53 protein-coding genes and 1 tRNA gene (1 of these 54 running past the window's edge) are annotated in these 57,671 nt (G+C 47.2%); 46 read left to right on the top strand and 8 right to left on the bottom strand.

Annotation, left to right across the window (positions count from 1 at the left end; genetic code table 11):
- The 10 genes from DW183_RS00385 to DW183_RS00340 form a co-directional block, all read left to right on the top strand.
- Window positions 1-17, top strand: partial view of an HAD-IIB family hydrolase gene (locus DW183_RS00385; protein ID WP_118280127.1) — the end only. Its footprint begins 778 nt before the window's first position; the window shows 17 of its 795 coding nt (coding positions 779-795); its start codon lies off the left edge, out of view; its stop codon occupies window positions 15-17.
- A gap of 70 nt (window positions 18-87) precedes the next feature.
- Complete coding sequence (locus DW183_RS00380; RefSeq protein ID WP_118280124.1) at window positions 88-792, top strand: 4Fe-4S binding protein; 705 nt, start codon at window positions 88-90, stop codon at window positions 790-792.
- Window positions 793-797: 5 nt separating this feature from the next.
- Window positions 798-1,379 (top strand): M48 family metallopeptidase, encoded by a 582-nt coding sequence (locus DW183_RS00375; RefSeq protein ID WP_118280122.1) that lies wholly within the window; start codon window positions 798-800, stop codon window positions 1,377-1,379.
- Between the two features lie 10 nt (window positions 1,380-1,389).
- Complete coding sequence (locus tag DW183_RS00370; RefSeq protein ID WP_118280120.1) at window positions 1,390-2,031, top strand: metallophosphoesterase; 642 nt, start codon at window positions 1,390-1,392, stop codon at window positions 2,029-2,031.
- A 36-nt stretch (window positions 2,032-2,067) separates the two neighbouring features.
- Window positions 2,068-2,643 (top strand): FKBP-type peptidyl-prolyl cis-trans isomerase, encoded by a 576-nt coding sequence (locus tag DW183_RS12725; RefSeq protein ID WP_118280118.1) that lies wholly within the window; start codon window positions 2,068-2,070, stop codon window positions 2,641-2,643.
- 14 nt (window positions 2,644-2,657) lie between these two features.
- Window positions 2,658-3,683 carry an aldo/keto reductase gene (locus tag DW183_RS00360; RefSeq protein WP_118280116.1) on the top strand — a complete coding sequence of 342 codons (1,026 nt, stop codon included), beginning with the start codon at window positions 2,658-2,660 and terminating at the stop codon, window positions 3,681-3,683.
- Between the two features lie 3 nt (window positions 3,684-3,686).
- On the top strand, window positions 3,687-3,914 hold the full coding sequence (locus tag DW183_RS00355) for a hypothetical protein (RefSeq protein WP_178010674.1): 228 nt from the start codon (window positions 3,687-3,689) through the stop codon (window positions 3,912-3,914).
- 19 nt (window positions 3,915-3,933) lie between these two features.
- Entirely contained in the window at window positions 3,934-4,872 is a 939-nt protein-coding gene (locus tag DW183_RS00350; protein ID WP_118280113.1) for an NYN domain-containing protein, read from the top strand.
- Window positions 4,873-4,923: 51 nt separating this feature from the next.
- The gene (locus DW183_RS00345; protein WP_243069477.1) at window positions 4,924-5,652 is read left to right on the top strand and encodes an alpha/beta hydrolase; all 729 of its coding nucleotides are present in this window, start codon (window positions 4,924-4,926) and stop codon (window positions 5,650-5,652) included.
- A 42-nt stretch (window positions 5,653-5,694) separates the two neighbouring features.
- Window positions 5,695-6,681, top strand: a complete 987-nt coding sequence (locus DW183_RS00340) for a 2-hydroxyacid dehydrogenase (RefSeq protein WP_118280111.1) — start codon at window positions 5,695-5,697, stop codon at window positions 6,679-6,681.
- Here the strand turns inward: DW183_RS00340 and DW183_RS00335 are convergent.
- Complete coding sequence (locus DW183_RS00335) at window positions 6,662-7,327, bottom strand: Crp/Fnr family transcriptional regulator (RefSeq protein ID WP_118280109.1); 666 nt, start codon at window positions 7,325-7,327, stop codon at window positions 6,662-6,664. The two genes, DW183_RS00340 and DW183_RS00335, sit on opposite strands and share 20 nt — an antisense overlap.
- A 106-nt stretch (window positions 7,328-7,433) precedes the next feature.
- Here DW183_RS00335 and hcp point away from each other — a divergent pair, with 106 nt between their 5' ends.
- Both hcp and DW183_RS00325 read left to right on the top strand, forming a co-directional pair.
- Window positions 7,434-9,071, top strand: a complete 1,638-nt coding sequence (hcp, locus tag DW183_RS00330; RefSeq protein WP_118280107.1) for a hydroxylamine reductase — start codon at window positions 7,434-7,436, stop codon at window positions 9,069-9,071.
- A gap of 27 nt (window positions 9,072-9,098) precedes the next feature.
- Window positions 9,099-9,854 carry a TraX family protein gene (locus DW183_RS00325; RefSeq protein WP_243069476.1) on the top strand — a complete coding sequence of 252 codons (756 nt, stop codon included), beginning with the start codon at window positions 9,099-9,101 and terminating at the stop codon, window positions 9,852-9,854.
- A gap of 80 nt (window positions 9,855-9,934) precedes the next feature.
- Here DW183_RS00325 and DW183_RS00320 read toward each other — a convergent pair whose 3' ends face one another.
- A complete protein-coding gene (locus tag DW183_RS00320) occupies window positions 9,935-10,789 on the bottom strand; it encodes a hypothetical protein (protein WP_118280105.1) in 855 nt (284 codons plus the stop codon).
- Window positions 10,790-10,979: 190 nt separating this feature from the next.
- Here DW183_RS00320 and DW183_RS00315 point away from each other — a divergent pair, with 190 nt between their 5' ends.
- The 7 genes from DW183_RS00315 (at window position 10,980) to DW183_RS00285 (ending at window position 19,613) form a co-directional block, all read left to right on the top strand.
- Window positions 10,980-11,306, top strand: a complete 327-nt coding sequence (locus tag DW183_RS00315; protein WP_207722462.1) for an ArsR/SmtB family transcription factor — start codon at window positions 10,980-10,982, stop codon at window positions 11,304-11,306.
- A 60-nt stretch (window positions 11,307-11,366) separates the two neighbouring features.
- Window positions 11,367-11,585 carry a cation transporter gene (locus DW183_RS00310; protein WP_118280100.1) on the top strand — a complete coding sequence of 73 codons (219 nt, stop codon included), beginning with the start codon at window positions 11,367-11,369 and terminating at the stop codon, window positions 11,583-11,585.
- A 60-nt stretch (window positions 11,586-11,645) separates the two neighbouring features.
- Entirely contained in the window at window positions 11,646-13,523 is a 1,878-nt protein-coding gene (locus DW183_RS00305) for a heavy metal translocating P-type ATPase (protein WP_118280097.1), read from the top strand.
- Between the two features lie 121 nt (window positions 13,524-13,644).
- Window positions 13,645-15,570 carry a glycoside hydrolase family 2 protein gene (locus DW183_RS00300; protein WP_118280094.1) on the top strand — a complete coding sequence of 642 codons (1,926 nt, stop codon included), beginning with the start codon at window positions 13,645-13,647 and terminating at the stop codon, window positions 15,568-15,570.
- A 243-nt stretch (window positions 15,571-15,813) separates the two neighbouring features.
- Window positions 15,814-17,580 (top strand): ABC transporter ATP-binding protein/permease, encoded by a 1,767-nt coding sequence (locus DW183_RS00295; protein ID WP_199649387.1) that lies wholly within the window; start codon window positions 15,814-15,816, stop codon window positions 17,578-17,580.
- A complete protein-coding gene (gene cydC / locus DW183_RS00290) occupies window positions 17,577-19,235 on the top strand; it encodes a thiol reductant ABC exporter subunit CydC (RefSeq protein WP_118280092.1) in 1,659 nt (552 codons plus the stop codon). Before DW183_RS00295 ends, cydC begins: the two co-directional genes overlap by 4 nt.
- A 9-nt stretch (window positions 19,236-19,244) precedes the next feature.
- Window positions 19,245-19,613, top strand: coding sequence for a nitrous oxide-stimulated promoter family protein (locus DW183_RS00285; RefSeq protein WP_118280089.1), 369 nt, complete (start codon window positions 19,245-19,247; stop codon window positions 19,611-19,613).
- Here the strand turns inward: DW183_RS00285 and DW183_RS00280 are convergent.
- Window positions 19,606-20,979: a sodium-dependent transporter gene (locus DW183_RS00280; RefSeq protein ID WP_118280086.1), complete on the bottom strand. Its 1,374-nt coding sequence runs from the start codon at window positions 20,977-20,979 to the stop codon at window positions 19,606-19,608. The genes DW183_RS00285 and DW183_RS00280 overlap by 8 nt on opposite strands.
- 237 nt (window positions 20,980-21,216) lie before the next feature.
- Here DW183_RS00280 and DW183_RS00275 point away from each other — a divergent pair, with 237 nt between their 5' ends.
- On the top strand, window positions 21,217-22,923 hold the full coding sequence (locus DW183_RS00275; protein ID WP_158572984.1) for an EAL domain-containing protein: 1,707 nt from the start codon (window positions 21,217-21,219) through the stop codon (window positions 22,921-22,923).
- Here DW183_RS00275 and DW183_RS00270 read toward each other — a convergent pair.
- Entirely contained in the window at window positions 22,920-24,221 is a 1,302-nt protein-coding gene (locus DW183_RS00270; protein ID WP_118280080.1) for a helix-turn-helix transcriptional regulator, read from the bottom strand. The genes DW183_RS00275 and DW183_RS00270 overlap by 4 nt on opposite strands.
- Before the next feature lie 186 nt (window positions 24,222-24,407).
- Between DW183_RS00270 and DW183_RS00265 the strand changes: the two genes are divergently transcribed.
- The 4 genes from DW183_RS00265 to DW183_RS00250 all read left to right on the top strand — a co-directional run bounded on the left by DW183_RS00265 (window position 24,408) and on the right by DW183_RS00250 (window position 28,927).
- Entirely contained in the window at window positions 24,408-25,913 is a 1,506-nt protein-coding gene (locus DW183_RS00265) for an MFS transporter (RefSeq protein ID WP_118280078.1), read from the top strand.
- Between the two features lie 154 nt (window positions 25,914-26,067).
- Window positions 26,068-26,769 (top strand): tRNA (N6-threonylcarbamoyladenosine(37)-N6)-methyltransferase TrmO, encoded by a 702-nt coding sequence (tsaA, locus tag DW183_RS00260; RefSeq protein WP_243069475.1) that lies wholly within the window; start codon window positions 26,068-26,070, stop codon window positions 26,767-26,769.
- A gap of 20 nt (window positions 26,770-26,789) precedes the next feature.
- Window positions 26,790-28,205 carry an MATE family efflux transporter gene (locus DW183_RS00255; RefSeq protein ID WP_147403355.1) on the top strand — a complete coding sequence of 472 codons (1,416 nt, stop codon included), beginning with the start codon at window positions 26,790-26,792 and terminating at the stop codon, window positions 28,203-28,205.
- A gap of 98 nt (window positions 28,206-28,303) precedes the next feature.
- Entirely contained in the window at window positions 28,304-28,927 is a 624-nt protein-coding gene (locus DW183_RS00250; protein ID WP_118280072.1) for a hypothetical protein, read from the top strand.
- Window positions 28,928-28,981: 54 nt separating this feature from the next.
- On the opposite strand, the gene DW183_RS00245 is transcribed toward DW183_RS00250, so the two are convergent.
- Window positions 28,982-30,346, bottom strand: coding sequence for an MATE family efflux transporter (locus DW183_RS00245; RefSeq protein ID WP_118280070.1), 1,365 nt, complete (start codon window positions 30,344-30,346; stop codon window positions 28,982-28,984).
- Between the two features lie 174 nt (window positions 30,347-30,520).
- Here DW183_RS00245 and DW183_RS00240 point away from each other — a divergent pair, with 174 nt between their 5' ends.
- The 16 genes from DW183_RS00240 to DW183_RS00165 all read left to right on the top strand — a co-directional run bounded on the left by DW183_RS00240 (window position 30,521) and on the right by DW183_RS00165 (window position 48,986).
- Window positions 30,521-32,053 (top strand): methyl-accepting chemotaxis protein, encoded by a 1,533-nt coding sequence (locus DW183_RS00240; RefSeq protein WP_158572983.1) that lies wholly within the window; start codon window positions 30,521-30,523, stop codon window positions 32,051-32,053.
- 69 nt (window positions 32,054-32,122) lie between these two features.
- Window positions 32,123-33,013 (top strand): magnesium transporter CorA family protein, encoded by an 891-nt coding sequence (locus DW183_RS00235; RefSeq protein WP_118280064.1) that lies wholly within the window; start codon window positions 32,123-32,125, stop codon window positions 33,011-33,013.
- Window positions 33,014-33,109: 96 nt separating this feature from the next.
- Window positions 33,110-33,883 (top strand): transporter substrate-binding domain-containing protein, encoded by a 774-nt coding sequence (locus DW183_RS00230; protein WP_118280061.1) that lies wholly within the window; start codon window positions 33,110-33,112, stop codon window positions 33,881-33,883.
- Between the two features lie 78 nt (window positions 33,884-33,961).
- Window positions 33,962-34,696 (top strand): amino acid ABC transporter permease, encoded by a 735-nt coding sequence (locus tag DW183_RS00225; protein ID WP_118280058.1) that lies wholly within the window; start codon window positions 33,962-33,964, stop codon window positions 34,694-34,696.
- On the top strand, window positions 34,686-35,432 hold the full coding sequence (locus DW183_RS00220) for an amino acid ABC transporter ATP-binding protein (protein ID WP_118280055.1): 747 nt from the start codon (window positions 34,686-34,688) through the stop codon (window positions 35,430-35,432). Before DW183_RS00225 ends, DW183_RS00220 begins: the two co-directional genes overlap by 11 nt.
- A 119-nt stretch (window positions 35,433-35,551) precedes the next feature.
- The gene (ftsH, locus tag DW183_RS00215; RefSeq protein WP_118280052.1) at window positions 35,552-37,555 is read left to right on the top strand and encodes an ATP-dependent zinc metalloprotease FtsH; all 2,004 of its coding nucleotides are present in this window, start codon (window positions 35,552-35,554) and stop codon (window positions 37,553-37,555) included.
- 5 nt (window positions 37,556-37,560) lie between these two features.
- Complete coding sequence (uvrC, locus tag DW183_RS00210) at window positions 37,561-39,453, top strand: excinuclease ABC subunit UvrC (protein ID WP_118280049.1); 1,893 nt, start codon at window positions 37,561-37,563, stop codon at window positions 39,451-39,453.
- 61 nt (window positions 39,454-39,514) lie between these two features.
- On the top strand, window positions 39,515-40,450 hold the full coding sequence (hprK, locus tag DW183_RS00205; RefSeq protein ID WP_118280047.1) for an HPr(Ser) kinase/phosphatase: 936 nt from the start codon (window positions 39,515-39,517) through the stop codon (window positions 40,448-40,450).
- Window positions 40,451-40,512: 62 nt separating this feature from the next.
- Window positions 40,513-41,895 carry an aminopeptidase gene (locus DW183_RS00200; RefSeq protein WP_118280044.1) on the top strand — a complete coding sequence of 461 codons (1,383 nt, stop codon included), beginning with the start codon at window positions 40,513-40,515 and terminating at the stop codon, window positions 41,893-41,895.
- A 41-nt stretch (window positions 41,896-41,936) separates the two neighbouring features.
- Entirely contained in the window at window positions 41,937-42,827 is an 891-nt protein-coding gene (murB, locus tag DW183_RS00195; RefSeq protein ID WP_118280041.1) for a UDP-N-acetylmuramate dehydrogenase, read from the top strand.
- 26 nt (window positions 42,828-42,853) lie between these two features.
- Entirely contained in the window at window positions 42,854-43,729 is an 876-nt protein-coding gene (gene rapZ / locus DW183_RS00190; RefSeq protein WP_118280039.1) for an RNase adapter RapZ, read from the top strand.
- A gap of 9 nt (window positions 43,730-43,738) precedes the next feature.
- On the top strand, window positions 43,739-44,635 hold the full coding sequence (whiA, locus tag DW183_RS00185) for a DNA-binding protein WhiA (protein ID WP_118280037.1): 897 nt from the start codon (window positions 43,739-43,741) through the stop codon (window positions 44,633-44,635).
- An 11-nt stretch (window positions 44,636-44,646) separates the two neighbouring features.
- Complete coding sequence (locus tag DW183_RS00180; protein ID WP_186853969.1) at window positions 44,647-44,895, top strand: HPr family phosphocarrier protein; 249 nt, start codon at window positions 44,647-44,649, stop codon at window positions 44,893-44,895.
- Window positions 44,896-44,905: 10 nt separating this feature from the next.
- Window positions 44,906-45,793: a diacylglycerol/lipid kinase family protein gene (locus tag DW183_RS00175; protein WP_118280032.1), complete on the top strand. Its 888-nt coding sequence runs from the start codon at window positions 44,906-44,908 to the stop codon at window positions 45,791-45,793.
- Between the two features lie 63 nt (window positions 45,794-45,856).
- A complete protein-coding gene (fba, locus tag DW183_RS00170) occupies window positions 45,857-46,720 on the top strand; it encodes a class II fructose-1,6-bisphosphate aldolase (RefSeq protein ID WP_118280029.1) in 864 nt (287 codons plus the stop codon).
- A 145-nt stretch (window positions 46,721-46,865) separates the two neighbouring features.
- Window positions 46,866-48,986 carry a glutamine synthetase III family protein gene (locus tag DW183_RS00165; RefSeq protein ID WP_118280027.1) on the top strand — a complete coding sequence of 707 codons (2,121 nt, stop codon included), beginning with the start codon at window positions 46,866-46,868 and terminating at the stop codon, window positions 48,984-48,986.
- Between the two features lie 125 nt (window positions 48,987-49,111).
- Here the strand turns inward: DW183_RS00165 and DW183_RS00160 are convergent.
- Window positions 49,112-49,183, bottom strand: a tRNA-Gln gene (locus DW183_RS00160).
- Between the two features lie 72 nt (window positions 49,184-49,255).
- Window positions 49,256-49,918, bottom strand: coding sequence for a YigZ family protein (locus DW183_RS00155; protein WP_118280024.1), 663 nt, complete (start codon window positions 49,916-49,918; stop codon window positions 49,256-49,258).
- Between the two features lie 133 nt (window positions 49,919-50,051).
- On the opposite strand from DW183_RS00155, the gene DW183_RS00150 reads away from it, so the two are divergent.
- The 4 genes from DW183_RS00150 to DW183_RS00135 all read left to right on the top strand — a co-directional run bounded on the left by DW183_RS00150 (window position 50,052) and on the right by DW183_RS00135 (window position 54,948).
- Window positions 50,052-52,739: a transglycosylase domain-containing protein gene (locus tag DW183_RS00150; RefSeq protein ID WP_118280022.1), complete on the top strand. Its 2,688-nt coding sequence runs from the start codon at window positions 50,052-50,054 to the stop codon at window positions 52,737-52,739.
- Between the two features lie 152 nt (window positions 52,740-52,891).
- On the top strand, window positions 52,892-53,608 hold the full coding sequence (locus DW183_RS00145) for an acyl-[acyl-carrier-protein] thioesterase (protein ID WP_118280019.1): 717 nt from the start codon (window positions 52,892-52,894) through the stop codon (window positions 53,606-53,608).
- 13 nt (window positions 53,609-53,621) lie between these two features.
- Entirely contained in the window at window positions 53,622-54,464 is an 843-nt protein-coding gene (locus DW183_RS00140) for a CvfB family protein (protein ID WP_118280017.1), read from the top strand.
- Window positions 54,465-54,573: 109 nt separating this feature from the next.
- Window positions 54,574-54,948, top strand: a complete 375-nt coding sequence (locus tag DW183_RS00135; RefSeq protein WP_118280015.1) for a RidA family protein — start codon at window positions 54,574-54,576, stop codon at window positions 54,946-54,948.
- A gap of 86 nt (window positions 54,949-55,034) precedes the next feature.
- On the opposite strand, the gene DW183_RS00130 is transcribed toward DW183_RS00135, so the two are convergent.
- Window positions 55,035-55,235 carry a putative motility protein gene (locus DW183_RS00130; RefSeq protein ID WP_118280013.1) on the bottom strand — a complete coding sequence of 67 codons (201 nt, stop codon included), beginning with the start codon at window positions 55,233-55,235 and terminating at the stop codon, window positions 55,035-55,037.
- Between the two features lie 118 nt (window positions 55,236-55,353).
- On the opposite strand from DW183_RS00130, the gene trxB reads away from it, so the two are divergent.
- Together trxB and DW183_RS00120 are read left to right on the top strand one after the other, a co-directional pair.
- Complete coding sequence (trxB, locus tag DW183_RS00125) at window positions 55,354-56,268, top strand: thioredoxin-disulfide reductase (RefSeq protein WP_243069474.1); 915 nt, start codon at window positions 55,354-55,356, stop codon at window positions 56,266-56,268.
- Window positions 56,269-56,380: 112 nt separating this feature from the next.
- Window positions 56,381-57,577, top strand: a complete 1,197-nt coding sequence (locus tag DW183_RS00120) for a C40 family peptidase (RefSeq protein WP_178011024.1) — start codon at window positions 56,381-56,383, stop codon at window positions 57,575-57,577.
- Window positions 57,578-57,671: the final 94 nt, after the last annotated feature.

Below are 57,671 nucleotides of genomic sequence, written 5' to 3'. Positions count from 1 at the left end.
TAAATGAAATGTTGTAGATACAACATATTTTTTAGACAAAATGTCTTATGATCTAGTCATCTTAGGAAAAGTAAAGGAGCATAGATCATGAGAAGAAAGATTGTTCATATTGAAGAAGAAAAATGTAATGGATGTGGCGCATGTGCGACAGCCTGCCACGAGGGAGCCATTGAGATCGTAAACGGCAAGGCAAAACTCATCAAAGACGACTATTGCGACGGACTTGGCGACTGTCTGCCGCATTGTCCGATGGATGCCATCCATATCATTGAAAGAGAAGCGGCAGATTACGACGAAGTCGCTGTCAAGGCACGCATGGAAGCAGCCCAAGAACAACCAAAGCCATTTGTATGCCCGGGCAGCATGGCAAAAGCCATTGCACATGAGGATGCGCCGGAAGTGGCGGCAGCGACAAAGGCTGCGAGTGTCAGCCGTCTTGCTAACTGGCCGGTACAGATCAAACTGGCGCCGCCACAGGCACCATATTTTGACGGTGCCCGTCTTTTGATCGCGGCAGACTGTACGGCATATGCTTATGCATCCTTCCATGAAGAATTTATCAAGGGGCATGTGACCCTGATCGGCTGTCCAAAGTTGGATGCGATCGATTACAGTGAAAAATTAACGGAGATCATCAAGGCAAATGACATTAAGAGCGTGACGATCGTGCGCATGGAAGTACCGTGTTGCGGCGGGCTGGAGTATGCAGCCAAGACCGCCTTACAAAACAGCGGCAAGTTCCTTCCATGGCAGGTTGTGACCATCTCCATTGATGGCAGGATCCTTGATTAAGGAAAATGTTGACAGAATTGATTATTGCCTTAGAAAATGAAGAAATCGAGGTCGAGATCGTAAGATCCAAGCGGCGAAGCATGGCACTCCAGATCCGGACGGATGGATCCGTCTTAGCGCGGGTACCTATGCGTGTTTCAGACAGGACCATCCGCCGCTTTGTGACCTCGCATGCCAGGTGGATCGAGGAAAACCGCAGCCAGATGTTTGCAAGAAGACAGTATCTGGCAGAAAATCCTTACGACATCCCGGAATGGGAGAGCCTGACGGCATCCGACAAAAAAATAGCCAAGCAAAAGATAATAGAGCGCGTAGACTACTATGCAGATTGCATGGGGATAGACTACGGCTCTATTTCTATGCGTAATCAAAAGAGCAGGTGGGGAAGCTGCAGCAGTAAGGGAAATCTCAACTTTAACTACCGGCTGGCTTATCTGCCGCAGGAACTTTTGGACTATGTCGTGGTGCATGAACTGGCGCACCGCCGTCATATGGATCACTCCAAGACTTTCTGGCAGGAGGTCGAGACCTATTATCCAAATTATAAGGAATGTCGGCGGACATTAAATGATATCATGTTAGCATAAGGAGAGACAGATGCGGTATTACATTGCAGATTGCCATTTTTTCCATGAAGCACTCAACCGGGAAATGGATCACCGGGGCTTTGCCTCCGTGGAGGAAATGAATGAATATATGATAAAAAGATGGAATGAAAAGGTCAGAAACCGCGACGAGGTCGTGATCTTAGGAGATCTTTCCATGGGAAATGCCGAGCAGACCAATGCCCTTTTAGACCGTTTGCAGGGCAAACTGTTCCTGATCGTCGGCAATCATGACAACCGCTATCTGCGGAGCAAAACCTTCCACAAGGAACGTTTTGGCTGGATCTATCCCTATGCGGAACTCCATGATGACGGGCGCAAGGTCGTCCTTTCCCATTATCCCATCGCCTGTTATAACGGGCAGTATTTAAAAAATAAAAAGGGAGAGCCGCGGACCTATATGCTCTATGGGCATGTGCATGACAGTCATGACGAGCGCCTGATCGAGCAGTATCAGCAGATGGTGGAAAAGACCCGGATCCCGGATCGTGATGGTGGAACGCAGTCCCTTTCTTCCCACATGATAAATTGTTTTTGCATGTATTCGGACTACCAGCCCCTCAGTCTGGACGAGTGGATCGCGCTGACAAAGCAGCGACTTATCCGTTGCCAGAATGTGGAAGATTCATTATAATATAAGAGTTATCATCTAAGGAGGTAATCATACGAAATGAAGAAAGAAAATAAGAAAATGGCGCAGGAGAGAAGAGCCGCAGAACGTAAAAAACAGGCAACCATGCGTCTGGTGAGAAATACCCTCATCATTGCGCTTATCGTTGCATTTTTTGTCGGCATGATCGTCTATGGCGTGATCGATAGCCGTAAGCAAAAGGCTGCCGAGGCAGAGGATGCCCAGCAGCAGGCGACAGATACGTCCAGCCAGGAGTCCACCACACAGGATTCTTCAGATACGACGAAAGAGACATTGCTGACAGATACCAGTCTGGAAGTAAAGGAAGGCGATACGGTCAATATCGATTATTCCGGCAGTATTGACGGTTATGTTTTCCAGGGAGGAACCGCAGAGGGACAGGATCTGACGATCGGATCTAATACTTTTATCGATGACTTTGAGGAGCAGTTGGAAGGTCATAAGGTAGGAGAGACCGTTGAGGTCAATGTCACATTCCCGGAAAATTATGGTCGTTCTTATACAGACGATAATGGCGAGACCAAGAGTTTCAATGGGGCTGAGGCAGTCTTTACCGTCAAGATCAACGGCATTTACGGACAAGCAGAAGAATAAGGGAGGAAAAGCCAATGAGAAACATTACATTAGGAAGTACAGGGATCACAGTGCCGCAGAACGCTTTTGGGGCACTGCCGATCCAGCGTATCAGTGCTGAGGATGCAGCGGGACTTTTGAAAAAGGCATACGAAGGCGGCATGCGCTTTTTTGACACGGCAAGAGCCTACAGCGACAGCGAGGAAAAAATGGGCTTAGGTCTTTCAGATGTCAGAGAAAATATTTACATTGCCTCAAAGACGGCAGCCAAGACACCGGAAGGATTCTGGAAAGACCTTGAGACCACACTTCATAATTTAAAGACCGATTATCTGGATATCTATCAGTTCCATTGTGCAGACCGGGTTTTTGCACCGGGGGATGGCACAGGCATGTACGAAGCCATGCTTGAGGCAAAAGCCCAGGGTAAGATCCGTCATATTGGTATCACAGCGCACAAGATCGGCATTGCCGAGGACATCATCGAATCCGGTCTTTATGAGACCTTGCAGTTCCCATTTTCCTATCTGTCTGCGGACAGGGAACTGGCATTGGTGGAGAACTGCCGCAAGCACAACATGGGCTTTATTGCCATGAAGGGACTGGCTGGCGGACTTATCAACAATTCCACCGCAGCCATGGCATATATGACACAGTTTGACAATGTCCTTCCGATCTGGGGAATCCAAAAAGAGAGCGAGTTGGACGAATGGCTTGCCTTTATGGATCAGACACCGGAAATGACCGATGAGATCCGTGCCTTTATTGCCAAGGAATGTCAGGAACTGACCGGCGATTTCTGTCGTGGCTGTGGCTACTGTATGCCGTGCCCGGCAGGTATCATGATCAACCAGTGTGCACGTATGTCTCTCATGCTCCGCCGTGCGCCGTCAGCCAACTGGCTGACCGAGGAAATGCAGGCAGAAATGAAGAAGATCGAGGGCTGCTTAGAGTGTGGCGCCTGCAAAAAGAAGTGTCCGTATGAACTGGATACACCGACATTACTAAAGAAAAATTACGAGGACTACAAGCGTGTGCTTGCAGGGGAAGTAGAGGTATAAGAGATGATCAATCCGGGAACTATGATGAAACTCATGAATGCAAAGAACACATTTACAAACAATCATCCAAAGTTTGTAAAGTTCTTGCAGGTGGTATTTTCTTCCCGCGTGGAGGAAGGAACTGTTTTTGAGATTACCGTGACTAAGCCGGGAGAGGAACCGATCACGACAAATTTTAAGGTATTGCAGTCGGATCTGGAATTGATGGAGAGCCTGAAAGATTTACAGTAACAGGCAGGTGGAGTATAAAATGGAAGAAAAACGTCTGGCACTTTTGATCGATGCGGAGAACGCGAGTTCCAAGTATATTGATGCCATTATCAGTGAATTAAAAAAATATGGTGTGATCACCTATCAGAGAATGTATGGAGATTTTACCAGTCCAAATCTTGCAGACTGGCACAAAAAGGCATTGAAGCATGCCATTGTGCCAATCCAGCAGCCGCGCTATTCGTCCGGCAAAAATGCATCGGATATCATGCTGGTGATCGATGCCATGGATATCTTGTATCAGGACAAGACGGATGGATTTTGTATCGTGACTTCGGACAGTGATTTTACAAGACTGGTCAACCGCCTGCGTGAAGAGGGCATGTTTGTGATCGGCATGGGCAAATCCGACGCGTCAAAGACCTTTATTGCAGCCTGCAATGAATACAAGTTCTTGGATAAGATCGTGGATGAGGAGGTCAAGGAGACTTCCAAGGCAAAGAGCCACAAAGAAAGTAATCACGACAGCAAGGGCGATTCTATCACACCGATCGGAGAAATTAAATCAGCAATTAACGAATTGATCCAGCAGAGCGAGAACAATGGCGAGCATGCCAATCTGGGATCCACCAAGAGCAATCTGCAAAGACTCTTCCCGGATTTTGATGAGCGAAATTACGGCTACAGTTCCATGCGTACCTTTATTGAGGAAGCGACCAAGTTCGAGACCATGCAAAAAGGTACTGCCATCTGCATCCTGCGCAGCAGTGACCATGGCAAGGATATCGAAAAAGAAGTAGAGAAATTTGTACAGAAGGCAGCAGCCAGCACGGTGGAACTGGGAACACTTGGCAGGATGATCGCGACTGAATACCCGGATTTCAAATACAAGGATTACGGTTATGCCAGACTTTCCAAGTATGTCAGCAGTGTTCCGGGCGTGCAGATCGAGAACAATCTCGTGACCGCCATCCTGTAAAGACAGGTATAGATTTTTCTGGTTTTCAAAAAATAAAGATAGGATAGCAATATGAAAAACACAAGTCAGCGTAAAAAATTAAAAATAGAGATCACCATTGTCATCATTATTTCCCTGATCACGGGGATCATGGCTTATCTCAACCAGTATTATCACGCCGAGGGCGTAGAGGACGCACTGGAATCGGACGTGGAAGTTACCGTGACCAAGACGGAGGACGGCTATTTTTTTGATGGCAAGGGTACGGAGAGTGCCATGGTCTTTTATCCGGGAGCCAAGGTGGAGGAAATCTCCTACGCACCGCTCATGAAGCAGTTGGCGGCAAATGGCTTGGATTGCTATCTGGTCACTATGCCTGGTAATCTGGCGATTTTTGGCATGAATAAGGCAACGGATGTCATGACAGCCTATAAGTATAAGCATTGGTATATCGGCGGTCATTCGCTGGGCGGAGCCATGGCGGCATCCTATGCAGCAGATCACGCGGACGAACTGGACGGTCTCCTTCTTCTGGCGGCCTATTCGACCAAGGATCTTTCCGACAGCGATCTTGCGGTCGTGTCTTTGGTCGGCAGCGAAGATGGTGTCATCAACCGGGATAAACTGGCAAAGTATGCGGACAATCTGCCAAAGGATACGACGGTTGATATTCAGTTTGCCGGTGGCAATCACGCCTACTATGGCAATTACGGAGAGCAGGACGGCGATGGCAAAGCCGGTATCTCACGCGAGGAAGAGCAGGCGACGGTAGTGGATGCCGTGGTAGAAGCCTGGCTGTAAGAGTTACATAGACCGGATCTATGAAGGAAAGGATAAAATTAAATGAAGATATTATTTTATGATGCAAAGAAATATGATATCGATTCTTTTGATAAGGAACTGGCAGATTATGCATCCATAGAGATCGATTATCTGGATGCCGATATCAATGTGAGAACAGCGGCTTTAGCAAAGGGCTATGATGCCGTCTGTGCTTTTGTCAGTTCCGATTTATCCGCACCGGTTCTGGAAGTTTTGCACGAGGAAGGCGTAGGTCTGATCCTATTACGCTGTGCCGGTTTCAACAATGTGAATCTGGAAAAGGCAAAGGAACTGGGACTCACCGTCCTTCGCGTACCGGGCTATTCCCCGGAAGCCGTGGCAGAGCATGCAATGACACTGGCTATGAGTGTCAACCGACGTATTCATAAAGAATATATCAAGGTGCGGGAGAACAATTTCAGTCTGGAAGGACTCATGGGGATCAACTTTTACGGCAAGACCGCAGGTATTATCGGTACGGGAAAGATTGGTGCCGCTATGGCGCGCATTTGCCGGGGATTTGGTATGCGGGTGATCGCCTATGACAAATACCCGAATCCATCTTTGGATTTTATCGAGTATAAAGAATTAGAAGAAGTTTTCCGGGAGGGTGACCTGATCTCTTTGCATTGTCCGCTCACGATCGACAACTATCATATGATCAATGCCAAGACCATTTCTCTGATGAAGGATCAGGTGGTACTGGTCAATACTTCCCGCGGGGAACTGGTCGATACGGATGATCTGATTGCCGGGATTCGTGCCCACAAGTTTCATGGCGTGGGACTGGATGTTTACGAGGAGGAGTCCGGCAATGTCTTTGAAAACCGTGAGGCAGACATCATGGAACATTCCGTTACGGCAAGGCTTTTGTCTTTCCCGAATGTGATCGTCACCTCACATCAGGCATTCTTTACCGAGGAGGCAATGGAAGCCATCAGCCACACTACCTTAGAGAATGCGCTGGGCTACGAAAAGGGAGAGATCCCTACAGGCAATCAGGTGTAAGTTTAAAATGATTTTTTTTGGAACTCAGGATGCCCTCGCGCTGCATCTTGCTGAGTTCGTTGGAGAGGGCGCTGCGGTCGACCCCCAGATAATCTGCCAGTTGTTGGCGGTCAAAGGGGATGTCGAACTCGTAGTTGCCCTCTTTTTGTGCAAAAAAAGACAGATAGGACAAGAGCCTGCCGCGGATGGTCTTGGGAGAGGTGTGGAGGATGTGGCGGGACATATGCAGGTTCTTTTGTGAGGAAATGGCAAGCAGATTGCCTAAGAGGGCGCGGTGGCTGTAGCAGGACTTCTGACAGGGATTTAGGATAGCCCGGGTCTGTAAGAAAAGGACTTCTGTCGGTTCATTTGCAACGATATCGACCATGAGGATCTCCTCCGGTGTCAGGGCATAGGACTCGGCAAAGATCGCGCCTGCCCCCAGGCGGTCCATTACGGTGCGATTGCCCCAGAGGTCATTGTTTTCGATGGTGATATTGCCGGAGAGGACCAGACCGATGGCAGAGACCGTCTGTCCGGCACGCAGGATCAGACTGCCTTTTTCATATTGTCTGGTCTGTACGGAAAAACAGGTCAGCATCTTTTCCAGTTCATCCACGGATATGCCGCGGAATAATCTTGTATTTGCTAAAAATTGGTAATTCATTTTATCTCCTTTTGTTGTTATGACAACATAATTGTTTCGATAACCATATTATAATGAGCCTGTCAGTGAAAAACAAGACAAATAAGCAAGATAAAGGAGAAGAAAAATGGAAAATAAGATGTTTTGCTATCAATGTCAGGAAACAGCAGGATGCAAGGGATGCAGTGTGCGCGGTGTCTGCGGTAAGACACCGGAAGTGGCTGCATTGCAGGATCTTTTGATATATGTGACCAAGGGATGTGCTGCCCTTACAACAGCGCTGCGCAGTGAGGGCAAAGAGGTTTCTTATGAGGTCAACCATCGTATTACCTTAAATCTTTTTACAACCATCACCAATGCCAATTTTGATGGGGCACAGATAAAAAAGCGGATCGCAGATACCTTGGTCTGCAAGGAAGAACTTTTACAGCAGTTAGAGGACAAAAGGGAATTGCCGGAGGCAGCCCTTTGGACGGCGGAGCCGTCGGCTTATATGGAAAAGGCAAAAAGTGTCGGCGTTTTGGCAACGCAGGATGAGGATATCCGGTCTCTGCGCGAGTTGATCACCTATGGGCTCAAGGGTCTGTCCGCCTATTCCAAGCATGCCAATGTACTGCTGGCAGATGACGCAGAACTGGATGCCTTTTTACAGCGGGCACTGGCAGCAACCTTAGATGACACCTTATCCGTGAATGATCTGGTGGCGCTGGCATTGGAGACAGGCAAGTATGGCGTGAAGGGTATGGCACTTTTGGATGGAGCCAACACGCAAGCCTATGGCAATCCGGAGATCACAAAGGTCAACATCGGCGTGGGTAAGCGCCCGGGCATCCTGGTATCCGGACACGATCTGCGGGACCTGGAAATGCTTCTGGAGCAGACCAAGGACAGCGGCGTAGATGTATATACCCATTCAGAAATGTTACCGGCACATTATTATCCGGCGTTCAAAAAGTACAAGCATTTTGTCGGCAATTACGGAAATGCATGGTGGAAACAGACGGAAGAATTTGCGTCTTTCCATGGTCCGATCCTGATGACGACCAACTGTATCGTACCGCCAAAGGATTCCTATAAAGACCGTCTCTTTACCACGGGGGCATCCGGCTATCCGGGCTGCAAACATATTGAGGGAGAAATTGGTCAGGAAAAAGACTTTAGTCAGATCATCGCATTAGCCAAGACATGCCGGCCACCGGAGGAGATCGAACAGGGGCAGATCATCGGCGGTTTTGCACATGCCCAGGTATTTGCCCTGGCAGACCAGATCGTAGAAGCCGTAAAGAGTGGCGCGATCAAGAAATTCGTTGTCATGGCAGGCTGCGACGGCAGAGCCAAGTCCCGGTCTTACTATGCGGATTTTGCAAAGGCATTGCCACAGGATACGGTCATCCTGACAGCAGGCTGTGCCAAGTATAAATACAATAAATTAAATCTGGGTTCTATAGGAGATATCCCGCGTGTCCTGGATGCAGGGCAGTGTAACGATTCCTATTCGCTGGCGGTCATCGCTATGAAATTGCAGGAGATCTTTGGACTGGAAGACATCAATGAACTGCCAATCGTCTATAACATTTCCTGGTATGAGCAGAAAGCAGTTATTGTCTTGTTGGCGCTCTTAGCCCTTGGTGTAAAAAACATCCACCTGGGACCGACCCTGCCGGCATTCTTATCACCGAATGTGACAAAGGTTCTGGTAGACAACTTCGGGATTGCAGGCATTGGCAGCGTGGAGGAGGATATGAAGATCTTCTTTGGTGAATAAATCTTTACAGAAAGGAAGTGGCTTGTTATGATATTCTGGTGTCAGGTTCTGGCACCGGAAGGAGAACAAGCCATGCTTTCTTTAAACCGAAATCAGATCAAATATATTGTGATCCTAGCCATGCTCATCGATCACATTGCCTGGGCTTTTGTACCGCTTGCCTCCTGGCAGGGGCAGATCATGCATATGATCGGTCGGCTGACAGGTCCGACCATGGCATATTTTATTGCCGAGGGCTATGTGCATACACGAAGCGTAAAGAAGTATGCCAAGAGACTTGCCATTTTTGCGGTCATTTCCTGGATCCCCTTTACTTTTTTTGAGTATGGACATTTACCTATTTATAAATTAAATGGAAATTATACATTTGAATTTTCGCCGGGCGTTATCTACACCCTCTTTCTAGCCCTGCTTGCAATCTGGGTTTGGGATAAGGGAACGATGATGGAGGCACAGAAAAAAGCCATCATTGCCTTTCTTTGTATCTTGTCCATTTGGGGAGACTGGCCCATCTTTGATATCCTTTATGCCATGTGTTTCTTTTGCTATCGGAAGGATGAAAAGAAGAAGTGGTCGACTTATACCCTGCTCTCTGTCTGTAGTTTTGTCTTTGGGGGATTTGGTATCTGGGGTATTTATCAACTGGGGGTCTTTTTGGTGCCCCTGCTCCTACATTATACTTATAATGGAAAGGCGGGCAGTAAGAAGCCCATACATAAGTGGTTCTTTTATGTATTCTATCCCCTGCACCTGCTCGTGCTGGGACTTTTAAAAATTTTATAAAGTAAGATCACATAGAAAGCCCTCGTGCGCAGGATACGCGCGGGGGCTTTTCTTTTATTTCATTGAGAAGTTTGGAAAACTTAAACTGTTCCTGTGATGGTCAGGGTTGCGGAACCCGGAACAATGGAGATGACACCGGTCGCAGCATCCTGTGTATAGGAAGCGGCAGGTACGGTGATGATGCCGGCGGTCGATACAAACTGTCCGGTGGTGGCATCGTAGGTGTACTCGGTACCTTCCGTCCAGGCAGTGCCATTGAAGGCGACTGTGATCGGATTTAAGATCGGGTCAAAACGGTCGGAGACGATCAGGGCATCGGCTTCATCCGCTGCGGTGTTGCCGTAGTTCTGAATGATAAAGGTATAAGTCAGTTGTCCGTTTTCGGAGACAGTTGTCGGTGTTAAGGATTTACTGATGCGGAGCACCGGCTTACTGTAAGCATTGACTGTAGCACTTGCCGTGATCGGATTGGCGATATTGTTGGCATTGATGGTCGCCGTGTTGGTGATGCTACTTTCCTGTGCCAGTGGAGCATAATCGTTGGTCTTGGCCTGGTAGATGACGGTGACATTGCCTTTTGCCGGAACAGACAGACCGGAAATGGTCAGAGGAGGACCGGCGGTCACCGTTGGTGTCGGCTGTAAGACACCGCCAACATAATAGCGGACAGTGCCTACCACATAGTCCATAGGCACCAGTGTTATGGTGTTTAAGGTATAGGCACCCAGATTATCGGAGATCGTCACTCCGGTCATGGTGGTATTGCCTGAGTTTAAAATGTTGACGACATAGGTCAGGGTATCATCCTGCTGATACTCGGTCTGTACGGCGGTCTTTGTGGCAGAGAGCACTTCGACCAGTTCACCGGTCGTGATATTGGATGTGGTCGTGTTGCCGTTGTAGGACAAGGTCGCCTGGTTATAAAAAGTTGCCATAGTTGATATTCTTTCTTTTTTTATTATTCTATGTGGCGGGGAAAAAAAGGTACAGAAAATTCATTGGATATATTGACAATGTATGAACATATGAATATAATTACATATGAACAGATGATAAAGAGAAAAAATACAAAAGATAAAGATAAAGAAGGGAGGATTTCAGGTGGCAGAGCAGAAGTCAGAATTTTTGGCGGCACACGAAGATTTGGTAGAGCAGGTACTCCAAAACCAACCGGAGGATGAATACCTGTATGATCTGGCAGAACTTTTCAGGGTCTTTGGCGATTCGACCAGGATCAAGATCTTATATGCCTTGTTTGAAAGTGAACTTTGTGTCAGTGATATCGCACAGATCTTAAATCTGAACCAATCCGCAGTCAGTCACCAACTCCGCATTTTAAAGGATGCCAAGTTGGTCAAGTTCAAACGGAGCGGCAAGAGTATTTTTTACTCGCTGGATGATGATCATGTGCGCACGATCCTATCCATGGGTATGGATCACGTAGAGGAGTAAAGACAGATGGATCACCATCTTGTATGATAAAGAATAAAAAAGAAAAAGGAGAACAAAATTATGAAAAAGACATATGATGTAGAGGTTGATTGCGCAAACTGTGCAGCAAAGATGGAGGAAGCCGTAAAGAATACAGAGGGCGTAAAGAATGCAACTTTGAGTTTCATGACTTTGAAGTTAAAGGTTGAATTTGAAGAAGGCGCAGATGTGGACGCTGTTATGCAGCAGGCATACAAGAACTGCAAAGTCGTAGAAGACGATTGCGAGATCTTTTTATAAGAAGAACCGCGTTTCGGGGCTGTGCCACGGAGGCGGTGGGAGTCGTAAAGGAGAAGATAGATGAGTAAAAAACAGCAAAAAGTACTGAAACGCATTGTTGTTGCCCTGCTTTTATTAATAGCAGTATCCATTTTGGATGCTTTGGTAGAGATGCCGTGGATCCTTCGTCTGGCATTGTATCTGGTGCCATATCTGGTAATTGGCTATGACATTTTAAAAAAAGCGGGAAAAGGTATCCTAAAGAGACAGGTCTTTGACGAGAATTTTTTGATGGCCGTGGCGACCATTGGAGCGGTCTGCTTGGGAGAGTTCAAGGAAGGCGCTGCGGTTATGCTTTTTTATCAGATCGGCGAACTTTTCCAGAGCATAGCGGTAGGAAAGAGCCGTAAGAACATCGCAGCCCTTATGGATATCCGACCGGATTATGCCAATATGATGGTGGATGGCAAACTGGAAAAGGTCGATCCGGATGATGTGGAGATTGGTTCCGAGATCATCATCAACCCGGGCGAAAAAGTGCCGATCGATGGCGTGATCACAGAGGGAAATACGACCTTAAATACCAGTGCGCTTACGGGAGAAAGCCTGCCGAGAGACGTATCCTGCGGTGATGAGATCATCAGTGGATGCATCAATATGACCGGTATGATCAAGGTAAAGACGACCAAGAAGTTTGGAGATTCTACCGTATCCAAGATCTTAGATCTGGTGGAAAATTCAGCCATGAAGAAATCCAGATCCGAGAACTTTATCACAAAGTTTGCCAAGTATTACACACCGGCAGTCTGTTACGGTGCTCTGGCGCTTGCTATTTTACCGCCGGTCGTGCGCCTGTTTATGGGAAGTAGTCCGATGTGGGGCGAGTGGATCATCCGAGCCCTGACTTTCCTGGTAATCTCTTGTCCGTGTGCTTTGGTTATTTCCATTCCGCTATCATTCTTCGGAGGTATCGGTTGTGCCTCCAGCAATGGTATTCTGGTCAAGGGATCCAATTATCTGGAAGCATTGTCTGCAACCAAGTATATTGTCTTTGACAAGACAGGAACGTTGACCAAGGGAGTATTTGAGGTGACCGCCTCTTACCCGGAAAATGGATTTGATAAAGAAACCTTACTTGGTATGGCTGCCTATGCCGAAAGTTCATCTTCCCATCCGATCAGCCTGAGTCTGAAAAAGGCATATGGACAGGAACTGGATCTTTCCCGTGTCTCTGACATTGAGGAGATCGCCGGACATGGTGTGTGTGCCCGGGTGGACGGCAGGAAGGTCTATGTTGGAAACATGCGCCTGATGCAGCGTGAAAATCTGACGGTTACGACCGAGCACAAAGAGGGAACGGTCTGCTACGTTGCCGTGGATGGCACCTATGCAGGATGTATCGTGATCTCCGATGTGGTAAAACCGACCACGAAGGATGCGATCGCCGGACTGAAGAAGAACGGCATCAAAAAGACCATCATGCTTACCGGGGATGCCAATGAGACGGCACAGCGTGTGGCAGCAGAGATTGGTATTGATGAAGTCCACAGTGAACTGCTTCCGGCAGATAAGGTCGCACAGGTCGAGCACATTTTAAATGCCAAGGGAGAAAAGGAAAACTTAGCCTTTGTCGGTGACGGCATCAACGACGCACCGGTATTATCCCGCGCAGACATTGGTATTGCCATGGGAGCCATGGGATCGGATGCAGCGATCGAGGCAGCCGATGTGGTCCTTATGGACGATGATCCGGCAAAGATCGCGCTGGCTATGAAGATCTCTGTACGAACCTTAAAGATCGTGCGGGAAAACATTGTCTTTGCACTTGCGGTTAAGGCAGTCTGCCTGATCTTGGGAGCACTTGGTATTGCCAATATGTGGGTAGCCATTTTCGCCGATGTCGGTGTCATGGTGCTGGCAGTCTTGAATGCAACAAGAGCTTTGAAGATAAGAGCATAATAAGAATTTAAAAGGAAGGACTCTGCTGTGTCGCAGGGTTCTTTTTTCTTGGCTGGATAAACAGTGAAAAGACCGCAAAGGTGTGATACAATGAGCCCAAAGGTGAAAAGAAGGTGTGCGTATGAAGCAGTTATATACAAGTTGGGGAGAAAAATTAAGAGAGGAGGTGAAAGTGGGCAAGGAAGATCTTGCAGTACTTACAGAATATCCGCGCCCATCCATGATGCGCGATTCTTATGAGAATCTCAATGGTTGGTGGGATTATGCCATCACAAAACAGTTGGATGGGGAGAAAATCCCGGATATTTATAATGGGAAAATCCTTGTGCCATACTCACCGGAAGCCGCACTCTCCGGTGTGGAGCATCAGTTGCAACCGGATGAATATCTCTGGTATCATAGAGAACTTGTACTGGATAGAAAAAAACTGGATCAAGGGATGCGTCTGCTCCTACATTTTGGTGCGGTGGATCAGACAGCATATGTCTATGTGGACGGAAAAGAAGTGATGACACATGTTGGCGGATATCTCCCATTTACCCTTGACCTGACACCATATGCAAGGAAGAGCCGGGCGGACGCACTGGATCTTGTCGTGAAGGTGAAGGATGTCAGCGACACTTCTTATCATGCGCGGGGAAAGCAAAAGTTACAGCGTGGCGGTATGTATTACACGGCACAAAGTGGTATCTGGCAGACGGTCTGGATGGAATATGTGCCGGCTCTTGCAATCGCAGAAGTAAATGTGGTGGCAGATAGTGATCATGGAAAAGTGTGTTTTACTATTCTTGCACAGGGAAAAAATGAAACGAATGAATTAACAGATATTTGTGAAAATTTCATGACAAATGCAGGCTTACCTGTAACGATACGGATTTTTGCATCATCTCATGCGCGAGCAAATATTGAAACACCGCATGCTAAAATACAGGAAATAAGCGAAAAAACAGTCATAGCAGAGTACAAGGATAGCACCATCATAAGAAAAAAGGTAGAAAGTTCGGATAATCCGGAAAATTCTAATCTATATCTGGAAGATATTGTGCTGGAGATACCGGAAGCAGATCGCAAGTTCTGGAGCGTGGAAACACCTTATTTATATGATTATGAAATCTTGCTGGGGGAGGATGTTATTTACGGCTACTTTGCACTGCGCACGTTCACAAAGGAAAAAGATAAAGATGGAATCTGGCGCATCTGTTTAAATCATCATCCGATATTTATGGAAGGTGTTTTGGATCAGGGCTATTGGCCGGATGGACTCATGACACCGCCTGCGGATGCGGCATATATTTATGATATCATGGGAATGAAGGAGACCGGATTTCATATGATCCGTAAGCATATCAAGATTGAACCGGAGCGATTTTATTTCCATTGTGACAGGCTGGGGATGATCGTATGGCAGGATATGGTAAATGGCGGTAGGTCTTACAAGGATTGGTATGTTACATATCTGGCTACCGTACTTTCGTTTTTACAGATCAAAAGCAGTGACAGGCATCGAAAACTGCTTTCGCGTGAGGACGTGGCTGGACAACGTGAATGGCAGCAGGAGATGTTAGAGACGATCGCCTTATTAAAGAAACATCCCTGCATCAGCACATGGGTTATTTTCAACGAGGGCTGGGGACAGTTTTCGACCAATGAAATGGTGGCACTGGCAAGAGAGGCGGATCCAACGCGCCTGATCGATGCGGCAAGCGGCTGGTACGATCAGGGAAGCGGCGATATGAATTCCTTTCACAATTATTTCTTCCCTCTGGTCATTCCACGTGACCCAAAAAAGAATGAGCGTGTGGCTGTATTGTCAGAGTATGGAGGTTATTCCTATGGCATCCCGGAACATACTACAACAGAAGCTATCTATGGATATGGAACTTATAAAGATACGGAGAGCCTTAAGGCGGCATATGAAAAGCGGCGTCAGGAGGCGATGAGATTGATTCCACAGGGGTTGTGTGCAAGTGTCTACACACAGGTATCTGATATCGAGGACGAGGTCAATGGTATCTATACCTATGATCGGAAAGTGAAGAAAATATAATAATCATGCAATACTATTTTAAGGTGTAAGTCGAAAATGACTTACATCTTTTTTGATTACAGAAACTCTGCATTTCTGATGGCAAGAAGAAAAATCCAATGGCAGGAAGAAAAAACCAGTGGAAAAATCCAGCAAAATGTGGTAAGTTAAAGCGAACCTATGTTATGAATGAAAAACCAAGGTACACATCAACTAATCAAAACGAAAGTATATTTCATAGATACAGGGAAGGAGAACATACATATGATGATGAACAAACGGCTCATCGCCATGGTGGGCGAGAGCAAAAAATACATAGCCGGCAATGTCATCTTTCAGTGGCTTGGCATGCTTGCCAACATCCTGATGATGTATAGCATTACCGGGTTTTTAGGAACTTTACTGCCGGACAGCGGCAGGGGAGGCGACTTTTATCAGAACATCAAAAGACTGGTCCTGGTTGTTGTATTCTGTATTCTGGCACGTTTCCTTTGCACCCTTCTTTCCAACCGCATGAGTTTTCTTTCGGCAAAGACCGTAAAAAAGACCCTGCGACAAAAGATCTATGAGAAACTTCTGGCACTGGGTTCTTCCTATCAAAAATACGTTGCCAGTTCCGAAGTCGTACAGATCGCCGTGGAGGGCGTAGACCAGTTGGAGACTTACTTTGGCGCTTACCTGCCACAGTTCTTCTATGCCATGTTGGCACCCCTGACTTTGTTTATTGTCCTTTGCTTTGTCAATGTCCCGGCAGCGATCCTACTTTTGGTCTGCGTGCCTATGATCCCGATGGCGATCGTCTTTGTCCAGAAGTGGGCAAAGAAACTTTTGTCAAAATACTGGGGACAATATACGGCTTTGGGCGACACCTTTTTGGAAGACCTGCAAGGGCTTACGACCTTGAAGATCTATCAGGCAGATGGCTATAAGAGTGAAAAGATGGACGAGGAAGCCGAAAAGTTCCGAAAGATCACCATGAAGGTCCTGACCATGCAGTTAAATTCCATTACCATTATGGATATTGTTGCTTATGGCGGTGCGGCACTTGGCATGATCGTTGCCATCCTTCAGTATCGCGCAGGTCATATCGATCTTACCGGCACACTTTTTATCATCCTGCTTTCGGCTGACTTCTTTATTCCTATGCGCCAACTGGGAAGTTTTTTCCATGTTGCCATGAATGGTATGGCAGCCAGTGACAAGATCTTTGCCCTTTTGGATGTCAAAAAGGAAGAGACAGGGGAGATCGCAGAAGAGGTACCACAAACAAACGATCTTTGTATGCAGGACCTGTCTTTTTCCTATGATGAGAGCCGTCAGATCTTAGTCCATATCAACCTGTTAGTAAAATCCGGGCAGTTTGTTGCCCTGGTCGGAGCCAGCGGCTGCGGCAAATCAACGATCGCATCCTTATTTATGGGAAGAAATACGGCTGACCAGGGGCAGATCACCTTGGGAGGACTGCCATTGGCAGCCATTCCGGAAGATGTGCGTATGCAGAAGATCACCTATGTCAGCCACGATGCCTACCTCTTTAAGGGAAGCGTGCGCGATAATCTTTTGATGGCAAAGGAAGACGCCACGGAAGGGGAAATGTGGAAGGTCTTAGAGCAGACCAAACTGGCAGACTTTTTACGGCAAGAGGAGGGGCTGGATACCAAATTACTGGAAAAGGCATCCAACTTGTCCGGCGGACAGCGGCAACGCCTGGCATTGGCGCGTGCTCTCTTGCATGACAGCCCGATCTATATTTTTGATGAGGCAACCTCCAATATTGATGTCGAGAGTGAAAATGATATCATGGAGCAGATCATTGCTTTGGCTAAGACAAAGACCGTGCTTCTGATCTCCCACCGTTTGGCAAATGTGGTCGGAGCAGATCAGATCTATGTATTGGAAAAAGGTCAGATCGTTGAAGTGGGGCAGCATGAAAGCCTTTTGCAAGAGCAAAAAACTTACGCGTCACTCTGGCAGGCGCAGCAGGAATTGGAAAATTACGGAAAGTCTGAGAAAGGAGGAGCACAGGCATGAAAAAGAGATCGAATTTAGAGATCATGGCAAAACTGATCGGCATGGTACGTCCGCTTCTGGGCTATATGTTCCTTGCCATTACATTAGGTCTGATCGGACATTTATTGGCATCCTTTATCACTATTTTTGCCGGTTATGCGGCATTGAAGGTTTGGGGATTTCCAATAGCCCACTCCTTTGCTTTCTTCTTTGTCTGCATGGTGGTCTTTGCCATCGCCAGAGGATTTGCCCGCTATACGGAGCAGTCCTGCAACCATTACATTGCATTCAAACTCTTAGCACTGATCCGCGCAAAAGCATTTGCAGCCCTGCGCAGGCTTTGCCCGGCAAAACTTGAGGGCAGGGACAAGGGAGATCTGATATCCGTCATTACTTCAGATATTGAACTTTTGGAAGTTTTTTACGCACACACGATCTCGCCGATCGCGATCGCTACGATCTACTCGGTCATCCTGAGTCTTTTCATCGGACATATCCACTGGGGTCTGGGACTGCTGGCATTGGCGGCATATGTGACCGTGGGCGTCATCGTACCGGTCATTGCTTCCAAAACGAGTGGCGATCTGGGATTGGAGTTCCGCAATCAGTCAGGTAGTCTGAGTGCATTTGTGCTGGATTCTTTGCGCGGTCTGCCGGAGACCATGCAGTATGGCAATGGAAAAAAACGTATGCAGCAGATGAATGAGCGCACCGATCGGATGAATGACTGTCAGGAAAAAATGAAGCGTGTGACTGGGCTTAATATGGCGGTGACCAATACGGCAATCCTGGTCTTTGACTTCCTTATGCTGCTTAGCGCATCTTATTTATATAAAGAAGGGATCATTGCCTTTGACGGGATCGTGATCGCGACTCTGGCACTTATGTCCTCCTTTGGACCGGTGGTGGCACTGGCAAATCTGGGAACGACCTTACAGAATACCTTTGCCTCAGGCAACCGTGTCTTAGACATTTTAGAGGAAGAACCACAGGTCGCTGAGATCACAGGTGCAGACCAGACAACTTACGGACAGGTGACGATCGAGGATGTGACCTTTGCATATGAAAAGGAGACGATCTTAGATGGAGTGTCTTTGGATGTGCCAAAGCAGGGCATTCTTGGTATTGTCGGAAAGAGCGGCAGCGGTAAATCAACCCTCTTAAAACTTTTGATGCGTTTCTGGGATGTTGATTCAGGAAAACTTGCAATCGCAGACCGGGAGATCGGAAAGATCAATACGGAAGATCTGCGCCGGATGCAGGGCTATATGATCCAGGAGACCCATCTTTTCTGTGACTCTATCGCAGAAAATATCCGCATTGCAAAACTGGATGCGACCAGAGAGGAGATCGAGGAAGCCTGCAAAAAAGCCTCCATCCATGACTTTATCCTGTCCTTACCGCAGGGCTATGACACACCGGTGGGCGAGTTGGGTGATACCTTATCCGGCGGAGAGCGTCAGCGTATCGGGCTGGCGCGTGCCTTTTTACACGACGCGCCGATGATGCTTCTGGATGAGCCGACCAGCAATCTGGATTCCTTGAATGAAAGTGTCATTTTGCGTTCTTTGCGCGAGGAGCGAGGAGATAAACTGATCCTTTTGGTCTCACACAGGGATTCTGCCATGCGCATTGCCGATCAGGTCTATCAAATGAAGGAAGGACGCGTCAGTTAGGAGAAGATGATGGAAGAAAATTTGACCAGTCAGGAACTTATAGAAAAAAGAGAACGGGAAAAAACTATGGTTTCGGATATGATCCGTGTCTACTGCAAGGGAAATCATGCGGCTTATGATAAGAAAAACAAGTGTCTCTGCAAAGAGTGTCAGGCACTGGATGATTATGCGAGAATGCGCAGTGACAAGTGTCCTTTTATGGAGACAAAGACTTTTTGTTCCAACTGCAAGGTGCATTGCTACAAGCCCGAGATGCGCCAGCGCATCAAAGAAGTGATGCGCTATAGCGGACCGCGGATGCTCTTTGTGCATCCCGTCGCCTGCATCCGCCATCTCGTAGAGACGCGGCGGGAGAAAAAGCGACTGGAAACTACATAGAGATCCAGCCAAAAGCATTGGCAATGGATGAAATGAGGATGATGATGGCAAAGATCGGACAGAGATACTTGATCATAAACTGGAAGATCTTTTTTCGACGGAATGGTTTTCCTCCGTCTGTCACTTCATCCTCTATTTTTTGTGTGCCGACCACCCGGGAGACGAGCAGACAGGTCGCAAGGGCAGCCAGCGGCATCATGACTGAGTTTGTCAGGAAGTCAAAGAAATCCAAAAACTGCATGCCGATCAGGGTTACATTTGCCAGTGGACCATAGCCCAGAGAGGAAAGAGTGCCGAGCGCGATCATGATGATACCGACGATAACGGTCGCCTTTTTCCTTCTCCAGCCAAGTTCGTCCTCAAAGGTGGAAACCGCACTTTCCGTCAGTGCGATGGAACTTGTCATAGCGGCAAAGAGTACCAGCACAAAGAAAAGGATGCCGACGCCCGTGCCAAGCCCCATGCTGTCAAAGACTTTCGGGATCGTGATGAACATGAGGGACGGACCTGCCTGTAAGGTGTCCGGATCTCCGCCAGAAAAAGCAAAGACCGCCGGAATGATCATCAGACCAGCCATAATGGCGATCGCTGTGTCAAAGATCTCTACATTCTTGGTAGAGTCCTCGATGGAGACATCCTTTTTCATGTAAGAACCAAAGGTCACTAAGATGCCCATGGCGATCGACAGGGAATAAAACATCTGTCCCATGGCGGCAACGACGGTCATCCAGGAGAAGTTTTCCGGGTTTGGCACCAGAAAATATTTGACACCGGCAAGGGCACCTGGTCTGGTTACAGAATAGATGGTAATAATGACGGACAGTACGACCAGGATGGGCATCATGATCTTGGATACGCGTTCAATGCCGTTTCGTACGCCCGCAAAGATGATGCCAAGCGTCAGCAGGGCAAAGACCAGAAAACAGAGTTCTGTGGATGCCCCGTCAGAGATAAAGGTGCTGAAATAGCCGTCCTGGGCCAGTGCAGAACCCTTTCCAGAGAGATAGCCAATGAGATATTTGAGTACCCAGCCGCCAATGACGGAGTAGTAAGGTACGATCAGGATGGGTATGATGGCGTTGAGCCAGCCGCCGACAGACAGCCATTTGGATCTGCCGAAGGAATGGTAGGCTCCGACCGGACTTTTCTTGGTCATACGACCGAGTGATGTCTCTGCAATGATCATGGTATAACCAAAGGTCAGGGCAAGGATGATATAGATCAATAGAAAAATACCGCCGCCGTATTTGGCAGCAAGGTATGGAAAACGCCAGATATTTCCCAGCCCGACAGAAGCACCGGCTGCAGACAGGACAAAGCCGATCTTACCGGAAAAGGAACTGCGCTTTTTGTTTGGATCATGCATGATAAAATTTCCCCCTCAAGATTATTTCCTATTAAATGCATTTTTGCATACATAATGTGGGAAGTTTAGCATAAATACTGAAAATTTGCAATGTCGTATAGAAAATAAAGGTTGTCTTGCAAGATGAAGGGTATTACAATATGGATGTGAGACGAGGTCCGAGTGCAGACAGATGGGCGTCGCCTTTCGTATAGGAAAAATAGCATATGACGGGATATATTTCCCCAGGGGATGAAGATGGAGAAACAAGAGACAGCCAAGACGATAGCAGGACATGATGTGAAACGGGTACATGAGAAAATTTCAGATTATCTTGTCAGAAGTGAGTATGACTATATTTGTGTCATCAACACCCAGACAGGGATGCTTTATGTAGATACAGATGAATTGCATGCAGATTGGGACTGGACAGGCGAGGAGCATGACTATTATGATGCGCGCGCCCTTTTGGTAGAGACTTTTTTGGATGATAACGACGGTAAGGACTTTATGCACTGCTCGGAGATCCCATACATCGTAAAGCAGTTGGAAGAACAAAAAGTTTACAGTTTTATGTTCCATTTTAGTACACCGGAACACAACCGCCACAAGAAACAATGGAAGTTTTCTTATCTGGATCAGGAAGATGGTTTGATCCTTACGACCTTAAAGGATGTGACAAAACTCCTAGAACAGGATCATCTGACCGGAGAGTTGAACCGATATGGCTTTATCCGAAAGGCAAGAGCCGTTCTGCGGGATCCTGCCGTAGACCATGATCTTGCCATTATGTATATCAACCTCAAGGGCTTCAAGGCAATCAATGAGTTGTTCGGTACGGAGGGCGGAGATCTGGCACTGCGTGAGGTCGTGCGTGTCATTCACAGATCTAACCTGCATCCTTATGCTGTGGGACGTATCGAGGCAGATCATTTTGTCTGTCTGGTGGATCCAGCCAATATCAATTATGAACACTTAAAGCAATTCTTACATCAGACTCTGGTATTTGATCAGAGATCCTTAGATGTTTACGGTGTCTGCGGTATCTATATGATACCGGCGGAGGATCGTCTGGACAGCGTCAGCAATATGTGCGACCGCGCCCATATGGCAAAGGATTATATCGAGGATGAATATGTACAGCCCTATGCCATTTTTGATCAAAAGATGGGCAGTTCTTATATGGAGAGAAATGATGCACTGCGGGATATCAGCAATGCTCTGGAAAAGCATGAGTTTCAGGTTTATTACCAGCCGGTCTATGATGCCTTTTCCGGTGAGATAGCATCCGCCGAAGCGCTGGTGCGCTGGAAAAAGGCAGATGGAGAAATGGTATCGCCGGGCATCTTTGTACCTGCCTTAGAGGACAGCGGACGTATCTCCCAGATGGATCTTTTCGTGGAACGCAGTGTGCTTTCCTTTATGGAGGAACGCTACAAAAAGGGACAGTTTATTGTTCCGGTTTCCATGAATATGTCCCAGATGGATTTCTTTGATAAAGATATGATGGCATCGGTTCTTCTGGATGTCTCCAATACCGACCTGCCGATGGATTATACACGTTTTGAGGTGACGGAGACGGCATACTCGATCGTTGCCAGCAACAACCGCAATGTGCTTTTGGATATGAAGCGGATCGGCGTCAAGTTCTATTTGGATGACTTTGGCAGTGGCTACTCGTCCTTTAGTACCATCCGTGATTATGATTTTGATGTTGTCAAATTAGATATGGGATTTGTGCAAAAGATCGGTACGACGACAAAGGCAAATGCTGTCATTCAAGCCATTATCGACATGGCACATGCCATCGGTTCCAAAGTCGTAGCCGAAGGGGCAGAGACCAAGGAACAGGTGGATGCTTTGCGGGAGATGGGATGCGATTATATTCAGGGCTTCTATTTCTCCAAGCCTTTGCCGCAGGAGGAATTTGAGGCACTCTTAAATGCCCAGTACAGAGAAGACTAGCCGTGATACTGGGAAGGGGATACCCCATATTCTTTTTGAAAAAGATTTGAGAAATAAGATTGCGAACAAAAATGCAGTGCTTCTGCTACCTGGGTCACATTCATGTGCTCGGTAGTCAGGAGCACTTTTGCTGCCGCTAGTTTTTCTTTTTGGACATACTGGTTGACCGTGATGCCCAGTTCTTCTTTGAATTTGTGGGACAGATAATAGTCGCTGTAACCGGTAAAGTGTGACAGGTCTTTGATCGTGATCTTGTCGCGGATATGCAGGTTGATGTAGTCAATGCAGGCGCGGATGGGCGCAGAGATATCCTCGTTTTGCTTGGCATCGTGCACACGGGTGATGTAGTCGGCAAAGATGGTGTCGTTGATATAGCGGATATCATTTACATTTGCACAGTTGTCGATGGCGAGGGTGTAGGTATCCATCAAAGAATAGGAGATGGAGGCAGACAGACCGCCCCGGATGGCTGCGCGGCTGCAGAGGGTCAAAAGGGAGATGGATCCGTACTTGCAGCGCTGCAGATCATTTTCCAACTGGATCTTGATGCCGTTGGAGAACTTTCCACCTTCCTTGATCAGGTCTAAAAGTCCCATATTTCCCTGCTCGACTGCAGCGACCAGTTGCTGCTCAAAACCGGAAACCCCGGCATGGTCGCGGGACAGATCTTCGTTTAATTTATAAGAAGTCTGCTGTAAGTGGCGGATGGAGGCATCGTTGCCCTTATAATCTTCTAAGGCTTGCATAAATGCCTTGGTGGCTATGTTGGTCTCCGGGGCGGCAGCCGTCTTTTTGGTATGGTAAAAGTTCTTGCGCCGGATGGCAGGAAAATCCAGACATTCATCGCAGATGGCATTGTGGAGCATGAGCAGGTATTGCTCAAAGATATTAATGGGGATGATGGGATAGTCCTTGAACTGCTCGTACATATATTTACGGGCGGACACGGAAAGATCATGGATCTCCAGATCATCCAGCAGGCGTTTTAGAGACCGGTCATTGGCAAAGGTCGGTCCCAGTAAAAGGACACGGTCGGTTCTTTTATCCTCTTTGGAAAATACACAGCCTATGATAATGCCCAGATCGTCTGAAAATTCATAGGGAGGGCAGACATCTTCTTTGGCATATGCGATCAGAAAGTCTTTCATACCATTTAAAGAAATGAGCCGATCCATAAACTCTGCCTGTCCATCATGATTCGAAAGCAGTTCCATGGCAGGGGAATACTCCCAGAACTGCAGGGAATAGCATGTGGATAAGATTTTTATGGTCATCTCACAGGTCTCTTTAGAAAACATACTGACATACTCCTTATTTGCATTGTTTGTATCCAGTATAACGCAAAAATATTAAATTTCTATAAAAATCACGAAAAAAATAATATAAACATGAATTTATGTACGATGCTTTGAGCCTACTCGTGCTAATGTATAGTTAAACGAAGGGGACGAAATATTCGTTTCAACAATAGAGGAGGACTTTTTATGAGTAAAGAGGTAAGTGTTACAGGCATGAAATACCGCAGCGCCAAGTTATGGGAGATGATCATGGCTCCGGCGTGTGCTGGTAACAACATTTGTATGTACATGTGTATGGTTTATGCTTCTTATGCCGGCAGTGAAGGCTACGGTATCGCAACTGCGGTTGTGGGTGTTATCATCACCTTATCCAGAATCCTGGATGCAGTAACAGATACAGCGATTGCGTATGTATTTGAGAAATTCCCTACCAAGTATGGTAAGTGTCGCCCATTCCTGCTCATTGGCTGGATTATCGAGGCAGTTGCAGTCTATCTGATGTATGGAGCAGGTGCAAACCACTTCAAGGGTGTGGCAGGACTGGTTATGTTCATTCTGATCTACATTATTTACATCATCGGTTATACCGTAAATAACGTAGCAGGTTCTGTTATGGCATCTGTTCTTACCAACGATCCTAAGCAGCGCCCGATGTTCAACTTTGTATCTACCATTTTTTCTTATGGTGTACCGATCCTTTTGAGCAATGTCGTAACATTCAACATCTTGCCAAAATATGACAATCAGTACAATATGCCAATGTTAAAGGAAATGACTTTGTTTTACATCGCAGTTTCTTTTGTCTGCTGTATTGTTTCCATGATTGGTATCGCAAGAGCAGATAACGATGAGGTTTGGAAAGAGGCGAGTGCTAAGGTATCCGGAAAGCAGGAGAAGATTGGTCTTAAACAGATGTGGGAAGTGCTTTCCAAAAACAAGGATGTACAGCGTTATATCGTAACATGTGCTACCGATAAGTTTGCACAGACAACAGCAACGCAATCGGTAATCATGAACCTGGTATCCGGTGTACTGATCGGATCCTATTCTGCAACACAGGTAGCAAACAACTATGCATCTGCTATTGGTCTGGTATTTGCCTTTGGCGGTGGTATCATCATCGGAAAGATCGGTGCCAAGAAGGGAACGGTATGGTTCTCATGGTTTGCTATTGCAATTTCTGTTATCCAGCTTGCTGTATGTATCATCTTAGGACCAAGCGGTATGCGTGAGATCGGAACCACAGGCTCTTGGGCATTCCTTCTTTGGGTAGCATGTACGGTTGGTATGACCGCAGGCAGAATGCTTCTTTCCGTTGCAGCAGGAACCATGCGTGCAGATGTTACGGATGGTGAGGAACATCGTTCCGGCAACTTCATGCCATCTGTTATCGCAGGCGTTTACTCTTTGTTCGATAAGGGTATGTCATCTATCTGTGCTATGATAGCAACCGCAGCAATTTCTTTGATCGGTTATGTCAACACAGTACCACAGATGGGGGATGAGGTTACAAGCGGTGTATTCTGGATGGGAATCGGACTGTCCTTTGTCCTTCCGATCATTGGATTCCTCTGCAATATTTTTGCCATGAAGAACTACACGCTGGATGTGGAAACGCTCGCACAGGTGCAGGCAGACAATCAGGCAAAACGTGATGCAGTAGCAGAACAGTTACATCAGGCAGAAGCATAAAGTGTAATTGGTCTTACATAAAAATGACGATGGGGGTCGGCAAAGATGCTGACCTCTATTTTTTTATCTGCGCTTGTGTTATACTCGAGCTTGAACGTTTGAAGAAGTATCTCGGACAAGAGAATGTACTATAAACAAGAGGAGAGAAAAAGTCATGGAAGAGACAAGCATGCAGATCATCGGACATGTGCATACGGATTTCCCGACCAAGTTTGGTTTGCCCAGACAGAGCGGTCTGATAGAGGAACTGGTCGGGCGCATCGAATTGGAGCCGGAATTTCGCCGTACTGAAGCCTTCCGCGGCATTGAGGAATTTTCCCATCTTTGGATCCTATGGCAGTTTTCTCTCAGTCAAAAAGAGCATTGGTCGGCGACGGTAAAACCGCCACGCCTGGGAGGAAAAAAGCGTATGGGAGTCTTTGCCACGCGCTCACCCTTTCGCCCCAATCCCATTGGGCTATCCTGCGTTAAATTATTAGGCGTCGACTATGCTTGTGCCAAGGCACCGGTACTTTATGTGGCAGGGGTAGATATGGTGGATGGCACGCCCATTTATGATATCAAGCCTTATCTGCCTTATGCGGATGCAAGAGCAGATGCCAAAGGGGGATTTGCCGATGCGGTCTTTTCCCATGCACTAAAGGTGGACTTTCCGCAGGAATTGCTGGATAAACTTCCCAAAGAAAAGCAAAAGGCGGCGATCGCCTTTTTAAAGCAGGATCCCAGACCGCCTTATCACAATCATGCCGATCAGGTCTATAAGATCGCCTTTGACCGCTGGGACATCCACTTTACCGTGGAGGGGGACAGAGCCAGTGTTTGCGCTGTGCATTGCATCCGGGGCGCAGAAAGGTGAAAAAGGAGAAAGAATATAAGATGACACAGTCGAATACAGACAATCGCATAAAATTTGGCTTGGATAAGGCAGTCCTTGGTATGCTGCTTACCCTGGCATGGCCTACGATCTTAGAAAATCTCTTGGAGACCATCTTACAATATGTAGATACTGCCATGGTGGGACATCTGGGCGCACAGGCAACGGCAACGGTATCTCTGACCGCTACCTATACCTGGCTGATCCAGAGCGTGATCGGTGCCCTTGGCGTGGGCTTCCTTTCCTATATTGCAAGGGCAGTGGGAGAAAAAGATCAAAGTAAGATCCGCAAGGCATCCAGACTCGCCATGATCGTGGCACTGCTTGCCGGGGGCATCCTTATGGCAATCACTCTTTGGATGGCACCCCATGTGCCGGTCTGGATGGGGGCAGAAAAGGCGATTCATGCAGATGCCACACGCTATTTTATCTTTATCAATCTGCCTATGATCTTTCGTGCGGCGACCATTATATTTGCCTCTGCCATCCGGGCGACAGGCGATACCAAGACACCTATGATCGTCAATGTCTGGGTCAATGTTATCAATATCGGGCTCAACTATGTTTTTATCTATCTTTTGGGAAAGGGGGCTGTGGGAGCCGGTATGGCGACCATGGTATCTTATACGATCGGGGGTCTTTTGATGACGGTCGTATTCCTACGCAATCCGAGTCTGGATGTGCTGGGGAAGGGGGGATCCCCGGCGCAGGGGAAAGAAGATAAGCCGCTTGTAACAGAAAAAGCGCAAGACATTTTGCCGGTTACGACCCGACAGGTTCTGACGGCTGTCCTTGCCATTAGCCTTCCGGTTGTCCTAACACGCCTGGCATCCTGCCTGGGACATGTGGTCTTTACCAGTTTTGTCTCATCTATGGATACGATCACCTATGCGGCACATGCCATTGCCATTACGGCGGAGGAGATCTTTTATATTCCGGGCTATGGCATGATGGCGGCGACTTCTACCTTGATCGGCCACGCCATCGGTGAGAAGAATAAAAAGAAAGAAAAGGATGTTAAGATCGTGTCGATCGCTCTGATCTTTGGACTCATGTGCATCACAGGTATCCTGCTCTTTGTCGGCGCCCATGCCATGATGTCTATTTTTACAAAAGATCCGCAGGTGATCGCTATCGGGACGCGTCTGCTTCGGATGGTGGCCTTTACGGAACCGGTCTTTGGCACATCGGCAGTCATGGAAGGTATTTATAATGGTATGGGACGCACCCGCTATCCTCTGGTGGTGGAACTCATCAGTATGTGGGGTGTGCGCGTGGTCGGCACGTATCTCTGCGTGCGTGTCTTTGGACTGGGAATCATGGCTGTCTGGATCATGATGATCTGCAACAATGTCTTAAAAGCCATCCTGCTTGCCTTAGGCTTGCTCGCCATGGGGAGAAAAAATGCACAAAAGTAGGCTAAGGGGTTTATTTTGCAAAATTTCCTCCGATATAGAAGATAAGAAACGTTGAAAAGGATTTCGACATTGCATTATTGATCAAGGAGGACAAGATTATGAGTATGAATCCGGTAGGAACTACTAAGACCGATAGCGTTTACAACCGCTACGGAAAGACTTCTTCTGCCAAGACTTCCAAAGAGGCTGAAAAAACAAGTGCCACTGAGGAAAAAGAGGCGGTTTATGAGAAGGGAACAACAGAAAAGAAAGCAACTTATTCCATCAACAAGATGAGTTCATCCGATCGTGCAGCCCTGGTGCAGCAGTTGAAGCAGGATCAGGAGAACAGGCAGCAGAGTTTGATCTCACTGGTACAGGATATGATGAACGGACAGGCAAAGTCCTACAGTCAGGCAACCGGTGATGATTCTATCTGGAAATTCTTAGCCAGCGGCAACTTTACTGTGGATGCAGCAACCAAGGCACAGGCGCAGGCAGATATCGCAGATGACGGATACTGGGGTGTTTCCCAGACCTCACAGCGTTTGTTTGATTTTGCAAGTGCACTTGCAGGAGATGATGTAGAAAAGATGCAGAAGATGCAGGAAGCCATGCAAAAAGGTTTCAAGCAGGCGACAGCAGCATGGGGCAAATCGCTTCCAAGCATCAGCCAGCAGACTATGGATGCAGCCAACAAATTGTTTGATGATTATTACAAATCCAAAGGCGTAGAGGCCTAAAGAAAGGCATAAGAAAAGGACGGATGGGCTCCGTCCTTTTTTGATGGGAAAATATTATAGTGCTATGTGTGCAGCAAACTTCTTTTGCAGTTTTTTATGCACATGGAAGAAGGCCGGGACGAGGAATACATCCGCCATGATCCAGGCAAAGGGACTGGCAAAGCAGGCACCCAGAAAGCCAATCGCCGGTACCAGGGTAAAGGCAACAATGCTTCGCGCCAGCATTTCCATAACGCCTGCAAGAATGGCAAAGATGGAAAAGCCCATGCCCTGAATGAGAAAACGTACGATGTTGACCAGAGCCAGCGGAAAATAAAAGCAGGACTGGATCAGCAGGAAAGTCCGTGCATCTGCGATGATGGCTGTCTCATTTGCGGACAGGAACAAAAGCAGGAGATATTTTCCGGCAAAGAGCAGGACAAAAAAGGCGATGATCGCATAGCAAAGACCAAGGATGGTCGCAGATTTTAAGCCTTCTTTGACACGCCCCAGTTCCATGGCACCGACATTTTGTCCGCCGTAAGTTGCCATGGTAGAACCCAAGGCATCAAACGGACATACGATGAACATGGAGATACGGTTGGCTGCGGTGATGGAGGCAACGGCATTGGACCCTAAGTTGTTGACGGCAGCCTGCAAGATGACAGAGCCGATCGCTGTGATAGAATACTGTAAGCCCATAGGTACGCCCATATGACAGAGAGTAGCAACACAGTGTCCGTTCCAAGCCCATTCGCCCGGCTGCATTTTTAAGATCGGGAACTTTGCCTTCATATAGATGAGGCAGGAGATCCCGGAGATAAACTGGGAGATCACGGTTGCATAACCGGCGCCTTCGACACCCATGCCGATCTGTGTGATAAAGATCAGATCCAGTACGATGTTGATCCCGGATGCCAGCAAAAGGAAATAGACCGGAGTCTTGGAGTCACCGAGAGACCGCATGATACCGGAAGTGATATTATATAGGTAAGTAACCGGAATACCCACAAAAATGATAAAGATATAGGAGTATGCCTGATCTATGATATTGGACGGTGTCTGCATGAGTTCCAGGATCTGCCGGCAAAAGACGGAGACGATCAGAGTCATGACAGCAGAAAAAATGAGGCAGAGCCAGACACTGTTGGCAACGTATTTGCGCAGGCTTTCATAATCACCGGCACCAAAACGCTGGGCGACCGGGATGGCAAAGCCACTGCACACGCCCATGCAGAAACCGATGATGAGAAAGTTGATGGCTCCGGTGGAACCGACGGCGGCGAGGGCATCCACACCCAGAAACTTTCCAACGATGATGGTATCTACCAGACTGTAGAACTGCTGAAAGAGCATACCCACCAAAAGAGGCAGGGAGAAACCAAGGATCAGTGACATAGGTTTTCCTGTCGTTAATCTTTTTGTTGTATCTTTTGCCATAATTGCATTCCTTTCCTTATATATCAAAATTCGCTTTAGATATAATAGCACGAAAAATTTTTTTAACAATACTTTCCTAATAAACTTTCTTATTGTATAATGTATTTATCTTCATACACAGGGCAGTTGAGGGGAAAACTGTACACTTGTATAGTAAACGAGGGGGATAAGACGATGGACTATAATGACGTCATTCGTAACAAAAACAGAATATTAGCGATCACACTCTTGATCTGTATTGTGCTTCGCTGTATCGTAAATGCATTTTTTACCGGGATCGTACAGGTCATCCCGATGGGTATCGGAGGACTGATCTTTACAGCGCTCCTGTTACTCTTGAACAAAAAGGTACATCCGGTGGTCATGATGTATGCCATGGTGGTACTCATGTCGGCGATCAGTATCATTCTGATGATAGCCTTTCCTTGCACGACCAATTATCTGATGTTTTTCTTGTCGATCTTTTTTGTTGTGATCTATGAGGACATCCGACCGATCATCATGCAGTCGGCGATCAGTGCGGCTGCTATGGTATATTTCTATTTCCGCTATACACAGGAATTGCGAGATTCCTGGTCGACGGATGCCATGTCAATGTGCGTTGTTTATATTGTCAGTGGCATGCTGGTATATATTTCTCTTTGCCGCCTGACCAAAGAACAGTTCCACCAACTGCGCAAGACCCACAAGGCAAGCGAAAAGGAGCGTAAAAAGGCAGAACAACTCTTAGCAGAGATCGGTAAGTCTGTTGGTGTCTTAGATACGACCAGTGGCAAGTTAAATGACAATATTACTATGACCGGCACGATCTCTGATCAGATCGCAGAGGCTACCGAGGACATTGCGCGCAGGACAGTGGCAGAGGTCGGAGATATTGAGCAGATCAAGGGCATGGTACAAAACGGGGTTTCCCAGATCAAGGATATCGCGGACAGCAGTACCCGCATGGCGGGGGCTTCCAACGAGACCAACACTCAGGTACAGACAGGCGGTCAGTTGGTAGGAGACCTGTCTTCCCAGATGCAGGATCTCAACAAGCGCATGGAAACGGTTGCTTCCTCCATCCAGTCCTTATCCGAGGAAAATGCCAAGATTATCGAGATCTTAGCGACACTGGATCAGATCACATCCCAGACCAATCTTCTGTCTTTGAATGCTTCCATCGAGGCTGCCAGAGCCGGAGAGCATGGCAAGGGCTTTGCTGTTGTTGCAACGGAGATCCGTCAGTTATCTGATGACTCCGCCAAGTTCACAGAGCAGATCCATGGCATCTTAAACGGTGTCGAGGAGCAGACCACACAGGTACAAAAGGAGATCTTAACAGGACAGAAGTCTGTGGAGATCTGTACGCAGAATGCCAATGATGTCAACTTCTCATTCCAGGAGATCGCCGAGAATACTTCCCAGGTATTGCACCGTGCCAATGTGATCGAGAAGCAGGCCCAGGAACTGGAAAGCCTGATGAACACGACTTTGGAGAATGTCAACAATATCAACGACAATATCGAGTCAACATCCGCAGCCATGGAGGAGATCTCCGCAAGTATCAACAATCTCCACAGTAACATCGGCAATGTGGTAGACGGTTATCATGACATCAATGAGATCACCGAGGCTTTGGTACAGGCATCCGAGCCGGAAGCAGAGGAGGAAGATGACGATCTGCCAAAGAAGAAATTGAAAAAAGTCAAGATTGATTTATCTTAAAATCGTATAGACAGGATAGAAAAAGATACATACTAAGAGGTAGAAAAGAGATAGGAGATACCACTTAGTATGTATTTTTTATTGGAAAAAAAGGATGGCTGCGGTTATATCCATCCTTATACATGGGAGGAGGAAAAAGAGGATCTGATCGATCCTGAGGCCATTCACTCCTGTCTGGTAGAAAAGAAAGGTCACGACCTCTTGGTACAGATGCAGGTGCCCTTGCAGGAGGAGAAAAAAGTAGAGGGGAAAAAGCAGACTGTGCCGCTGTTGGGACAGGGACATGCCTTTTCCAAGTTTGCCTTTGTCGTATGGGAGGACGGGATCTGTTTTGCGGATTTTGACGGCTATCTACAGGGGATCATGGACCGTCTGCGTAAGGAAAATGGGAAAAAGACACCGGAAGCCATGCTCTACCGGCTGTTTCAGATCCTTGTTGAAAATGATATTCATGTGCTGGATGTCATATACAAACAACTGGCAACTTTGGAAGAAGAGATCCCCAAGGATAATGCCCGCTTTTTCCTGCAAAAAATGTATACTATGAAACACAGCATTTATCAGTTGTTCCGTTACTATCAGCAACTGACGGAACTGGCGGATGATCTGATGGAGTGGGAGGGCGGCTTTTTAGATCCGGGAGAAATGGAGTGCTTTTCACGCTTCATCACAAGGACAAAACGGCTGGCAGATGATATGGAGATCATGCGGGAGTATGCCATGGAGATCTGGGAGATCTACCAGTCGCAGATCTCTATCCGACAGAATGATATTATGAAGATCCTGACAATTGTAACAACTATTTTTTTGCCGCTCAGCCTTTTGGCAGGCTGGTATGGCATGAATTTTGAATATATGCCGGAACTGCACTGGCGTTATGGTTATGTGGGGGTTCTGGTGGCAGCAGTCCTGATCGTGATCTTTTCTATGATCCTCTTTCGTAGAAAACGCTATTGGTAGATTGACTTTGAGGGGCTGACGGTGTTATATTATACAATATATATGTATATTTATAAATTTTAGGCGAAAGCGAAGACGGAAGAAAGGAAGAAAATTATGAAGTTAAAAAGAGGTTTAGCAGCCGTTCTGGTGGCTGCCCTTGCGGTAGGTATGATGACAGGCTGTGGAAGCAAGAGCAGTGACAAGCAGGCTGCAAGTGATAAAAAGGAAACTTTGGTCATGGCGACCAATGCGACTTTCCCACCATATGAATATGTGGACGGACAGGATTATGCAGGAATCGACGTGGAAGTGGCACAGGCGATCGCAGATGAACTTGGCATGGAATTACAGATCCAGGACGTAGAGTTCGGTTCTATCATTTCCGGTGTGCAGAGCGGTAAGTTTGATATCGGTATGGCCGGTATCACTGTTACAGAGGACAGAAAAAAGAGCGTTAATTTCACCAACACTTATGCGACAGCAAAGCAGGTCATCATTGTAAAAGATGGCAGTGCCATCCAGACAGTAGACGATCTGTCTTCCGATACCAAGATCGGTGTGCAGCAGGATACCACAGGTGATATCTACACTACAGATGATTACGGCGAAGATGCGGTGACCCGATACAACAAGGGCGCAGATGCGGTACAGGCACTGCTGACAGGCAAGGTTGACTGCGTTGTCATCGACAGCGAGCCGGCAAAGGAATTTGTTGCGGCAAATGACGGACTCAAGATCTTAGACACAGAGTACGTGGAAGAAGAATATGCTATCTGTGTAGCAAAGGACAACGATGAACTTTTGAACCAGATCAACGATGTACTTGACAAGTTGAAGAGTAATGGTAAAATTGACGAGATCGTAAATAAATATATTTCAGCAGAATAAAAGCCAGAGCAAAAAGGGTCAGACCCAGGTGTCTGACCCTTTTTCAGGCTATGGGTATAGTAGAAAGGAAGAAGACAAATGAGTAATGGATGGAATACTTTTGTGACAGATTTCCGGTTTGTCTTTATACAGGACGATAGATGGAAATCCCTGTTTCAAGGTTTAGGGAATACGCTTGTGATCACATTTTTTGCGGTTATGATCGGTATTGTCTTAGGGGCGATCGTTGCAACCGTGCGCACGACTTATGACAAGAACAACGGAGATATGAAAAAGAGAAATCCGGTCGGATTTTACATATTGAGCATTGCTAATGTCATCTGTAAGTTATATCTGACAGTGATCCGTGGAACGCCGGTGGTTGTGCAGCTTATGATCGCATACTTTATCATATTTGCCACTTCCAACAATTCTACGGCTGTGGCTGTCTTTGCTTTCGGTATCAATTCCGGTGCTTACGTGGCAGAGATCATCCGTGGAGGTATCATGTCGATCGACGAGGGACAGTTCGAGGCAGGACGTTCCCTTGGCTTTAATTACGGACAGACCATGATCTATATCATCATCCCGCAGGTATTCAAGGTGGTACTTCCTACCTTATGTAATGAGTTTATCGTACTTTTGAAAGAGACTTCGGTTGCAGGTTATGTGGGTATCATGGACCTGACCAAGGCGGGCGACATCATCCGCGGCAGAACTTTCTCCGCATTTTTGCCATTGCTGGGCGTGGCAGCGATCTATCTTGTTATGGTCGTTATTTTGACTGCCTTAGTGGGATGTCTGGAAAGGAGTTTGCGTAAGAATGAGCGATAAGAATGTATTGATCCAGGTCACAGACTTAAAAAAACATTATAACAAAGGGGAGATCAAGGCGCTCGACGGTGTATCTTTAGAGATTGACCAGGGCGAGGTTGTTGTCATCATAGGTCCAAGCGGAAGCGGGAAATCTACCTTGCTTAGATCCTTAAACCTTTTGGAGGAACCAACCAGCGGACAGATCCTTGTGGATGGCGTGGATATCACCGATCCAAAGGTAGACATCAATGTGCACAGACAGAAGATGGGCATGGTCTTCCAGCATTTTAATCTTTTCCCCAATATGACGGTGCTTCGCAATATGACCATCGCACCGATGAAACTTTTGCACAAGTCAAAGGGTGAGATTGAGGCAAAGGCGATGGAACTGCTTCGTATGGTAGGCTTAGAAGATCGTGCCGATGCCTATCCGAGCCAGTTGTCCGGCGGACAGAAACAGCGTATTGCTATCGTGCGTGCTCTTTGCATGGAACCGGAGATCCTTTTGTTTGACGAGCCGACTTCTGCCTTAGACCCGGAAATGGTCGGAGAAGTCTTGGATGTTATGAAAAATCTGGCAAAGGAAGGCATGACCATGGCGGTCGTTACCCATGAGATGGGATTTGCCAGAGAAGTGGCAAGCCGCGTAGTCTTTATGGATGCGGGAACCATTGTGGAGCAGAATACACCGCAGGAGATCTTTGAACATCCGCAGAGTGAACGTTTACAGAACTTCCTGGCAAAGGTTCTCTAAAAATAAAAAAAGTATAAACGAATTCGAAAATTATCGTAAAAGGCACCCGGGTAGTATTGCTTTTGCCATTTAGGTCAAATATAATGGATGAGGTAATACCTACGCGAGTGGAGGATAAAATGAACGAAAACAACAATGGTTCACAGCAGGGTGGACCGAATAACAATAATAACAACAAAAAACGACAGCCGATCATGCTCTTTGTGCTCTTTGCACTGATCGCCATGTTTATCACCAGCCTTCTATATAGCAGTGCAGGCTCCAGTACGACAGAGGCGATCACCTATTCCAAGTTCCTGGATCTGGTAGAGAAGGATCAGGTCAAGTCGGTTGTCTTTGACGGCGATCAGATCAACATCAAACTGGTAGATGGTGCCAAGGTGGGATCAGACTCTCAGACCGCGTCCATCCAGGCACAGTTATATAAGGAGAGTACAGGGCAGGATCTGACGATCACCTATTACACCGCTTATATCTCTGATGCAGACCTCCTTCCTTTATTAAAGGAACATGATGTGGAGATCGACGGAGAGATCTCAGACTCTACGGCAGTGATCATTTACAATGTCCTGAGTTTTGTTATCCCGATCGTACTCTTATGGATACTCATGTCCTTCCTTATGAAGCGCATGGGCGGCGGAGCCATGGGTGTTGGCAAGTCCAATGCCAAGGTCTATGTGGAGAAGTCTACCGGTGTGACTTTCAAGGATGTTGCCGGACAGGATGAGGCAAAGGAATCCTTGCAGGAAGTAGTAGATTTCCTGCACAATCCTCAGAAATATACCTCGATCGGTGCCAAATTGCCAAAGGGCGCACTTTTGGTCGGACCTCCCGGAACCGGTAAGACTTTGCTTGCTAAGGCAGTAGCCGGAGAAGCGGGCGTGCCGTTCTTCTCTCTGGCAGGATCCGATTTCGTGGAAATGTTCGTCGGTATCGGTGCTTCCCGCGTCCGTGATCTTTTTAAAGAGGCACAGAAGGCTGCACCGTGTATCATCTTTATCGATGAGATCGATGCCATCGGTAAGAGCCGTGATTCCCGCTATGGCGGTGGCAATGACGAGCGTGAGCAGACTCTGAATCAGTTATTAGCAGAAATGGATGGATTTGATACTTCTAAGGGACTTTTGATCTTAGCGGCTACCAACCGTCCGGAAGTTCTGGATAAGGCATTGCTTCGTCCGGGACGTTTTGACCGACGCATCATCGTAGACCGTCCGGATCAAAAAGGACGTCTGGAGACCTTAAAGGTACATGCCAAGGATGTGGCTATGGATGAGACGGTAGATCTGGATGCATTGGCACTGGCATCTGCCGGACTGGTAGGATCCGATCTTGCCAATATCATCAATGAGGCTGCCATCATCGCCGTAAAGCATGACCGTAAGTTTGTCAACCAGAGCGACTTGTTTGAGGCATTTGAATTAGTTGCTGTCGGCGGTAAAGAGAAAAAAGACCGCGTCATGAGTGACAAGGAGCGCAAGATCGTTTCTTATCATGAAGTAGGGCATGCGCTTGTTTCCGCTTTGCAGAAGAACACCGAGCCGGTACAAAAGATCACGATCGTACCGCGTACCATGGGTGCTTTGGGCTATACCTTACAGACTCCGGAGGAGGAGAAGTTCTTAGAGACCAAGGATGAACTGCTTGCCAAGATCACCACCTTTATGGGTGGGCGTGCAGCAGAACAACTCGTATTTGAGTCTCCGACCAGTGGTGCTTCCAACGATATTGAGAATGCGACCAGCATTGCCAGAAACATGGTGACACGTTTTGGTATGTCTGATAAGTTTGGCATGATGGGATTGGCAACGGTGGAGAACCAGTATCTGGAAGGCAGAGCCTCCATGACTTGTGGCGAGCGTACCGCGGCAGAGGTGGATCAGGAAGTCCTTCGTATCGTGACCGAGTGTTACGACAAGGCGACCGATCTTTTGGAAGAAAACCGCGAGATCTTAGATAAGATCTCAGACTATCTCTACGAGCATGAGACCATCACCGGTAAGGAATTTATGAAGATCTTCCGTGACCTGAAGGGACTGGATGACCCGGAGGAAAAGAAAGAGGATACTTCTGCTGAGACAGTAGAAGAGATCGACGACAAAGATTTATTTGTGGAAGAGTAAAGAATATGGATTTTTCGATTGAAGAAGAATTAGCAAAACTCCCGGATTCTCCGGGAGTTTATATTATGCATGATGCCAAAGAAGCCATCATCTATATTGGCAAGGCAAAGTCTCTGCGCCATCGCGTGCACCAGTATTTCCAGCCCAGCCATGATGAGGGTATCAAGAAACAGCGCATGGTGCAGCAGATAGCCTATTTTGAATATATTGTGACGGATTCGGAATTGGAGGCACTGGTCTTAGAGTGCAATCTGATCAAGGAGCATCGCCCAAAGTATAATACTATGCTTCGTGACGATAAGACCTATCCGTATATCAAAGTGACGCTGGGAGAAGCTTACCCCAGAGTCCTTTTTTCGCGTCAACTGAAAAAGGACAAGGCAAAATATTTCGGACCTTTTACCAGCGCGGCGGCTGTCAAGGATACCATTGATCTGGTGCAGAAGATCTACCATCTGCGCACCTGCAACCAAAAGTTCCCAGATAATTTCGGTAAGCGCAGACCTTGTCTGAATTACCATATGAAGCAGTGCCCGGGTGTCTGTACCGGCAAGGTTTCGGAGGAGGAATATCAAAAAAGCGTCCAGGGAGCCATTGACTTTTTGAACGGCTCCTATGGCGAGGTTGAGAAGATGCTGACCGAGAAGATGCAAAAAGCGGCAGCAGATATGGAATTTGAAAAGGCGGCAGAATACCGTGATCTGCTGGGGAGTGTCCGTGCCTGCGTGCAGAAGCAGAAGATTACCAATGCAAGTGAGATGGATGACAAGGACATCGTTGCACTGGCAAAGCAGGGGGAGGATGCCGTCGTACAGGTATTCTTTGTGCGGTCGGGCAAACTGATCGGACGCGAGCATTTCTTTATGAATGTGCGCATGGATGAAGCAGACGGGGAAGTTGTAACACGTTTCATCCAACAATTTTATGCCGGTACGCCGATCATTCCACGCGAGATCTTTTTACAGGAAGAGATCGAGGATGCCCGGGTGATCGAGCAATGGCTGACGGAGAAAAAAGGACAGCGTGTCTACTTGCGTGTACCGCAAAAGGGCATGAAGAATAAGATGGTGGAACTGGCAGAAAAGAATGCTGCCATGGTCTTAGCCCAGGATCGGGAGCGGATCAAGAAAGAGGAAGGTCGTACCATCGGTGCCTTAAAAGAGATCGCGGGACTGCTTGGCATGGAGCATCTAAACCGCATGGAAGCCTACGATATTTCCAATATCAACGGCTTTCAGACGGTTGGCTCCATGGTGGTTTTCGAAAAGGGAAAACCTCTGCGCAGTGATTATCGAAAGTTCAAACTCAAGACTATCACGGGACCGGATGACTATGGCTCCATGCGGGAAGTTCTGACCAGACGTTTTTCTCACGGTCTACAGGAACGGGAAGAACTGCGTGCCAAGGGAGCGGATGAATCGCTGGGCAGTTTTACGCGTTTCCCAGATGTTATCATGATGGATGGCGGACGCGGTCAGGTCAATATCTGTGAGGAGGTCCTGGCAGACCTGCATCTGTCCATACCGGTCTGCGGTATGGTAAAGGATGACCACCACAGGACCAGAGGTTTATATTTCCATAATGAGCTTATCCCGATCGACCGGACATCGGAGGGCTTTCATCTGATCACGCGATTGCAGGACGAAGCCCATCGTTTTGCTATCGAGTATCACCGGTCTTTGCGCAGCAAGTCACAGGTGCACAGTTTCCTGGATGATGTGGAGGGCATCGGACCGGCAAGGCGCAAGGCTCTGATGAAACGCTATGCCAGTGCGGATGAGATGCGAAATGCCAGTATTGAGGAACTTGCCGATACCCCATCCATGGATATGCGTGCAGCAGAAAAACTCTACCGGTATTTTCACGGAAGTGAGGCTGACCCTACTGTACAAAAATGAAAAAGTTGGTTACAATAACAGGAGTGGTTATATTGTGATTTGACGATAAAGGAGAAGGACTATGGAACCAATACAGGCAAAACTTTCCATCGTTGCAGACAAACTGCATTTAAAGAATTTTACAGAAGACCTCAATCTGGAGGAACATTTCGTATGCGTTGCGGATGTCAACCGTCCGGCATTACAGTTGAATGGATTCTATGAGCACTTCGAGGCAGACAGGATCCAGATGATCGGTATGGTAGAGCATGCATATATGAATAATAAGACCGCAGAGGAACGTGCGGAGATCTACCGCAAACTGCTTTCCTACGACATACCGTGTGTGATCTTTTGCCGTGGTTTCGTACCGGAGCAGTCTTTGATGGATATTGCACATGAGCGCAAGATCCCGATCCTGGGAACCGAGCGCGGGACATCCGAGTTCATGTCCGAGTTGATCTTTGAACTCAATGTACTTTTGGCACCGTGCACGACCATTCATGGTGTATTGGTCGATGTCTATGGTGAAGGACTTCTGATCACAGGAGAAAGCGGTATCGGAAAGAGCGAGGCTGCTCTGGAGTTGATCCGCAGAGGACATCGTCTGGTGGCAGATGACGTGGTCGAGATCCGAAAGACTAACGCCCACACTCTTCTGGGACGTGCCCCGAAGATCACCAAGCATCTGATCGAACTGCGTGGTATCGGTATCATCGATGTTAAGAGTCTTTTTGGTGTTGAGAGTATCAAGGAGAGCCAGAAGATCGATTTTGTCATCAAATTGGAAGACTGGAAAAAGGAAAACGATTATGACCGCCTGGGTCTTGAGGATGAGCATATGAACATCTTGGGTATTGATGTGGTATGTCATTCCCTGCCGATCCGTCCGGGACGTAATCTTGCCGTGATCTGTGAGACGGCAGCCGTCAACCATCGTCAAAAGAAGATGGGCTACAATGCCGCACAAGAACTCTACCGTCGTGTCCAGGACAATATCAGTCAGGGACAGGAGTAGTTTTTCGTTAGGCATGAAGTCTTAGATTTTGCATATATTATAAAAGATAGGAGTGTTTTATTTTGGAAAGAGCAAATGCATGGAAAAAGTATCAGGAAGAGGACAAGCGTCAGGCTGTCTATGATTTTGCAGACGGCTATCGCAAGTTCTTGTCAGAACACAAGACTGAAAGAGAGTGCGCAGCATTCTTTGAGGCAGAAGCAAAGCAGGCAGGCTTTGAAAATCTGGATGAGATCATCGCTTCCGGCAAGACCTTAAAGGCAGGAGATAAGGTCTATGCCATCAACAAGAAAAAGATGGTGGCTGCTTTTGTGATCGGCAAGCGTCCGCTTTCCGATGGTATGCGTATTTTAGGAGCACATATTGATTCTCCGCGTCTGGATCTCAAGCAGAATCCATTATACGAAGATACCGATATGGCACTTTTAGATACCCATTATTACGGTGGCGTCAAGAAATATCAGTGGGTGACCCTGCCACTGGCTTTACATGGTGTGATCGTCAAAAAAGACGGCAGTGTCATCAATGTATGCATCGGTGAAAAGGACGAAGATCCGGTATTCGGAGTCAGCGATCTTTTGATCCATCTCTCTGCAGAGCAGATGGAGAAAAAGGCATCCAAGGTGATCGAGGGAGAAGACCTCAATGTGCTGGTGGGAAGTATCCCGGTAGAGAGCAAAGAAGAAAAAGAATGTGTCAAGGCAAATGTCCTTCGTATTTTAACAGAGCAGTACGACATTGAGGAAGAAGATTTCTTATCCGCTGAGATTGAAGTGGTTCCGGCAGGAAAGGCTAGAGACTACGGCTTTGATCGTTCTATGATCATGGGCTATGGTCATGACGACAGAGTCTGCGCTTACCCATCTTTTAAGGCGATCGCAGAGGTGATGGACGTAGAGTACACCAGCGTCTGTCTTTTGGTAGACAAGGAAGAGATCGGATCTGTCGGTGCAACCGGTATGGAATCACGCTTTTTTGAAAATACGGTTGCAGAGGTCATGGCACTGACCGGTCAGACTTCTGAGTTGTTGCTGCGCCGTGCACTACGCAATTCCAAGGTATTATCTTCCGATGTCAGCGCAGCCTACGATCCAAACTATCCGTCTGTTATGGAAAAGAAAAATGCGGCTTACTTCGGCAGAGGTCTTGTCTTTAATAAGTATACAGGTTCACGCGGCAAGTCCGGTTCCAACGATGCAAGCGCAGAATATATGGCTGAAATGCGCAAAGTCATGGATGACGCAGATGTGTCCTTCCAGACCGCAGAACTCGGTAAGGTAGATGCAGGTGGCGGCGGAACAATCGCTTACATTCTGGGCAATCTGGATATGCAGGTCATCGACAGTGGTGTGGCAGTGCTCAACATGCATGCACCATGGGAGATCATCAGCAAGGTGGATCTCTACGAAGCATACAAGGGATATGTAGCATTTTTACACAACTAATATCTGACGGTTTATTATTTGACCATGGAGGAAAATAAATAATGGAAATCAAAAAGGAATTTCCACATATCAACTTTTTAGAAAAAGAGCCTATGAGCCGCCATACCACTTTTCGGATTGGCGGCCCAGCAGGGCTTTTTGCGTCTGTACAGGTTGCGGATGTGGCGCCATTGGTATCGTATTGCAAGACCCATGACATCCCGGTCACCATCTTAGGCAATGGCAGCAATGTCTTAGTGGGAGATCAGGGGATCGAGGGACTGGTCTTATCCTTTGGCAAAGAGGCGTCTGCTATCACGGTCGAGGGCAATCAGATTCGGGCAGAAGCGGGAGCGCTCCTGTCCCAGGTGGCTAATGCGGCACTGGAGCACGGATTGGGTGGACTGGCTTTTGCGGCAGGGATCCCTGGCACGATCGGCGGAGCCGTATGCATGAATGCCGGCGCTTATGGCGGAGAAATGAAGGATGTCCTGCAAGAGGTCAGAGTCCTGCGCGCAGACGGCAGGATCGAGAACTGGCATGCAGAAGATCTGGATCTTTCTTACCGGCACAGCCGCATGATGGAAGAAGGTGCCATCGTATTGTCTGCTACCATGAAACTGCACCCGCAGGAGACAGGGCAGATCAAGGCAGAGATGGATGATTACCGAATCAGACGACAGGCAAAGCAGCCGCTGGAATACCCAAGCGCAGGGTCTACCTTTAAGCGCCCGGAGGGCTATTTCGCAGGCAAACTCATCATGGATGCAGGACTGGCGGGCTACCGTGTCGGTGATGCCGCAGTTTCTGACAAGCATTGTGGATTTGTAGTCAATCTGGGAAAGGCGACGGCAACAGATGTGCGGGGGCTTATGCATGACGTATCAGACCGGGTCTATGCACAATTTGGCGTTCACTTAGAGCCGGAAGTACGATTTGTGGGTAACTTTTAAGAATCGCATGCAGGAGGCGATAAAGTATGAAATTATTGATATTAACGGGGATGTCCGGGGCGGGAAAGTCAACGGCATTCAAGATGTTGGAGGATCTGGGCTACTACTGTGTAGATAACCTGCCGATCCCGCTTCTTAAGAGTTTTATCGATCTGTCGGAGCAGCCTTCCGCCAAGGAGCAGAAACTGGTCGTCGGCATCGATATCCGAAGCGGCGAGTCCTTACATCTTTTACAGTCGGTCTTATCCGAACTGCGGCAGGATGGCAAGAAATACAGCATTCTCTTTTTGGATGCTGAGGATGAGGTACTGGTCAAGCGTTATAAGGAGACCAGACGGAATCACCCACTGTCCGGGACGGAGCGTATTCAGGCAGGCATCATCAAGGAGCGGGCAGCGATCGGATTTTTGAAAGAGGAAGCAGACTATATCATTGATACCTCACACCTTCTGACGCGCGAGTTAAAGGAGGAACTGCAAAAGATCTTTGTGCAGGAAGAAGACTTCCGCAGCCTTTTTGTGACGGTCATGTCCTTTGGCTTTAAGTACGGCATACCGGCGGACGCAGACCTAGTCTTTGATGTGCGTTTTCTGCCAAATCCATACTATATCGCGGAACTCAGACCCAAGACCGGCAATGACATTGAGATCCAGAAGTTTGTGATGGGCTACGAGGAGTCCCATATCTTTTTGGACAAACTGGTAGACATGATCGAGTTTCTGATCCCGAATTACATAAAAGAGGGCAAGAACCAACTGGTGATCGCGATCGGCTGTACCGGTGGCAAGCACCGTTCGGTCACACTGGCAAACAAATTGCACGAGCGCTTACTGGATGAAGATGCGATCGGCGTCAAGATCGAGCACCGCGACATCGGTAAAGATGCCTTGCGCGGAAAGTAGGAGGTTCCAATGTCCTTTTCAGCAGAAGTAAAAAAGGAATTGAGCCAGCATATCGACGGAAGCAGGCATTGCAGACTGGCGGAATTGGCGGCAATTCTCAGTCATGAAGGAAAACTTTTGACCCAGGGGAAAAAGACGATCCTTTCCATGGAATCGGAAAACCCGCTGGTGCAAAAAAAGTACTTTACTTTATTAGATAAAACAACTAATATATCTGAATATGGGGCTCATTTGGATGAGCAGGATGCAAAAGATGTCCTGACCATGGTAAAGATGTATAAAGAGAGGGAGGATGGCGTATCCATCCGCATGGACGTGGTAGATGGGCTGTTGTTACAGCAGACCTGTTGTCGTCGCGCCTTTATACGCGGTGCCTTTCTGGCAGCCGGATCCATCAGCGACCCCAACAAGAATTACCACTTTGAAATCGTTTGTAAGACAAGCCCACAGGCACTGCAACTGCAGGAGATTATGAAGGGTTTTGCAGTGGATGCAAAGATAGTAGAGCGAAAGAGACATTACGTAGTTTACTTGAAAGAAGGCGCTCAGATTGTTGACATGTTAAATGTCATGGGAGCCCATGTGGCTTTGATGGATCTGGAAAATGTCCGGATCCTGAAAGAAATGAGAAATTCTGTTAATCGAAAGGTGAATTGCGAGACGGCGAATATTACAAAGACAGTCAGTGCGGCTGTCAGACAGGTGGAAGATATCCAGTGGATCGAACAGACCAGAGGACTTGGTTCTTTGCCGGACAGTCTCAGAGAGATCGCAGAGGTACGTTTGGAACATCCGGATATGCCGCTCAAGGATCTGGGGCAGTTGCTGGATCCGCCACTGGGAAAGTCGGGCGTCAATCACCGCCTGCGACGCATTAGCGAGATCGCAGACAGGCATAGGGGATAGGAGGAACAATCGTGAGAAAAAACGTAACAATCAATATGACAGACAGTATGGAGTCCACACCGATCGCTCATCTGGTACAGTTGGCAAACCAGTTTTCCAGCAGTATCTATTTTGAGATGGACACGAAAAAGGTCAATGCCAAGAGTATTATGGGTATGATGAGTTTAGTCCTTACTGCGGGCGATGTCGTTACGATCGACGCTGAGGGCGAGGATGATGCAAAGGCAGTCGATGAGATCGAGAAGTTTTTGACAAAGTAGGATTTTTAGCATGAGCAAACGAGTTTTATTTTTGTTTAACCCGCGTTCCGGCAAAGGGAAGATAAAAGAGAATCTCGCAGACATCATTGATGTGATGGTCAAAGCCGGATATGAAGTGATGGTCTATACAACACAGTCTGCAGGCGATGCCGTGCAAAAAGCGCGCACGGAGGCAGGCAACTATGACAGGATCATCTGTAGTGGCGGAGACGGCACACTGGATGAGGTTGTCACCGGTGTTATGGCATCTGGCATTTCGGTGCCGATCGGTTATATTCCTGCCGGAAGTACCAATGATTTTGGTAATTCCCTGGGGATCGGATCAGATATGGTACAGGCAGCGCATATTGCTGCGGAGGGAAAGCCTTTCCCTTGTGATGTAGGCAAATTTAATGAAGATTATTTTGTCTACGTCGCAGCCTTCGGTATCTTTACCGAGGTGAGTTACCAGACCAGTCAGGATCTGAAGAATATGTTGGGGCATGCTGCCTATATCTTAGAGGGAGCCAAGCAGATCTGGGATATCCCGTCTTATCGTATGCAGGTAGAGTATGACGGCAATGTCTTATATGATGAGTTTATCTATGGCATGGTGACGAATTCCATGTCTGTAGGTGGATTTAAGGGGATCATTCCGGGCAATATCGCGCTGGATGATGGTGTGTTTGAAGTGACTTTAATCAAGACCCCGAAAAACCCGATCGAACTCAATGATATCGTTTGCTTTTTGACAGGGATTTCCAAGGATTCCAACCAGGTCTACTCTTTCCAGACCAACTTCTTAAAACTGACCAGCAGTGAAGATGTGTCATGGACTTTGGACGGTGAGTACGGTGGGAATCATCATCTTGTTGCCATCAGCAACTGTAAACAGGAAATGGAAATTATTGTTGAATAGATTTATAAATTGAGCTATAATGACTCATGGAGTGAAATTATATAGAAGAATGGAGGAACCGCTATGTTGGTATCTGCAAAAGAAATGTTGGACAAGGCTAAGGCTGGACATTACGCAGTAGGTCAGTTCAATATCAATAACTTAGAATGGACAAAGGCTGTATTGTTGACTGCTCAGGAGTTGAACTCTCCTGTCATCTTAGGTGTGTCTGAAGGTGCCGGAAAGTACATGACCGGATACAAGACAGTTGCAGCAATGGTAAAGGCAATGATCGAGGAATTGAATATCACAGTCCCGGTTGCATTGCATTTGGATCATGGTAGTTATGAAGGATGTTTGAAGTGTGTTGAGGCAGGCTTCTCATCTATTATGTTTGATGGTTCTCATTATGCAATCGATGAGAATGTTGCAAAGACAACAGAGTTGGTTGCTCTTGCACATAGCAAGGGAATGTCTATCGAAGCCGAGGTAGGATCTATCGGTGGAGAGGAAGACGGCGTTATCGGCATGGGAGAATGTGCTGATCCTAAGGAATGTAAAGCGATTGCTGATCTTGGCGTTGATATGCTTGCAGCAGGTATCGGTAATATCCATGGTAAGTACCCTGCAAACTGGGCTGGTCTTAGTTTTGAGACTTTGGATGCTATCCAGCAGTTGACAGGAGATATGCCACTGGTTCTTCATGGTGGTACAGGTATTCCGGATGACATGATCAAGAAGGCAATCTCGCTTGGTGTTGCCAAGATCAATGTAAACACAGAGTGTCAGTTATCTTTTGCAGCAGCAACAAGAGAATATATCGAGGCTGGCAAGGATCTGGAAGGCAAGGGCTTTGATCCTAGAAAACTTCTCTTACCTGGAACAGAAGCAATCAAGGCAACGGTAAAAGAGAAGATGGAACTGTTTGGTTCTGTAAATAGAGCTTAATATTTTTGATGGTACAAAGGTGTTCCGTATGTGTTTTTCATAGCGGGGCACCTTTTTGCTTATAAATAGTATGATTTATCAGATTTTTATGATATATTTGATAGAGTTGTGCTACAAGTGAAAGAAACGAGGAAGGAAAAGTATTATGAAAGAACAGGAATATTTCAACGTTGCTGATATCTTTGGCGAGAATGTCTTTAATGATTCTGTGATGCGTGAGCGTTTGCCAAAGAAAACCTATCAGAAGATGAAAGAGGTCATCAGTCAGGGCAGAGAACTGGACCCGGAAACAGCAGATGTTGTTGCTCATGAAATGAAGGAATGGGCGATCGAAAAGGGAGCAACCCACTATACACATTGGTTCCAGCCGCTTACCGGTGTGACGGCAGAAAAGCATGATTCTTTTATCACTGCGCCGATGTCCAATGGTAAGGTACTTATGAGTTTTTCCGGCAAGGAACTCATCAAGGGCGAACCGGATGCTTCTTCATTCCCGTCCGGCGGTCTGCGTGCAACGTTTGAGGCGCGTGGCTATACAGCATGGGATTGTACTTCTCCGGCTTTTGTCAGACAGGATGCCGCAGGTGCAACACTTTGCATCCCGACTGCATTTTGTTCTTATACAGGTGAGGCATTGGATCAGAAGACACCGCTTCTGCGTTCCATGGAAGCCGTCTCCAAGCAGTCTGTCCGCCTGCTCCGTTTATTTGGCAATACCACTTCACAGAGAGTTATGCCATCAGTCGGTGCAGAGCAGGAATACTTTATCGTAGACCGTGCCAAGTACTTACAGCGTAAGGATCTGGTCTACACCGGACGTACTCTTTTTGGTGCTATGCCGCCAAAGGGACAGGAAATGGATGACCATTATTTTGGCGCGATCCGTGAGAGGATTGCAGCATATATGCGCGATGTCAATATTGAGTTGTGGAAACTGGGCGTATCTTCCAAGACACAGCACAATGAGGTGGCACCGGCTCAGCATGAACTGGCACCGATCTATGCAGAGGCAAATGTGGCAGTTGACCACAACCAGTTGATTATGGAGACTTTGAAAAAGGTAGCCGGACGTAACGGTTTGCAGTGTCTGCTCCATGAGAAGCCATTTGCAGGCGTCAATGGTTCCGGTAAGCACAATAACTGGTCACTGGTTACCGATGATGGTATCAACCTTTTGGAACCGGGCAAGACACCACATGACAATATCCAGTTCTTACTGGTTCTGGCATGTATCCTGCGCGCGGTAGATGAACATGCAGACCTTTTGCGCGAGTCAGCAGCAGATGTGGGAAATGATCACAGATTGGGCGCAAACGAGGCACCTCCTGCTATTATCTCTGTATATCTGGGCGAGCAGTTGCAGGACGTATTGACACAACTCATTGATACCGGAGCAGCGACACATTCGATCTCCGGTGCCAAGTTGGAGACCGGCGTTAAGACTTTGCCGGATTTCATGAAAGATGCTACGGATCGTAACCGTACATCACCGTTTGCCTTCACAGGAAATAAATTTGAGTTCCGTATGGTTGGTTCTCAGGATTCTGTCGGCGAGCCGAATATCGTACTGAATACCATCGTTGCAGAGGCATTTGCGGATGTCTGCGATATCTTAGAGAAGGCGGAGGATTTTGATCTTGCCGTGCATGATCTGATCAAGCAGTTGGTGACAGACCATCAGCGCATCGTCTTTAACGGCAATGGTTATTCTGACGCATGGGTAGAGGAAGCCGAAAGACGTGGACTTCCGAATATCAAGTCTATGGTGGAGGCAATCCCTGCACTTACCACAGACAAGTCCATTGCCTTGTTTGAGCGTTTTGGCGTATTTACTAAGGCAGAATTGGAATCCCGTGCAGAAGTTGAGTACGAACTTTATGCAAAGGAGATCAATATCGAGGCTAAGACCATGATCGATATTGCCGGCAAGCAGATCATTCCGGCAGTCATCAAGTATGCGACAGAACTCGGTACTTCGATCAACACGATCAAGGCTGCCTGCGATGCAGATGTCAGCGTGCAGACCGAACTTCTGGTAGAGGTATCTGACTTATTGGCTGATACCAAGGTAGCACTTGCCAAGTTGCAGGAAGTGGTTGCAGAGGGGCTTACCATGGAAGAGAACGAGTCCAGAGCCAAATTCTATCACGATGAAGTATTTAAGGCAATGGAAGAGTTGCGTGCTCCGGTCGATGCATTGGAAATGCTGGTAGACAAGGAAGCATGGCCAATGCCTTCCTATGGAGATCTGATCTTTGAGGTATAAATGATCTTATAGAAAAAGAAAGACGGACAGAGAGGAATATGGTTATTCCAATCTGAGCCGTCTTTTTCATTGCGCATTTAAAAAATGGAAATAAAAAAAAGAACTTCATAAAGAAGTTCTTGAAACTGGCCCACAAGGATTCGAACCTTGAAATGACGGAGTCAGAGTCCGTTGCCTTACCATTTGGCGATGGGCCATTATGCCTTGTGTGAGCGACTTGTCTAACAGCAACTCAACAATGAACATTATATAGAAGGCGAAAAGAAAAATCAAGTCTTTTTTTCAAAAATTATAATTTTTTCTGCATCGTAGCCGTAGCGCACGTAATCACCCCAGGAAAGCAGGGCATTTCCGCTGGTTACGTTGGCAATCTCGGTTGGCAGACTGTCGTAAAGATCGGCATCGATGACGACATCCAGACGGACATCAGCGCCAAATTCACTTGCCGAAACGGGCACGGCATGTTCGCGTAGCAGATAGTCGATCTTGCCATAGGCATTGTAGTCACTGGTGATGGTGAGTTCCCGACCAAGACGCTGCTCAACCAGGACACTGGCATCCAGTCCTGCCTTGGTTGCTCCCTGATAGGCGCGTACCAAGCCTCCGGTACCAAGTAAGACGCCGCCGAAATATCGGGTCACAACGACAACGATATTGTAGACGGAAGCGGACAGGAGGACATCGAGCATAGGCCGTCCTGCGGTCTGCGCCGGTTCGCCGTCATCGGAGCAACGCATAATTTCCTGTTTGCTGCCAATGATATAAGCATAGCAGTTATGCCGCGCATCCCAGTATTCCTTTTTCTTGGCTGCGATGAAGTCCAGTGCCTCCTGTTCTGTTGCAACAGGTGCGACACTGGCGATAAAGCGAGATTTCTTTTCGACGATCTCGCCCACGCCGCCCTGATATAGTATTTTCGTGCATTCTGCCATGCCTGTCTCTCCCACACATTTTTCTTTATTATATATGAAGTTTTTGGTATAATAAAGTAGATTTGTTTAAATTCTGACCAATACCCATGCCTGTATATCTTTTGGGCAGGCATGGTAAGTAAAGGAGAACGATATGAACTACGGTAAAAAAAGTGCACAAAAGCAAAGTGCTAAACTTTCGAGCAAACGTGCCAAAAATAAAAAGAGATTCGGCATTACCTTTATTAAGACCATTTTGGTATGCATTCTCTGCATCATCGCTGTCGGACTTGTGGCAGGCGGTCTGTATGCAGTCAAGTTGATCAAAGAGTGCCCGGATATTTCAGAGGTCAATATTTCCCCGAATGGATTTTCCACGACAGTCTTGGATTCAGCGGGAAATGAGATCGAGACGCTGGCAGCCTCCGGCTCCAACCGTACTTATGTGACAATCGATGAGATCCCCAAGGACTTGCAGCATGCCTTTGTAGCGATCGAGGACGAGCGATTTTACAAGCACAATGGTATTGATCTGCGTGGTATTATCCGTGCAGGCTTTACCGGTATCATCAGTGGCGGTGAGAAGATGCAGGGTGCATCGACCATCACCCAGCAATTGCTGAAAAACAACTATTTTACAACGTGGACAAAGGAAGCCACACTCTTAGACAGTGTCAACCGTAAGATCCAGGAGCAGTATCTGGCAGTCCAGTTGGAAAAGGTAGAAGATAAGGATACGATCCTGGAAAATTATCTGAATACGATCAACTTAGGACAGAATACCCTTGGAGTTGAGGCAGCATCGGAGCGTTATTTCAATAAGTCTGTCTCCGAACTGACCTTGTCCGAGGATGCGGCGATCGCAGCAATCACGCAGAATCCGTCCAAGTACAATCCGATCACCAACCCGAAGGACAATGCGTCCAGACGTAAAAAAGTCCTCAAAAAGATGTTGGATCTGGGCTATATCAACCAGTCGGAATATGATGAAGCCTTAGAGGACAACCTTTACGATCGTATCCAGATTGTGAATGCGCAGAATGAATCCAGTGCAAGCACTTCTTATTTTGTAGATGCGCTGACGGATGAAGTGGTAAATGATCTGGTAGACCAAAAAGGCTATACAGAGGCGCAGGCTTATCAGATGCTTTATAGTGGCGGTCTGACCATCAACTCTACGCAGGATAGCAATATCCAGACCATCTGCGAGGAAGAAGTCAACAACAATGCAAACTATTCAGATCATGTGCTTTATTCTTTCTCTTACCGTTTGACGGTGACGAAGAAGGACGGCACTTATCAGAATTACAGTGAGCAGACCATGCTGACCTACTATCAGGCGCAGAATCCGAATTATGATATTAACTTCTCTTCACAGGAAGAATGTGATCAGGCGATTGAACAGTATAAGTCTGAGATCATGGAAGAAGGCGATACGATCGCCGAGGGTGGCGAGACGATCACTTATACTTTACAGCCACAGGCTGCCATTTCCGTGATCGACCAGGCAACCGGACATGTGGTTGCTTTAGTAGGCGGTCGTGGCGACAAGACAGCCAGCAAGACGCTGAACCGTGCAACCAACATTACACGTCAGCCGGGATCCTGCTTCAAGATCATCGGTTGTTATGCGGCAGCATTGGATGCCGGCGGATTGACCCTTGCCAGCGTGCAGGATGATGCACCGACCAGTTATGCAAATGGTACGCCGCTTCACAACTACGACAATCGCTATCGTGGCTTTACCACGATCCGTGATGCGATCATATCTTCCATGAATGTCGTGACGGTCAAGAACCTGACCCAGATCGGTACCGGACTTGGCTTTGAATATGCAGAAGCCCTTGGTATTTCTACTTTGGAACCGGGAGACAACAACCAGACCTTATGCCTGGGCGGTCTGACCCATGGTGTTACGGATCTGGAACTTACGGCATCTTATGCAACGATCGCAAATGGCGGAGACTACAACAAGCCGGTATTCTATACACAGGTTTTGGATCATAACGGCAATGTGATCTTGGACAATACACAAAATACTTCCAAGGAAGTGTTAAAGGATACGACGGCGTGGCTTTTGACCAATGCCATGCAAGATGTTATCACATCCGGTACAGGTTCCGGTGCGGGACTTTCCAATATGCCGACGGCGGCAAAGACCGGTACGACGACCAAGAACCGTGATACGGTATTTGCAGGCTACACGCCATATTATACAGCGGCAGTCTGGGGCGGCTATGATGACAATACGGAGCAGACTTATACCGCATATGCCAAACTGATCTGGCATTCAGTCATGCAGCGTATCCATGAGAACCTGCCTCGTAAGGAGTTTACACAGCCATCCGGTATTGTGACGGCGCAGGTATGTAAGAAGTCAGGTAAACTGGCGATCGAGGGTGTCTGCGATGCGGATCCGAGAGGCTCTATGGTTTATACCGAGTATTTCGATAAGGATTCTGTACCGAAAGAGACTTGTGACCATCATGTCAAGTTAGACATCTGCTCTGCCTCCGGTCAGATCGCCGGAGAGTATTGCCCAGTTGAAAATCGTGTGCCGACGGTATTCATCATCGGTGGTACGGCGGAGACAGAAGACGGACCATATCTGATCACGGAAGAAGCATTGAATACGGTATGCAGCGTGCATACATCTTCCGGCAGCACAAGCGATGGTTCCACAAGTGATGGAAGCGTCAAGCCGACGGTTGAGGGAACCATTACTGACAATAAATCACAGACTGACACTTCGGGAGGGGACAACAGCTCCGGCAGCAGTTCGGGCGGTTCCTCCGGTGGCTCGTCAGGTGACGGTAGCACAACGCCGAGTACAACACCATAAAAAAGAAAGAACGCCAGCAGCGGTATAGCGAATATGCCGTTTCTGGCGCTTTTTGTGGGTGATTGTCCGTGGCTCAAAACAGATACATTTACCTTATCTCTATTTTGTGTTATTTTATAATGGACTAGAAAAATGATGAGAGGGCGAAAACAATGTATGCATTACATAGCCGTGTAAGATATAGTGAGGCAGATGAAAAAGGCAGATTGTCTGTATCGGGCATTATGAATTACTTGCAGGATTGCTGTACCATGCAGGCGGAAGATCTGGGCGTGGGCTTATCCTATCTGGCAGAGCATCATATTGGCTGGTTTGTGACATCCTATCAGATTAAATTATTAAAGGACATGCCGATGGTGGGTGAGTCGATCGTGGTCAAGACTTGGCCGTATCGTTTTCGCGGTATGCTGGGATATCGTAATTTTACGATCGAGGATCAGGCGGGACGGGTCTATGTCCAAGCCGATTCCTTGTGGATTTTGATGGATCTGGATAAATTATCGCCGGTACGTCTGCCACAGGAAATGCTGGATGCCTATACGATTGATCCGCAGTTAGAGGGTGAATGGAACCTGCGCAAGCGTAAATTGCCGGATACTATGACCAGAGTCTATGACTTTACTGTGACCAAGTTGCATCTGGATACCAACCATCATATGAACAATGCCCATTATGTTGAGGCGGCGAGAGAGTGCCTGCCGAGAGGACAAAAGATAAGCCAGATTTATGTGGAGTTTCGCAAATCAGCAGTCTTATCAGATCAGGTTATCTGCTACAGTGTGCAAGAGGAAAATCAGCGTGTGGTTGCTTTAGAAAACGAGGAAAAAGAATTGTTTGCGGTTGTTGAATTTACAATCAACAACAAATAAGAAAGGAAATGCAATGAAATTAGGATGTATGCAGACCTTACGGGTCATAAAAAAAGTAGATTTTGGTGTCTATCTGGCGGATAAGGATCAGGCGAAGGCAGAGGAGAGAGTCCTACTTCCCAAGAAGCAGGTTCCGGACCAGACCATAGTCGGTGACGAGATCGAGGTCTTTCTTTACCGGGATTCCAAAGATCGTATGATCGCGACAACGACGCATCCATTTATCACCTTAAATGAGATCGCGGTTCTTACAGTGAAAGAAGTGGGACGTATCGGTGCTTTTTTGGATTGGGGCTTGGAAAAAGACTTACTGCTTCCGTATAAGGAGCAGACCAGAAAGGTGCATGAGGGTGACGAGATCTTGGTACGCCTTTATATTGATAAGAGCAATCGTTTATGCGCCAGCACGCGCGGTATCTATGAAAGCCTGTCCACCAATCCACCGTATCAGATCGGTGATGAAGTGGAGGGACGTGTTTATGAGTTCGGTCATGATTTTGGTACATTTTTGGCAATCGATGACAAATATTCAGCCATGATCCCGAAACATGAAGACACATCACATCTGCACTTAGGAGATGTGATCACGGTGGAGGTGACCGGCATCAAGGAAGACGGCAAACTGGATGTATCTATGCGTAAGAAAGCCTATATGCAGATGGATGATGATGCGGAAAGGATCATGGATCTGATCGAGTCCTATGCAGGCGTTCTACCGTTTACGGAAAAGGCAACACCGGAAATCATTTTCCGTGAGACAGGACTTAGCAAGGCTGCATTCAAACGCGCGGTAGGACGCTTATATAAGGAAAGAAGAATTCAGATCACGGACGGTAAGATCCGTAAAGCGGACTAAGTTTTTCTATACCATAGGATAGGAGTATGCTATAATAGCAAAAGACGTAAAAAAGGAGAGCCTGCACCTGACAGGTAGTCCATTAGAAATAGAAAGGAAGTAGTGCATTATGAAAAAAGTAATCGCAACAGATAAGGCACCGGCAGCAATCGGACCATATTCACAGGCAATCGAAGTAAACGGTATGGTTTATACATCAGGTATCATCCCGGTAGATCCTGCTACAGGCAATATCCCGGAGGGATCCGTAGCACAGGCAGAGCAGGCATTCTTAAATATGAAAAATCTGCTGGAGGCAGCCGGTACAGACATCAGCCAGGTAGTAAAGACAACTGTATTCATTAAGGAAATGAATGATTTTGGAGCGATCAACGAAGTTTATGCAAAATACTTCACAGAGCCATATCCAAGCCGCAGTTGTGTAGAAGTGGCAAGACTGCCAAAGGATGTTATGCTTGAAATCGAAGCCATTGCCTTGAAATAAGAGAAGTTTATAATTGTAGAAGGAAAAAAGAAAAGAACCCTTAGCGGTTCTTTTCTTACACTTGTTATAGAATTGTAAGGATCCGATCAGACGCGCAGATCGATGTTCTGACCGATACCATTTATAGAAGCCTCTGAAACAGGGGTTGGCATAGAAGACAGAGAAGCGGCAAGAAGATCACCGGCAGATGTGGCAGTATCCAGTTGCTTGCTTAACATGGCAATGCCGATCTGTTGTAAGGCGCCGGTATCTGATATCATACCGGAAGAAACAGGTGTAATATTCATGACAATTCCTCCTTCCTATGCGATAGACCATGTATATCTATGGAATATTCTGTCATACTTAATTGTAGTATGACACATCAGGAAGAAAATGACAAGAGGAGATAAAAGGAGAAGAAAAATGTATGACGTAATTATAATAGGAAGTGGTCCGGCGGGACTGGCTGCGGCTATTTATGCAAAACGTGCGGCACTCGAGACTTTGGTTCTGGAAAAGACACCTCTGAGCGGAGGACAGATCATCAATACCTATGAGGTTGATAATTACCCGGGACTACCGGGGATCAGTGGCATGGAATTGGGACAAAAGATGCGTGGACATGTCGATGCGGAAGAAGCAGAGGTCAAGACTGCGACGGTGACTGCCATTGAAGACAAGCAGGATCATAAAGTTGTCCATACCAATCAAGGAGACTTTGAGACAAGGACGGTCGTGCTTGCCATGGGAGCATCCCATAGACAGTTGGGAGTTCCCGGAGAGGAAGATCTTTGCGGTATGGGCGTATCTTACTGTGCAACCTGCGATGGGGCTTTCTTTAAGAACCGGGATGTAGCTGTGGTCGGTGGCGGCGATGTGGCACTCGAGGATGCACTTTTTCTGGCAAGGGGCTGTCGCAAGGTATACTTAATCCACAGACGCGATGCTTTTCGTGGGGCAAAAGTCTTGCAGCAGCAGGTGCAGGCGAAGGAAAATATTGTCTGCCTGATGGATTCGGTTGTGGATCAGATCCTTGGTCAGGATATGGTGGAAAAACTGCATATTTCCAATACCAAGACAAAGGAGGCGACAGATCTGCCGGTGCAGGGCATTTTCATTGCTGTTGGCATCAAGCCGAATACAGATACCATACAGGGGCTGCCAAAGCGTGATGAGGCAGGTTATATCCTTGCAGCCGAAGATGGCGTGACGGATATACCGGGTATTTTTGTTGCAGGGGATTGCAGGACAAAACAACTGCGTCAGGTGATCACGGCGGCGGCAGACGGTGCCAATGCGATCACATCCGTGGAACATTATTTGAGCGAGACACACTAATGTCGCAATTTAGTAAGGGCGTGGACTTGACAGGTTGCGAACCCTTTGCTATAATGGCAAAAGTGATGTAACAATTTCGTAACAAATGTTTCACATGGAGGTTTACGATAACATGAGAAAAGATGGAAAGATCAAGATTTCATATGCGGTAGCAGCAGGTGTGCTTTTAGGCAGTGTGTCTATGACATCTCTTGCTTCTCCGGTTGCCGGTGTTGTAGGTATGGCATCTACAGACAGCGCAACGGTCGCATCTAATTCATATTCTACCTTGTCAGGTGTATCATTGACTTTGGCGAACATTTTATCCGATGCTTCAGCAGCAGCCAATAACACCAGTGATGTGGCAAGTAATGACACAACTACAGTTGAGCAGACACAGCAGTCTGAATATGCCAATGTAGCCATTGCACAGGTAGACAATTACGTTAATATCCGTAGCACCCCAAGCGAGGATGGCGATGTTGTCGGCAAGTTATACAACAAGTCAGCCGCTACCGTACTTGCTACTGAGGGAGACTGGTATCAGATCACATCCGGCAACTGTACCGGATATGTTAAGTGTGAGTTCGTTGTTGTCGGTGATGAGGAACTGGCAAAATCCGTTTCTACCAGACTTGCAACGGTTACCACACAGACTTTATATGTCAGAGAACAGCCGACAACGGAGTCTTCTGTTGAGGGTATGGTTCCGGAAGGAGACGACTTGGTTGTAACAGATGAGTCTATGGCTGATACAGGTTGGGTAAAGGTATCCTTATTAGATTATGAAGGCTATGTATCCTTAGAGTTTGTAACTTTGTCAACTGACTATGTAACAGCAGAGTCCAAGGAAGAAGAAGAAGCAAGACTTGCTAAGGAAGAGGCAGAGCGTAAGGCAGCCGCAGCCGCAGCCGCTGCATCTTCAAGAAAATCATCCGGTGGATCTTACTACACAGGTGGATCATCTTCCTATGCATCCCCAAGTGGTTCCGGCGGATCAGCAGTTGTAGGTTATGCATCCCAGTTCGTTGGCAATCCGTATGTTTATGGTGGATCTAGTCTGACAAACGGAACAGACTGCTCTGGTTTTGTTATGAGTGTATATTCTGCTTTTGGTGTAGGACTTCCTCATTCTTCCAGTGCTATGCGTAGCGTTGGTTATGGCGTAGATGTGAATTCTATGCAGGCTGGTGATATCGTATGTTACAGTGGACATGTTGGAATTTACACAGGTAATGGTACGATCGTAAATGCTTTGAATAGCAGTTCCGGTATCACATACACCAATGTAAACTACAGCCCGATCCTTGCAGTTCGTAGAATTTACTAATTTGCATATTAAGTTGGATTTAAGCCTCAGGCAAATGCCTGGGGCTTTTTATTGTCGTGTATGCCGAGCAAAATGTTCAGTATATATGGAGGGG

Origin of the sequence: Roseburia sp. AM16-25, assembly GCF_003473825.1 — a bacterium.
GTDB classification, from domain to species: Bacteria; Bacillota; Clostridia; order Lachnospirales; family Lachnospiraceae; genus Pararoseburia; species Pararoseburia lenta.
Note: the sequence above shows the minus strand (reverse complement) of the source record. Positions and strands in the feature narration are given on the sequence as shown.

Coding starts and splice junctions, on each gene's coding strand:
- DW183_RS00155 (WP_118280024.1), bottom strand. CDS start 49,918: ATGGCAGAATGCACGAAAATACTATATCAGGGCGGCGTGGGCGAGATC.
- DW183_RS00135 (WP_118280015.1), top strand. CDS start 54,574: ATGAAAAAAGTAATCGCAACAGATAAGGCACCGGCAGCAATCGGACCA.
- DW183_RS00295 (WP_199649387.1), top strand. CDS start 15,814: ATGATGATGAACAAACGGCTCATCGCCATGGTGGGCGAGAGCAAAAAA.
- DW183_RS00140 (WP_118280017.1), top strand. CDS start 53,622: ATGAAATTAGGATGTATGCAGACCTTACGGGTCATAAAAAAAGTAGAT.
- DW183_RS00270 (WP_118280080.1), bottom strand. CDS start 24,221: ATGTTTTCTAAAGAGACCTGTGAGATGACCATAAAAATCTTATCCACA.
- DW183_RS00360 (WP_118280116.1), top strand. CDS start 2,658: ATGAGAAACATTACATTAGGAAGTACAGGGATCACAGTGCCGCAGAAC.
- DW183_RS00220 (WP_118280055.1), top strand. CDS start 34,686: ATGAGCGATAAGAATGTATTGATCCAGGTCACAGACTTAAAAAAACAT.
- DW183_RS00380 (WP_118280124.1), top strand. CDS start 88: ATGAGAAGAAAGATTGTTCATATTGAAGAAGAAAAATGTAATGGATGT.
- DW183_RS00145 (WP_118280019.1), top strand. CDS start 52,892: ATGTATGCATTACATAGCCGTGTAAGATATAGTGAGGCAGATGAAAAA.
- DW183_RS00165 (WP_118280027.1), top strand. CDS start 46,866: ATGAAAGAACAGGAATATTTCAACGTTGCTGATATCTTTGGCGAGAAT.
- trxB (WP_243069474.1), top strand. CDS start 55,354: ATGTATGACGTAATTATAATAGGAAGTGGTCCGGCGGGACTGGCTGCG.
- DW183_RS00340 (WP_118280111.1), top strand. CDS start 5,695: ATGAAGATATTATTTTATGATGCAAAGAAATATGATATCGATTCTTTT.
- hprK (WP_118280047.1), top strand. CDS start 39,515: ATGGAACCAATACAGGCAAAACTTTCCATCGTTGCAGACAAACTGCAT.
- DW183_RS00240 (WP_158572983.1), top strand. CDS start 30,521: ATGGACTATAATGACGTCATTCGTAACAAAAACAGAATATTAGCGATC.
- uvrC (WP_118280049.1), top strand. CDS start 37,561: ATGGATTTTTCGATTGAAGAAGAATTAGCAAAACTCCCGGATTCTCCG.
- DW183_RS00305 (WP_118280097.1), top strand. CDS start 11,646: ATGAGTAAAAAACAGCAAAAAGTACTGAAACGCATTGTTGTTGCCCTG.
- DW183_RS00310 (WP_118280100.1), top strand. CDS start 11,367: ATGAAAAAGACATATGATGTAGAGGTTGATTGCGCAAACTGTGCAGCA.
- DW183_RS00130 (WP_118280013.1), bottom strand. CDS start 55,235: ATGAATATTACACCTGTTTCTTCCGGTATGATATCAGATACCGGCGCC.
- DW183_RS00230 (WP_118280061.1), top strand. CDS start 33,110: ATGAAGTTAAAAAGAGGTTTAGCAGCCGTTCTGGTGGCTGCCCTTGCG.
- DW183_RS00150 (WP_118280022.1), top strand. CDS start 50,052: ATGAACTACGGTAAAAAAAGTGCACAAAAGCAAAGTGCTAAACTTTCG.
- DW183_RS00255 (WP_147403355.1), top strand. CDS start 26,790: ATGACACAGTCGAATACAGACAATCGCATAAAATTTGGCTTGGATAAG.
- DW183_RS00280 (WP_118280086.1), bottom strand. CDS start 20,979: ATGCATGATCCAAACAAAAAGCGCAGTTCCTTTTCCGGTAAGATCGGC.
- cydC (WP_118280092.1), top strand. CDS start 17,577: ATGAAAAAGAGATCGAATTTAGAGATCATGGCAAAACTGATCGGCATG.
- DW183_RS00225 (WP_118280058.1), top strand. CDS start 33,962: ATGAGTAATGGATGGAATACTTTTGTGACAGATTTCCGGTTTGTCTTT.
- DW183_RS00120 (WP_178011024.1), top strand. CDS start 56,381: ATGAGAAAAGATGGAAAGATCAAGATTTCATATGCGGTAGCAGCAGGT.
- ftsH (WP_118280052.1), top strand. CDS start 35,552: ATGAACGAAAACAACAATGGTTCACAGCAGGGTGGACCGAATAACAAT.
- whiA (WP_118280037.1), top strand. CDS start 43,739: ATGTCCTTTTCAGCAGAAGTAAAAAAGGAATTGAGCCAGCATATCGAC.
- murB (WP_118280041.1), top strand. CDS start 41,937: ATGGAAATCAAAAAGGAATTTCCACATATCAACTTTTTAGAAAAAGAG.
- DW183_RS00285 (WP_118280089.1), top strand. CDS start 19,245: ATGGAAGAAAATTTGACCAGTCAGGAACTTATAGAAAAAAGAGAACGG.
- DW183_RS00320 (WP_118280105.1), bottom strand. CDS start 10,789: ATGGCAACTTTTTATAACCAGGCGACCTTGTCCTACAACGGCAACACG.
- tsaA (WP_243069475.1), top strand. CDS start 26,068: ATGGAAGAGACAAGCATGCAGATCATCGGACATGTGCATACGGATTTC.
- fba (WP_118280029.1), top strand. CDS start 45,857: ATGTTGGTATCTGCAAAAGAAATGTTGGACAAGGCTAAGGCTGGACAT.
- rapZ (WP_118280039.1), top strand. CDS start 42,854: ATGAAATTATTGATATTAACGGGGATGTCCGGGGCGGGAAAGTCAACG.
- DW183_RS00350 (WP_118280113.1), top strand. CDS start 3,934: ATGGAAGAAAAACGTCTGGCACTTTTGATCGATGCGGAGAACGCGAGT.
- hcp (WP_118280107.1), top strand. CDS start 7,434: ATGGAAAATAAGATGTTTTGCTATCAATGTCAGGAAACAGCAGGATGC.
- DW183_RS00175 (WP_118280032.1), top strand. CDS start 44,906: ATGAGCAAACGAGTTTTATTTTTGTTTAACCCGCGTTCCGGCAAAGGG.
- DW183_RS00345 (WP_243069477.1), top strand. CDS start 4,924: ATGAAAAACACAAGTCAGCGTAAAAAATTAAAAATAGAGATCACCATT.
- DW183_RS00235 (WP_118280064.1), top strand. CDS start 32,123: ATGTATTTTTTATTGGAAAAAAAGGATGGCTGCGGTTATATCCATCCT.
- DW183_RS12725 (WP_118280118.1), top strand. CDS start 2,068: ATGAAGAAAGAAAATAAGAAAATGGCGCAGGAGAGAAGAGCCGCAGAA.
- DW183_RS00265 (WP_118280078.1), top strand. CDS start 24,408: ATGAGTAAAGAGGTAAGTGTTACAGGCATGAAATACCGCAGCGCCAAG.
- DW183_RS00325 (WP_243069476.1), top strand. CDS start 9,099: ATGATATTCTGGTGTCAGGTTCTGGCACCGGAAGGAGAACAAGCCATG.
- DW183_RS00370 (WP_118280120.1), top strand. CDS start 1,390: ATGCGGTATTACATTGCAGATTGCCATTTTTTCCATGAAGCACTCAAC.
- DW183_RS00250 (WP_118280072.1), top strand. CDS start 28,304: ATGAGTATGAATCCGGTAGGAACTACTAAGACCGATAGCGTTTACAAC.
- DW183_RS00375 (WP_118280122.1), top strand. CDS start 798: ATGTTGACAGAATTGATTATTGCCTTAGAAAATGAAGAAATCGAGGTC.
- DW183_RS00245 (WP_118280070.1), bottom strand. CDS start 30,346: ATGGCAAAAGATACAACAAAAAGATTAACGACAGGAAAACCTATGTCA.
- DW183_RS00355 (WP_178010674.1), top strand. CDS start 3,687: ATGATCAATCCGGGAACTATGATGAAACTCATGAATGCAAAGAACACA.
- DW183_RS00300 (WP_118280094.1), top strand. CDS start 13,645: ATGAAGCAGTTATATACAAGTTGGGGAGAAAAATTAAGAGAGGAGGTG.
- DW183_RS00335 (WP_118280109.1), bottom strand. CDS start 7,327: ATGAATTACCAATTTTTAGCAAATACAAGATTATTCCGCGGCATATCC.
- DW183_RS00275 (WP_158572984.1), top strand. CDS start 21,217: ATGGAGAAACAAGAGACAGCCAAGACGATAGCAGGACATGATGTGAAA.